Source organism: Neisseria subflava (assembly GCF_024205705.1).
GTDB lineage: Bacteria > Pseudomonadota > Gammaproteobacteria > Burkholderiales > Neisseriaceae > Neisseria > Neisseria subflava_D.
Genome location: NZ_CP073115.1, coordinates 2,411,901 through 2,469,571, shown reverse-complemented (window position 1 = coordinate 2,469,571; position 57,671 = coordinate 2,411,901). Strand labels below are relative to the sequence as shown.

The 57,671-nt window shown below is 51.8% G+C and carries 48 protein-coding genes and 9 pseudogenes (2 of these 57 cut by a window edge); 17 read left to right on the top strand and 40 right to left on the bottom strand.

Going from position 1 to position 57,671, the window contains the following annotated elements:
• The 22 genes and pseudogenes from KCG54_RS11890 to truC form a co-directional block, all read right to left on the bottom strand.
• Positions 1–488, bottom strand: the 5' portion of a protein-coding gene (locus tag KCG54_RS11890; protein WP_254324275.1) for a proton-conducting transporter membrane subunit. Its footprint begins 256 nt before the window's first position; the window shows 488 of its 744 coding nt (coding positions 1–488); its start codon is at positions 486–488; its stop codon lies beyond the left edge, outside the window.
• Positions 489–501: 13 nt separating this feature from the next.
• Positions 502–1,239 carry an NADH-quinone oxidoreductase subunit N gene (locus KCG54_RS11885; protein ID WP_254324274.1) on the bottom strand — a complete coding sequence of 246 codons (738 nt, stop codon included), beginning with the start codon at positions 1,237–1,239 and terminating at the stop codon, positions 502–504.
• 130 nt (positions 1,240–1,369) lie between these two features.
• Positions 1,370–2,859: pseudogene (locus KCG54_RS11880) on the bottom strand (NADH-quinone oxidoreductase subunit M).
• A 174-nt stretch (positions 2,860–3,033) separates the two neighbouring features.
• Positions 3,034–3,391 (bottom strand): annotated as a pseudogene (locus KCG54_RS11875) (cupin).
• Positions 3,392–3,424: 33 nt separating this feature from the next.
• Positions 3,425–3,728: pseudogene (locus KCG54_RS11870) on the bottom strand (chorismate mutase).
• Positions 3,729–3,800: 72 nt separating this feature from the next.
• Positions 3,801–5,814: pseudogene (nuoL, locus tag KCG54_RS11865) on the bottom strand (NADH-quinone oxidoreductase subunit L).
• A 2-nt stretch (positions 5,815–5,816) separates the two neighbouring features.
• Complete coding sequence (nuoK, locus tag KCG54_RS11860) at positions 5,817–6,122, bottom strand: NADH-quinone oxidoreductase subunit NuoK (RefSeq protein ID WP_004519135.1); 306 nt, start codon at positions 6,120–6,122, stop codon at positions 5,817–5,819.
• Positions 6,119–6,790 carry an NADH-quinone oxidoreductase subunit J gene (locus tag KCG54_RS11855; protein ID WP_254324273.1) on the bottom strand — a complete coding sequence of 224 codons (672 nt, stop codon included), beginning with the start codon at positions 6,788–6,790 and terminating at the stop codon, positions 6,119–6,121. The genes nuoK and KCG54_RS11855 overlap by 4 nt, the downstream gene beginning before the upstream one ends.
• Before the next feature lie 11 nt (positions 6,791–6,801).
• A pseudogene (gene nuoI, locus KCG54_RS11850) lies at positions 6,802–7,280 on the bottom strand (NADH-quinone oxidoreductase subunit NuoI).
• Positions 7,281–7,335: 55 nt separating this feature from the next.
• A pseudogene (locus KCG54_RS11845) lies at positions 7,336–7,730 on the bottom strand (GFA family protein).
• Between the two features lie 75 nt (positions 7,731–7,805).
• The gene (nuoH, locus tag KCG54_RS11840; RefSeq protein ID WP_039404290.1) at positions 7,806–8,882 is read right to left on the bottom strand and encodes an NADH-quinone oxidoreductase subunit NuoH; all 1,077 of its coding nucleotides are present in this window, start codon (positions 8,880–8,882) and stop codon (positions 7,806–7,808) included.
• Between the two features lie 2 nt (positions 8,883–8,884).
• Positions 8,885–11,144, bottom strand: a pseudogene (gene nuoG, locus KCG54_RS11835) (NADH-quinone oxidoreductase subunit NuoG).
• 288 nt (positions 11,145–11,432) lie between these two features.
• Positions 11,433–11,870: a hypothetical protein gene (locus KCG54_RS11830; RefSeq protein ID WP_254324272.1), complete on the bottom strand. Its 438-nt coding sequence runs from the start codon at positions 11,868–11,870 to the stop codon at positions 11,433–11,435.
• Positions 11,870–13,170 (bottom strand): annotated as a pseudogene (gene nuoF, locus KCG54_RS11825) (NADH-quinone oxidoreductase subunit NuoF). The gene KCG54_RS11830 and the pseudogene nuoF overlap by 1 nt, the downstream one beginning before the upstream one ends.
• Before the next feature lie 57 nt (positions 13,171–13,227).
• Positions 13,228–13,701, bottom strand: coding sequence for an NADH-quinone oxidoreductase subunit NuoE (nuoE, locus tag KCG54_RS11820; RefSeq protein ID WP_049332996.1), 474 nt, complete (start codon positions 13,699–13,701; stop codon positions 13,228–13,230).
• On the bottom strand, positions 13,701–14,957 hold the full coding sequence (gene nuoD, locus KCG54_RS11815; protein ID WP_002221612.1) for an NADH dehydrogenase (quinone) subunit D: 1,257 nt from the start codon (positions 14,955–14,957) through the stop codon (positions 13,701–13,703). The genes nuoE and nuoD overlap by 1 nt, the downstream gene beginning before the upstream one ends.
• The gene (locus KCG54_RS11810; RefSeq protein ID WP_254324271.1) at positions 14,947–15,540 is read right to left on the bottom strand and encodes an NADH-quinone oxidoreductase subunit C; all 594 of its coding nucleotides are present in this window, start codon (positions 15,538–15,540) and stop codon (positions 14,947–14,949) included. The genes nuoD and KCG54_RS11810 overlap by 11 nt, the downstream gene beginning before the upstream one ends.
• 12 nt (positions 15,541–15,552) lie before the next feature.
• Complete coding sequence (locus KCG54_RS11805) at positions 15,553–16,035, bottom strand: NuoB/complex I 20 kDa subunit family protein (RefSeq protein WP_002215610.1); 483 nt, start codon at positions 16,033–16,035, stop codon at positions 15,553–15,555.
• On the bottom strand, positions 16,026–16,382 hold the full coding sequence (locus KCG54_RS11800; RefSeq protein WP_003686600.1) for an NADH-quinone oxidoreductase subunit A: 357 nt from the start codon (positions 16,380–16,382) through the stop codon (positions 16,026–16,028). Before KCG54_RS11800 ends, KCG54_RS11805 begins: the two co-directional genes overlap by 10 nt.
• A 336-nt stretch (positions 16,383–16,718) precedes the next feature.
• On the bottom strand, positions 16,719–18,176 hold the full coding sequence (locus tag KCG54_RS11795) for an oligopeptide:H+ symporter (RefSeq protein ID WP_254324270.1): 1,458 nt from the start codon (positions 18,174–18,176) through the stop codon (positions 16,719–16,721).
• 197 nt (positions 18,177–18,373) lie between these two features.
• Positions 18,374–19,477 (bottom strand): peptide chain release factor 2, encoded by a 1,104-nt coding sequence (gene prfB, locus KCG54_RS11790; RefSeq protein WP_070649359.1) that lies wholly within the window; start codon positions 19,475–19,477, stop codon positions 18,374–18,376.
• Between the two features lie 97 nt (positions 19,478–19,574).
• A complete protein-coding gene (truC, locus tag KCG54_RS11785) occupies positions 19,575–20,291 on the bottom strand; it encodes a tRNA pseudouridine(65) synthase TruC (protein ID WP_254324269.1) in 717 nt (238 codons plus the stop codon).
• Positions 20,292–20,432: 141 nt separating this feature from the next.
• On the opposite strand from truC, the gene KCG54_RS11780 reads away from it, so the two are divergent.
• Entirely contained in the window at positions 20,433–21,161 is a 729-nt protein-coding gene (locus KCG54_RS11780) for a TIGR00730 family Rossman fold protein (protein ID WP_254324268.1), read from the top strand.
• A 112-nt stretch (positions 21,162–21,273) separates the two neighbouring features.
• Here the strand turns inward: KCG54_RS11780 and KCG54_RS11775 are convergent, their stop codons facing one another.
• Together KCG54_RS11775 and sstT are read right to left on the bottom strand one after the other, a co-directional pair.
• Positions 21,274–23,130, bottom strand: coding sequence for an ABC transporter ATP-binding protein (locus KCG54_RS11775; RefSeq protein WP_254324267.1), 1,857 nt, complete (start codon positions 23,128–23,130; stop codon positions 21,274–21,276).
• Between the two features lie 227 nt (positions 23,131–23,357).
• Complete coding sequence (sstT, locus tag KCG54_RS11770; RefSeq protein ID WP_254324266.1) at positions 23,358–24,581, bottom strand: serine/threonine transporter SstT; 1,224 nt, start codon at positions 24,579–24,581, stop codon at positions 23,358–23,360.
• 449 nt (positions 24,582–25,030) lie between these two features.
• Between sstT and KCG54_RS11765 the strand changes: the two genes are divergently transcribed.
• A complete protein-coding gene (locus KCG54_RS11765) occupies positions 25,031–26,872 on the top strand; it encodes an autotransporter assembly complex protein TamA (protein ID WP_254324265.1) in 1,842 nt (613 codons plus the stop codon).
• 80 nt (positions 26,873–26,952) lie between these two features.
• Positions 26,953–31,101 (top strand): translocation/assembly module TamB domain-containing protein, encoded by a 4,149-nt coding sequence (locus KCG54_RS11760; RefSeq protein WP_254324264.1) that lies wholly within the window; start codon positions 26,953–26,955, stop codon positions 31,099–31,101.
• Positions 31,102–31,340: 239 nt separating this feature from the next.
• On the opposite strand, the gene KCG54_RS11755 is transcribed toward KCG54_RS11760, so the two are convergent.
• The 11 genes from KCG54_RS11755 to KCG54_RS11710 form a co-directional block, all read right to left on the bottom strand.
• A complete protein-coding gene (locus KCG54_RS11755; RefSeq protein WP_049323681.1) occupies positions 31,341–31,514 on the bottom strand; it encodes a hypothetical protein in 174 nt (57 codons plus the stop codon).
• Between the two features lie 12 nt (positions 31,515–31,526).
• On the bottom strand, positions 31,527–32,105 hold the full coding sequence (locus tag KCG54_RS11750; RefSeq protein WP_254324263.1) for a sigma-70 family RNA polymerase sigma factor: 579 nt from the start codon (positions 32,103–32,105) through the stop codon (positions 31,527–31,529).
• A gap of 142 nt (positions 32,106–32,247) precedes the next feature.
• Positions 32,248–32,934 carry an HvfC family RiPP maturation protein gene (locus KCG54_RS11745; protein WP_070822606.1) on the bottom strand — a complete coding sequence of 229 codons (687 nt, stop codon included), beginning with the start codon at positions 32,932–32,934 and terminating at the stop codon, positions 32,248–32,250.
• Positions 32,924–33,766, bottom strand: a complete 843-nt coding sequence (locus tag KCG54_RS11740) for an HvfB family MNIO-type RiPP peptide maturase (RefSeq protein WP_049323685.1) — start codon at positions 33,764–33,766, stop codon at positions 32,924–32,926. The genes KCG54_RS11745 and KCG54_RS11740 overlap by 11 nt, the downstream gene beginning before the upstream one ends.
• 86 nt (positions 33,767–33,852) lie before the next feature.
• Positions 33,853–34,125, bottom strand: a complete 273-nt coding sequence (locus tag KCG54_RS11735) for a hypothetical protein (RefSeq protein ID WP_188212983.1) — start codon at positions 34,123–34,125, stop codon at positions 33,853–33,855.
• Positions 34,126–34,221: 96 nt separating this feature from the next.
• The gene (locus KCG54_RS11730; protein WP_254324262.1) at positions 34,222–34,671 is read right to left on the bottom strand and encodes an HvfX family Cu-binding RiPP maturation protein; all 450 of its coding nucleotides are present in this window, start codon (positions 34,669–34,671) and stop codon (positions 34,222–34,224) included.
• A gap of 223 nt (positions 34,672–34,894) precedes the next feature.
• Positions 34,895–37,204, bottom strand: a complete 2,310-nt coding sequence (gene recQ, locus KCG54_RS11725; protein ID WP_254324261.1) for a DNA helicase RecQ — start codon at positions 37,202–37,204, stop codon at positions 34,895–34,897.
• A 180-nt stretch (positions 37,205–37,384) separates the two neighbouring features.
• A complete protein-coding gene (locus KCG54_RS11720; RefSeq protein ID WP_049333028.1) occupies positions 37,385–37,621 on the bottom strand; it encodes a zinc-ribbon domain-containing protein in 237 nt (78 codons plus the stop codon).
• A gap of 34 nt (positions 37,622–37,655) precedes the next feature.
• On the bottom strand, positions 37,656–37,844 hold the full coding sequence (locus KCG54_RS12075) for a peptidylprolyl isomerase (protein WP_366766742.1): 189 nt from the start codon (positions 37,842–37,844) through the stop codon (positions 37,656–37,658).
• A 41-nt stretch (positions 37,845–37,885) separates the two neighbouring features.
• Positions 37,886–38,221: a zinc ribbon domain-containing protein YjdM gene (locus tag KCG54_RS11715; RefSeq protein ID WP_003747824.1), complete on the bottom strand. Its 336-nt coding sequence runs from the start codon at positions 38,219–38,221 to the stop codon at positions 37,886–37,888.
• 59 nt (positions 38,222–38,280) lie between these two features.
• Positions 38,281–38,619: a hypothetical protein gene (locus tag KCG54_RS11710; RefSeq protein WP_004519158.1), complete on the bottom strand. Its 339-nt coding sequence runs from the start codon at positions 38,617–38,619 to the stop codon at positions 38,281–38,283.
• Between the two features lie 429 nt (positions 38,620–39,048).
• Between KCG54_RS11710 and KCG54_RS11705 the strand changes: the two genes are divergently transcribed.
• Positions 39,049–40,005 carry a DUF2167 domain-containing protein gene (locus tag KCG54_RS11705; protein WP_254324260.1) on the top strand — a complete coding sequence of 319 codons (957 nt, stop codon included), beginning with the start codon at positions 39,049–39,051 and terminating at the stop codon, positions 40,003–40,005.
• Between the two features lie 65 nt (positions 40,006–40,070).
• Here the strand turns inward: KCG54_RS11705 and gltX are convergent, their stop codons facing one another.
• Positions 40,071–41,465, bottom strand: coding sequence for a glutamate--tRNA ligase (gene gltX / locus KCG54_RS11700; protein ID WP_254324259.1), 1,395 nt, complete (start codon positions 41,463–41,465; stop codon positions 40,071–40,073).
• 159 nt (positions 41,466–41,624) lie between these two features.
• On the opposite strand from gltX, the gene KCG54_RS11695 reads away from it, so the two are divergent.
• Together KCG54_RS11695 and KCG54_RS11690 are read left to right on the top strand one after the other, a co-directional pair.
• Positions 41,625–42,719: an ABC transporter substrate-binding protein gene (locus KCG54_RS11695; protein ID WP_254324258.1), complete on the top strand. Its 1,095-nt coding sequence runs from the start codon at positions 41,625–41,627 to the stop codon at positions 42,717–42,719.
• Positions 42,720–42,836: 117 nt separating this feature from the next.
• Positions 42,837–43,094, top strand: coding sequence for a hypothetical protein (locus KCG54_RS11690; protein WP_254324257.1), 258 nt, complete (start codon positions 42,837–42,839; stop codon positions 43,092–43,094).
• Positions 43,095–43,164: 70 nt separating this feature from the next.
• Here the strand turns inward: KCG54_RS11690 and KCG54_RS11685 are convergent, their stop codons facing one another.
• Positions 43,165–43,821 (bottom strand): YdcF family protein, encoded by a 657-nt coding sequence (locus KCG54_RS11685; protein WP_188208956.1) that lies wholly within the window; start codon positions 43,819–43,821, stop codon positions 43,165–43,167.
• Between the two features lie 25 nt (positions 43,822–43,846).
• A complete protein-coding gene (gene arsC / locus KCG54_RS11680) occupies positions 43,847–44,206 on the bottom strand; it encodes an arsenate reductase (glutaredoxin) (protein WP_004519164.1) in 360 nt (119 codons plus the stop codon).
• Positions 44,207–44,375: 169 nt separating this feature from the next.
• Between arsC and KCG54_RS11675 the strand changes: the two genes are divergently transcribed.
• From KCG54_RS11675 to KCG54_RS11650, 6 genes are all read left to right on the top strand, one after another.
• Positions 44,376–44,858 (top strand): TlpA disulfide reductase family protein, encoded by a 483-nt coding sequence (locus tag KCG54_RS11675; RefSeq protein ID WP_049349226.1) that lies wholly within the window; start codon positions 44,376–44,378, stop codon positions 44,856–44,858.
• A 249-nt stretch (positions 44,859–45,107) separates the two neighbouring features.
• Positions 45,108–45,758 carry a cell division ATP-binding protein FtsE gene (ftsE, locus tag KCG54_RS11670; protein WP_003681151.1) on the top strand — a complete coding sequence of 217 codons (651 nt, stop codon included), beginning with the start codon at positions 45,108–45,110 and terminating at the stop codon, positions 45,756–45,758.
• A complete protein-coding gene (gene ftsX, locus KCG54_RS11665) occupies positions 45,755–46,672 on the top strand; it encodes a permease-like cell division protein FtsX (protein ID WP_049323027.1) in 918 nt (305 codons plus the stop codon). Before ftsE ends, ftsX begins: the two co-directional genes overlap by 4 nt.
• A gap of 196 nt (positions 46,673–46,868) precedes the next feature.
• On the top strand, positions 46,869–48,122 hold the full coding sequence (gene murA, locus KCG54_RS11660; protein ID WP_049333045.1) for a UDP-N-acetylglucosamine 1-carboxyvinyltransferase: 1,254 nt from the start codon (positions 46,869–46,871) through the stop codon (positions 48,120–48,122).
• A 127-nt stretch (positions 48,123–48,249) separates the two neighbouring features.
• The gene (gene metG, locus KCG54_RS11655; protein ID WP_254324256.1) at positions 48,250–50,313 is read left to right on the top strand and encodes a methionine--tRNA ligase; all 2,064 of its coding nucleotides are present in this window, start codon (positions 48,250–48,252) and stop codon (positions 50,311–50,313) included.
• 20 nt (positions 50,314–50,333) lie between these two features.
• Complete coding sequence (locus KCG54_RS11650) at positions 50,334–50,528, top strand: virulence regulator (protein WP_070606506.1); 195 nt, start codon at positions 50,334–50,336, stop codon at positions 50,526–50,528.
• 113 nt (positions 50,529–50,641) lie between these two features.
• Here the strand turns inward: KCG54_RS11650 and rsgA are convergent.
• Positions 50,642–51,345, bottom strand: a pseudogene (gene rsgA, locus KCG54_RS11645) (ribosome small subunit-dependent GTPase A).
• A 305-nt stretch (positions 51,346–51,650) separates the two neighbouring features.
• Here rsgA and KCG54_RS11640 point away from each other — a divergent pair.
• The 5 genes from KCG54_RS11640 to KCG54_RS11620 all read left to right on the top strand — a co-directional run bounded on the left by KCG54_RS11640 (position 51,651) and on the right by KCG54_RS11620 (position 56,497).
• Positions 51,651–52,268, top strand: a complete 618-nt coding sequence (locus tag KCG54_RS11640; protein WP_107868135.1) for a tellurite resistance TerB family protein — start codon at positions 51,651–51,653, stop codon at positions 52,266–52,268.
• Between the two features lie 99 nt (positions 52,269–52,367).
• Positions 52,368–53,288: a patatin-like phospholipase family protein gene (locus KCG54_RS11635; RefSeq protein WP_254324255.1), complete on the top strand. Its 921-nt coding sequence runs from the start codon at positions 52,368–52,370 to the stop codon at positions 53,286–53,288.
• Positions 53,289–53,396: 108 nt separating this feature from the next.
• Positions 53,397–55,253 (top strand): ribonuclease catalytic domain-containing protein, encoded by a 1,857-nt coding sequence (locus tag KCG54_RS11630; RefSeq protein WP_254324254.1) that lies wholly within the window; start codon positions 53,397–53,399, stop codon positions 55,251–55,253.
• 136 nt (positions 55,254–55,389) lie between these two features.
• Complete coding sequence (locus KCG54_RS11625) at positions 55,390–55,617, top strand: exodeoxyribonuclease VII small subunit (protein ID WP_049352491.1); 228 nt, start codon at positions 55,390–55,392, stop codon at positions 55,615–55,617.
• Positions 55,601–56,497, top strand: a complete 897-nt coding sequence (locus KCG54_RS11620; protein WP_254324253.1) for a polyprenyl synthetase family protein — start codon at positions 55,601–55,603, stop codon at positions 56,495–56,497. The genes KCG54_RS11625 and KCG54_RS11620 overlap by 17 nt, the downstream gene beginning before the upstream one ends.
• Before the next feature lie 156 nt (positions 56,498–56,653).
• On the opposite strand, the gene ftsY is transcribed toward KCG54_RS11620, so the two are convergent.
• Positions 56,654–57,671, bottom strand: partial view of a signal recognition particle-docking protein FtsY gene (ftsY, locus tag KCG54_RS11615; RefSeq protein ID WP_254324252.1) — the 3' portion only. Its footprint extends 515 nt past the window's final position; the window shows 1,018 of its 1,533 coding nt (coding positions 516–1,533); its start codon lies beyond the right edge, outside the window; the stop codon is at positions 56,654–56,656.

Below are 57,671 nucleotides of genomic sequence, written 5' to 3'. Positions count from 1 at the left end.
AGGAAGGCATTGACGTCAGGACAATTTGGCGGCATAGTTGCTGCCGACCGGCCGGTCATGGTCAGGGCATCGAAGTAGATGACTTTGACCACACGCAGGTAGTAGAACGCGCCAATCAGAGACATGATGACGGCAAACACTGACAACCAAACATAGCCTTGTTTCAAGAGCGCCATAATCATGCCGAACTTGGCGTAGAAGCCCATCAGCGGCGGAATACCTGCCATGGAGAACATGGACAGCAACATCAGGAAGGCAAACCATGCATGGCGTTGGTTAAGACCCGCGAGGTCTTTAATGTTTTCACACTCAATATCTTGGTGGACAATACCATCAAAACACCGAAGCTGACTGTCGCCATCAAAGCATAGGTAATGGCGTAATACAAACCTGCGGTAAAACCGACCGCGCCTGCATAAACGCAACAGGATAAAGCCCATGTGCGATACGGTGGAATAGGCAAGCATACGTTTGATATTGGTTTGCATGATGGCAGCAAGGTTACCGACACAAAGAAGCAACGGCAAGGATGGCCAACATCGGCGCCCAGTCTGAACGTATGGTATCCATACCGGTAACAAGGATACGGAACGCAAAGACAACAGCGGCAATTTTCGGAGCCGTACCCACAAAGGCGGCAACAGAGGTCGGCGCGCCATCGTACACATCGGGTATCCACATATGGAATGGAACCGCACCCAATTTAAATGCAATGGCGACTACAATAAATACCATACCCAATTTCAACAACCATTCATTGGCCTGCTCGTTGAAAGCAGAAGCCAAGACAGAAGCAAAATCAAGGGAACCGGTGGCGCCGTAAACCATGGAAATACCATAAAGCAGCAAACCGGAGGCCAACGCGCCCAATACGAAGTATTTCAGCGCGGCCTCGGCAGAGCGGCCGGAATCGCGGCGTAGGGCAATCATGGCGTACAGCGATAAAGACAACAATTCCAAACCGATATACGCGGTCAAGAAATGTGCCGAGCTGACCATGACGCTCATACCCAACAGGGCGAACAGTGACAGGGTATAAAACTCGCCTTTAAAAATTTGGCGGTCTTGGTTGTACGGTTTACTGTAAATAAACAGACCAAACGTCAGTGCATACAGTACCAGTTTTGCCAAACGGGACATGCCGTCTGCAATATACATACCGTGAAAGGCATCGACACTGCCCTGTTCCCATACCGCCAATTGGGTAACAGCCACAATAATGACTGTTCCCAAACTCATCAGATGGGTCAAATAGCGGTTTTATCGCAAATCCACAAGTCTGCCAGCAATACGACACCCAATAGCGCAAGCAGCACGATTTCGGGCATGCGGGCATTAAATTCAAATCAGACCAGTTCATTTACACACCTCAAATCTTGCTTTGTGCCACATGGGCAATCAAATCGTTTGCCGCCTGATGCACCACTTCGATAAACGCTTGCGGATACAGACCCATGCCCAATACAGCAACCGCCAAAATCGCCAAAATCGCAAATTCGCGGCAATTGATGTCTTTCATTTCGGCAACGTGCGATTGTGGATCGCACCAAAAATAACGCGTTTGTACATCCACAAGGTATAAGACGCACCGTAAATCAAGGTCATGGCAGCCAACGCGCCTACCCAGAAATTCACTTTAACCGCTCCCATAATCACCATAAACTCGCCCACGAAGCCGGAAGTCGCAGGCAGACCGGCATTGGCCATACCGAACAACATCATAAACGCCGCAAACTTAGGCATCACATTGACCACGCCGCCATAATCGGCAATATTGCGGGTATGCAGGCGGTCGTACATCACACCGATACACATAAACATCGCGGCAGACACAAAACCGTGGAAATCATTTGAATGATTGCGCCTTTCAATGCCCAGTCATTCAATTGGCCGTTCACAAACAGGAACATGCCCAAAGTGACAAAACCCATATGGCTGATGGAAGAATACGCCACCAGTTTTTCATATCGGTTTGCACCAAAGCCACCATACCGATGTAAATCACGGCAATTAGGCTCAATACGATGATCACAGGGGCAAAATAGCGTGCCGCATCCGGCATAATCGGCAGGATAAAGCGCAAGAAGCCATACGCACCCAGTTTCAGCGTAATTGCCGCCAACACCATCGAACCGCCGGTCGGCGCTTCAACGTGAGCATCCGGCAACCAAGTGTGCACAGGAACATCGCACTTTTACAGCAAATGACAGGAAGAACGCCACAAACAAAAGCTGTTGTACGCCCAATGGAATCTGCTTGATGTTTTGGAAATCGACAATAGAGAAGCTGCCTGTTTGATAGTACAGGTAAACCATGGCAACCAGCATCAAGAGCGAACCCATCAGCGTATAGAGGAACAGCTTGACCGACGCATAGACGCGGCGCGGGCCGCCCCATACACCGATAATCAGGTACAGCGGAATCAGCATACCCTCGAAGAACACATAAAACAGAATCGCATCCTGCGCGGCAAACGCGCCGTTAATCAAACCCGACATCATCAGGAATGCCGCCATATACTGCGCCGGACGTTTCTGAATGACTTCCCAACCGGCCAATACCACCAACAGCGTAATAAACGCATTCAGATGATAAAGAGCACTGAAATACCGTCCACGCCCAATGCGTAGTTGATTTTCAGAAGCGGAATCCACTCGTGGAACTCGGTAAATTGATAGCCGCTGCTCAAACGGTCGAAACCGGTAAACAGGGGCAGCGTTACCAAGAAACCGGCAAGCGCACCCATGAAGCAAGCATACGCGCCAGCGGAGCACGGCTGTCTTTACCGGTCGCCAAAACCAGCACACCTGCGGCGATGGGTATCCATATTGCCAAGCTGAGTAGGTAGTTGGAAAACATAGTGGTTAACCTGTGGTTAAAATAAAAAATATAGTTGTATGGGTTGGTTTTCAGACGACATTTCAGGAGCCGTCTGAAAAAGATTGTGTATTTTGTGTACAGCAAAATCAAGAAAAATGTATATCTGCCGTCATTCTCTATTCTGTTGCTGTCTCAAACCTTCTTTCAGGCGCCTCAAACACTGTCCTCTTTCTCAATCACCAAAATCCGCGCCTCGCCGCACGGATGGGCGACGTGTTCCGTGCCGATTCCTGCGTAGAAGATATCTCCGCTTTTCAAACGAACGATGTGTTCTTCGCCGTTTTCTCGGTAGTGCATCTCAACTTCGCCATCCATCACGGCAAACACTTCCTCGCCGTCGTTGATGTGCCATGTGTAGGTTGGTTCGTCCAGTGCAGGCGTACGGTGGTGCCGTTCATATTGGCGATGTCGAGCGCCCCCATGCGCGGGAAGCGGTAAATTCGGCGGAGCGGATGGTTGTGTGTCCGACATGGTTTTTCTCGCCTCTATATTCAGACGGCCTCTTCCATATTTTCTTGTCAAAACCATTATCCGAAGATTTTGACTACGCTCCATCGGTACGTTGGTGTCCATCTCAAGTTTAATGAACACATCAATCATGCTGCGCCAAACTGCTTCTGCTACTTCGGGCGACAAACCGGCCTTTTCGGCATAAGCGCGGCGCGAGGTAATCACTTGAGCCACCCGTTCAGGCGCGGAAACCGCCCACACATCGTTTTTAGGTTTCAGACGACCAGCCTGCCGTACCAATTTCTGCCGGCGGCGAGTAATTCGATTAATCCCTTGTCCAAACCATCAATGGCTTCGCGGACTTCGTCCAGGGTTTGCGGTAATTTGTCTTCAATCATTGTTGCTCAAATTTTCTTTTTAGACGGCCCCTATACACACAAACTATAGATAGGCCGTCTGAAATCCCGCTTTTATCGGAACAATCCCCAGAAGGTCATGCCGAGCAGTACCAATACGCCGAATACCATAGCGGCGGCGTAGGTGTAGATAAAGCCAGTTTGGACTTTGCGTACCTGCGCGGCAATCGCGCCGACCAGTTTGCAGAGCCGTTGACGATACCGTTGTCGATAATGGCGGTATCGCCGACTTTCCAGAAGAAAGTACCCAATGCGCGCGTGCCTTTAGCGAAGACGTTGAAATACAGGCGTCGAGGTAGTATTTGTTTTCAAACAAAACGTAAATCGGACGGAATGTCTGTGCAATTTCGCAGGCAGGTGCGGCAGTTTGACGTACAGGAGCCATGCGCTCAATACACCTGCAATAGCGAGGTAGAGTACAGGCGAATGCAGGCTGTGAGACACCATTGCCAATGCGCCGTGGAACTCTTCCTTCATGATGTGCATGGTCGGATGCGCGTCGGCATTAACAAAAATCACGTCTTTGAAGAAATCGCCGTAGAGCATGGGTTCGATGGCGATGTAGCCGATGATGACGGACGGAATGGCAAGCAAAATCAAAGGCAGGGTAACGACCAGCGGCTTTCGTGCGGATTGTCGTTTTTGCCCAAGCCGTGATGTTCTTCGCCATGGTCGTCTGAATGGTGTTCGGCAGGCTGCGCCATTTTCTTCGCCGTGGAACACCATAAAGTATTGGCGGAACGCGTAAAACGCGGTAACGAACACACTGGCGAGGACGGCGAAATAAGCAAATCCGCTACCCGCAGGGTGCTGTATTTCGCTGCTTCGATAATCGAATCTTTGGAATAGAAGCCGGAGAAGAACGGCGTACCGATCAGCGACAAGTTACCGATCAGCATGGTCAGCCAAGTAATCGGCATGTATTTTTTCAGGTTACCCATATGGCGCATGTCTTGGTCATGGTGCATACCGATAATCGCGCTACCTGCGGCCAAGAACAACAAGGCTTTAAAGAAAGCGTGGGTCATCACATGGAACATTGCTACGGAATAGGCAGACGCGCCCAGAGCCACGTCATGTAGCCCAGTTGCGACAGGTGGAATACGCAACCACACGTTTGATGTCGTTTTGAATCACGCCCAAAAAACCCATAAACAGAGCAGTAATCGCACCGATTACCATGATGACAGATAGCGCAGTGCTGCTCATCTCATAAATCGGCGACATACGCGATACCATGAACAGACCGGCGGTAACCATGGTTGCGGCGTGAATCAATGCAGAAATCGGTGTCGGGCCTTCCATCGAATCAGGCAGCCAGACATGCAGCGGGAATTGTGCAGATTTACCCATCGCACCGACAAACAGGAGTAAACAGTTACAGTAATCAAAGACCATTCCACACCGGGGAACAGTTGGATAGTGGCCGTCTGAACATTAGGCAGATAAGCGAATACATCTTGATAGCGCAGGCTGCCGCCGAAATAGGCAAGCACCAAGCCGATACCGAGCAAAAAGCCGAAGTCGCCGACACGGTTGATCAAAAAGGCTTTCAGGTTGGCAAATGTTGCGCTTGGACGTTTGAAATAGAAACCGATCAAGAGATACGATACCAAGCCCACAGCTTCCCAGCCGAAGAAGAGTTGGATGAAGTTGTTGCTCATAATCAGCATCAACATGCTGAATGTAAACAAAGAGATATAACTGAAGAAGCGTTGGTAGCCGACTTTTCGTCGTGCATATAGCCGATGGTATAGATATGCACCATCAACGACACGCCGGTAACCACGACCATCATCATCGCCGTCATCGTATCGACCAAAAAGCCGACGGAGAAATCTAAGCCGCCCATTGTCAGCCAGGTATAAACGTTCTCGTCAAACTTGGTACGGCTGCCATTGAGGAATCCCCACAGCACATAAGCCGACAGCACGGCAGACACCGCCACGCCGAGTATCGTAACCGTATGCGCGCCGGCACGTCCGATTTTGTTGCCGAACAAACCCGCAATCAGCGAGCCTGCCAAAGGTACAAGGGCAATTATCAAATATAAAGTCATATCGTTCATGATTACCCTTTCAACTCATCCAAATCGGCAACGTTGATTGTTTGTCGGTTGCGGTACACCAGCACCATAATCGCTAAACCGATGGCAGATTCGGCAGCGGCAACGGTCAGTACGAAGAATACGAAAATCTGTCCGGCGGTATCGCCCAAATATTGCGAGAAGGCGATAAAGTTGAAGTTCACCGCCAAAAGCATCAGTTCAATGGACATCAACAATACCAGCACGTTTTTACGGTTCATAAAGATGCCCATTGCGCTGATACCGAACAGGAGCGCACCCAATACCAGATAATGCGTCAAGGTAATCATGCTTTGCCCTCCCCTTCCGGCTTGAGGCCGTCTGAAACTTCGCTTTCTTCGGCAGATTCGACTTGCAGTTTGACCGCTTCCATTTTCACCAGACGCATACGGCCTTGGTCGGCGCGTACTTTAACTTGGTCGGCAGGATCCATACGTTTCGGATTAACCGTTTTACGGTGAACCAGCGCAATCGCGGCTACCATACCCAACAGCAGCAATACCGCCGCCAATTCAAACGGCAACAGATAGTCGGTATAAATACGGCTGCCCAAATCGCGGATATTGTTGTAATCGGCCGGAATGTCTTTCATCAGACCAAATGCGGCAAGGTCGGTTTTCGGGTTAACCAAAATCAGGATCAGGGCAACCGCCAACAATGTGCCGACCACGCCGGCAACCGGCGCATGACGCCAGAAACCGGCGCGCATTTCTTCAATGTCGATGTTCAACATCATCACGACGAACAGGAACAACACCATCACGGCGCCAACGTAAACCACCACCAGAGTCACGCCCAAAAACTCGGCCTGCATCAGCATCCAAAGCATCGCGCTCACGCAGAAGGTCAGCACCAGATGCAAAGCGGCGTGAACAGGGTTTTTAGCGGTAACGGTACGAACCGCACCGTACAAAACGATGGCGGCAAGGATATAGAACAGAATCGCGGAAAAAGTCATTCGTCTACTCCTTAACGATACGGCGCGTCAGCGGCTTTGCGTTTGGCGATTTCAGCTTCGTATTTGTCGCCAATGGCCAAAAGAATCGGCTTGGTCATGTGCAAGTCGCCTTTTTTCTCGCCGTGGTATTCAAAAATATGGGTTTCCACAATCGCATCGGTCGGGCAGGCCTCTTCGCAGAAACCGCAGAAGATGCACTTGGTCAGGTCGATGTCGTAACGCTTGGTGCGGCGGGTGCCGTCTTCGCGTTCTTCCGATTCGATGTTAATCGCCATTGCCGGACAAACTGCCTCGCACAATTTACACGCAATACAGCGCTCTTCGCCGTTCGGATAACGGCGTTGCGCGTGCAGGCCACGGAAACGCACGGATTGCGGCGTTTTTTCTTCGGGAAGTAAATCGTGTCTTTGCGGGCGAAGAAGTTTTTGAGCGTTACGCCCATGCCTTTCACCAATTCGCCCAGCAGGAAGGTTTTTACTAAATTAGCCATTTTCGGATGCTCTTTTCGGATTGTTCTGTTTACAGGCCGTCTGAAAGCGGTTTTTTTAACCTGCCGCGCCCACCATTTCTAAAAACTCGGCTTCGGTCAGCTTCGGGTATCGTTGGCCAAGTCATAATACGGAGCTTTGCAATCAATAAAGATTTGTGAGGTAGTTTCAAAGCCCGCGTTGTCGGCAAACAGCCCGGCGTTGATGTAATAATCGTTGCCAACCTGCACAAACAGGTGTGTGCCGCAGTGTTTGCAAAAACAGCGTTGCGCCCATTCGGACGACTGATAATGCGCGATGTGCTCGCTGCCTGTGATTTCGGGCGACCGGGCGGCCAAAGTAAAAGACGCGCCGCTGCCCCATGTGCGGCATTTCCCGCAATGGCAGGCGTGGAGTTCGCGGTTTTCGGCGGTTTCCAGTGATACTGCGCCGCACAGGCATTGAGCTTTCATCAGTTTCTCTCGGTTTGAAACGGTTAAAAATTTGGGGTTCAGGCTACCTGAAAACTTTCAGACGGCCTCCCTGCCCTATTTCCACAAATTCAGCGGCGAAATCATCCACACACCTAAAATCACGATGTAGGCGAAGCCGATCGGAATCAGCACTTTCCAGCCCAAACGCATGATTTGGTCGTAACGGTAGCGTGGGAAGGTTGCACGGATCCACAGATACCAGTACAGTACCGCCGCCATTTTCACGAACATCCAGAATGCGGAAGGCGTACCGATAATGCCCCAGCTTTGCGGGAACGGAGACAACCAGCCACCGAGGAACATCAGCGATGTCAGCGCGGCAATCAGAATCATGAAAATGTATTCGGCGAGGAAGAACAGTGCGAATGCGAAGCCGGAATATTCAACGTGGTGACCGGCAACGATTTCAGACTCACCCTCTGCCACGTCAAACGGCGCGCGGTTGGTTTCGGCAACGGCGGAAATCAGATAGACGATGAAGATTGGGAAGAGCGGCAGCCAGTTCCAAGAGAATACCGAACCGCCGGCAATACCTTTGGCTTGCGCGGCAACGATGTCGGAGAAGTTCATGCTGCCCGACACCATCACGACGCACACCAGCGCGGCACTCATGGCAATCTCGTAGGAAATGCTTTGTGCGGAAGCACGCATTGCGCCCAAGAACGAATATTTGGAGTTGGAAGCCCAGCCCGCGATGATCACGCCGTAAACCGACAGCGAGGTAATCATCAGGATGTACAAAAGGCCGATATTGATGTTGGTCAGCACCCATTCTTCGTTGAACGGAATCACTGCCCATGCTGCAAAAGACGGGGCGAGCGACATAATCGGGCCGATATAGAACAGGGCTTTGTTTGACAGCTTCGGACGGGTTACCTCTTTAAACAAGAGTTTGAACACGTCGGCAAACGGCTGAATCAGACCCCACGGGCCGGTCACGTTCGGGCCGACGCGAAGCTGCATAAAGCCGATGACTTTACGTTCGAAATATGTCAGGTAGGCAACGGTCAGAATCAGCGGAATCAGGATAATCACGATTTTGACGATGACGGATACCACCAAGCCTACGGTGATACCCAAATCGCCCAGACCGAGCGTTGCGGCAAAGAGGTTTTGGAACCATTCTTGCATGATCAAGCTCCCGCCAGTTCAATAGTGTCCATCAACGCACCCAGCGCGGCATTTTCGGTATGCAGCGGCAGATGCACCACGTTTTCAGGCAAACCGGCATCAGCTTTGACGGCAACCGATACACTTGCGCCGTTTTGTTTGGCGACAGCGGTTTGTCCGTCTTGCAGGCCCAAGCGTGCCAAAGTGTTTGGATTTACACGCGCGGCAGGCACGGCGGCATGGCTGGTTTCTTGCAACGGTGCGGAACGGCGCACGATAGAATCAGTGTGATAAATACCGACGCCGCCGACACGGACGAGACGGTCTGAGGCCGTCTGAACGCCCTCCCCTGTCCATGTACTGCGGTTGTCCAGTTTAGACGGCAGGCTTTCCGCATCCAGCGCATCTTTCAGAATCGCAGCGGTATCGTGGTATTCAAAACCTTTCAGGTCAAACAGGTTGCCCAATACGCGCAACACTTTCCACAACGGACGCGAATCGCCGAAACCTTGAACGACACCGTGGAAAGATTGCAGACGGCCTTCCATATTGATGAAGCTGCCTGATGTTTCGGTAAACGGCGCAATCGGCAACAATACGTCGCACACATCCAGCAGCGTTTCGCTAACAAACGGCGTAAACGCCATCACGCTTTTCGCCTGTTTCAACGCGGCCACGGCTTTTGCACCGTCAACCGTATCGATTTCAGGCTCGACGTTGAGCAACAAAACTGCCTGTTTCGGCGCGTTTGCCATTTCGGCAACGCTCTCGCCGGAGTTCACGCCCAAGACATCTGCACCAACGCTGTTGGCGGCTTGCGGCAAAATGCCCAGCACTGCGCCGGTCGCGTCTGCCAGCTCTTGTGCGGCGGCATAAATGGCGGCGTAATCAGGATGATTTTGCATTTCCGCACCCAAAATCACCGCTGCTTTTTCAGCGTTTTTCAGGCTGGCGGTAACGGCGTGTTCCGCATTGGCAGACAGGTTTTTCAGACGGCCTGCCCACTCGTCGGGATGTGCGGCTTCCTGAGAGAGAAGCGGCATAAACAATTCTTCTTTACTACTGGCCAATACGCTCAAGGCCATACGGTCTTTGGCGGCGCGGCGCAGGCGGGCGGTCAGGAGCGGCTGTTCTTTGCGCAAGTTCGCGCCGACTACCAATACGGCATCGTTGTCAGCCAAAGATTCGATACTTTGTCCCAACCATTGCGCACTTTTAAGGCCGTCTGAAAGACGTTTGTCTTGTTGGCGCAAACGGGTTGCAAAGTTTTTAACACCCAAGCCGTCGGCAAGTTTTTTGGCCAGATACAGCTCTTCAACCGTATTCATCGGATTGGCCCAAACGCCGACTTGGTTTTGGTTGCCGTCTTTGGCGATACATTCAATCGCGCTGCGGACATATTCCAACGCGGTTTTCCAATCCACGTCCATCCACTCGCCGCCCTGTTTGATTTTCGGGTTTTTCAGACGGCTTTCGTGATACAGACCTTCATAGGCAAAACGGTCGCGGTCGGACAGCCAACATTCGTTAATCGCTTCGTTTTCCAACGGCAGCACGCGGCGGACGGTATGGTCTTTGGTTTGTACAATCAGGTTGCTGCCCAAAGCGTCATGGGCGGAAACGGATTTGCGGCGGTTCAATTCCCAAGTACGCGCATTGAAGCGGAACGGTTTGCTGGTCAATGCACCGACGGGGCACAAATCGATGACGTTGCCTGACAATTCGGTTTCCACTGCTTTGCCGATAAAAGGCATGATCTCGGAATGTTCGCCGCGGTTGGCCATAGCGATTTCTTGCACGCCGGCGATTTCTTCAGTGAATCGCACGCAACGGTACAGTGGATACAACGGCTCATTTCCTCGGCGGAAACCAAAGGCCCCATGTCCTTGCCGACGACGGAACGTTTTTCTTCGGTATAACGGCTGGTGGTTTTACCGTAGCCCATCGCCAAATCCTGCAACTGGCATTCGCCGCCTTGGTCGCAGGTCGGACAATCAAGCGGATGGTTGATGAGCAGGAACTCCATCACGCCTTCTTGCGCCTCTCGGGCTTTTGCCGAATGCGTACGCACAATCATGCCGTCTGTAACCGGCGTGGCACAGGCGGGCAGGGTTTGGGGGCTTTTTCCACATCCACCAAACACATACGGCAGTTGGCGGCGATGGAAAGTTTTTTGTGGTAACAGAAATGCGGGATATAAGTACCGAGCTTGTGCGCGGCTTCAATCACCGTCGCGCCCTGCTCCACAGATACCTGTTTGCCGTCGATTTCGATTTGTAACATGGTTCGTTCCTAGTTACGGGTATTTAATAAATAATTCTTTATGGAGATCGTCTGAAAAATGGGCTTCAGACGGCCTTTTGAGTTTCATTGACAATCAATACTGTTTAAAACGTTTACTGCCACCTTGCCGTCATTCCCGCACAGGCGAGAATCCATTTTTGAATTTCGGCAACTGCTTTTCAAATATCGGGTTCTGTAAATTCCACTATGGATTCCCGCCTACGCGGGAATGACGGCAAAGTTAAATTTTTAGCATTTTGCTTTTAACCAATATAAAACCAACTAAAACTATAACTCATTTATTATATTTTTAAATGACTTAAATAACTCTTTAACAGCACGCTCATTGTCTTCATCTGTAGGCTCAAACTTTTCACACCAATTAATTATATTTACATCGCCATGCAATAACTCTGCATAACATCCTACTGCATCGCAACTACCACCCCGTGTCCTTGACGTGCCAAAAATAAAATCACAATTATGCGAATAAAGTTTGTATAAATTTCTCCTAACCTCGTATTCATTATCACCAGATGAATAAAAACCAATCCTCTGACCTTCATGATCAAATACTGCAACAAAATCTAAGCCGTTTCCATGTCTTTCAAAAAAGACTAGAAATTTAGAAAATTTCCAACAAATCTGATTAAAAAACGTATTGAGTGTCGTGCTCTTACCTTTGTTGGCTGCACCGTATAGAATAAAAATTTTAGCTTCCACCATTACCACCCTCCCCACTTATGCTCTTTCATCGGCCCGCCGTGTTCGATGTAATGCACAAACTCATCACGGAAATGCTTGGTAAAGCTGCGGACAGGGAAGACGGCGGCATCGGCGAGGGCGCAGATGGTGCGGCCTGCCATTTGGTTGCCGACAGAATCCAGCAAATCCAAATCTTCCATTTTACCTTTGCCTTCCACGATGCGGTGGACGATGCGGTAAAGCCAGCCCGTACCTTCGCGGCAGGGGTACATTGGCCGCAAGACTCGTCGTAGTAGAAGTAGCTCAGGCGTTCAAGGGCTTTCACCATGCACACGTCTTCGTCCATGACGATAATCGCGCCGGAACCCAACATCGAGCCCGCTTTGGAAATCGAGTCATAGTCCATATTGGTCTGCATCATAATATCGGCAGGCAAAACTGGCGCAGACGAACCGCCGGGAATGACGGCTTTGAGTTTTTTACCGCCGCGCATACCGCCCGCCATTTTCAAGACTTCGGCAAACGGCGTACCCAACGGCACTTCATAGTTGCCCGGACGCTCGACATGACCGGAAATACAGAACAATTTAGTACCGCCTGCATTCGGAATGCCTTTATCGGCAAATGCCTGTCCGCCGTCACGGATAATGAAGGGGACGGAGGAGAACGTTTCGGTATTGTTGATGGTAGTCGGTTTGCCGTACAGACCGAACGAAGCAGGGAATGGCGGCTTAAAGCGCGGCTGGCCTTTTTTGCCTTCCAACGATTCGAGCAATGCGGTTTCTTCGCCGCAAATATATGCGCCGTAGCCGTGGTGGGCGAAGAGTTCAAATTCAAAATCCGAACCCAAAATATTTTTACCCAAAAAGCCTGCGGCACGCGTCTGCTCCAAAGCAGCTTCAAAACGTTGGTAGCCTTCGAAAATTTCACCGTGGATATAGTTGTAGCCGGCTTTCGCACCCATGGCGTAACCGGCAATAATCATGCCTTCAATCAGGGCATGAGGATTGAACATGATAATGTCGCGGTCTTTAAATGTACCGGGCTCGCCTTCGTCGGTATTGCAAACTACATATTTTTCGCCCGGGAAGGAACGGGGCATAAAGCTCCATTTCAAACCGGTCGGAAAGCCCGCACCGCCACGACCGCGCAAGCCGGAGGTTTTGACTTCGTCAATCACATCGGTTTGCGAGATGTTTTCGGACAGGATTTTACGCAGGGCGGTATAACCGCCACGTTTGACGTATTCGTCCAATGTCCAGCAATCGGGATTGGCGGTATCCACTTGGTCAAAAATCACGCCTGATTGGTAAATAGCCATTTTTGGTGTGCCTGTTCGTTTTCGTATCGGTTGCAGCCGTTGTTTTCAGACGGCCTTTTATTTCAGTTCGGCAAGTTTCTTGTCAATCGCTTCTTCGGTCATAAAGCTGCACATGCTGTGGTTGTTGACCAGCATGACCGGAGCATCGCCACATGCGCCCATGCATTCGCCTTCGACAAGGGTAAATTTGCCGTCGGGCGTGGTTTCGCCGTAGCCGATACCGAGTTTTTGTTTGAGGTATTCGCCGGTTGCCATACCGCCGCGCAGGGCGCAGGGCAGGTTGGTACAAACGGTCAGTTTGTATTTGCCGACAGGCTCAAGGTCGTACATATTGTAGAAAGTAGCGACTTCGTAGGCTTGTGCAGGCGAGATGCCGATATAGTCTGCGACAAAGGCAATGGTCTCAGGAGCAAGCCAGCCTTTTTCGGTTTGTGCAATACGCAATGCGCCCATAATGGCGGATCGGCGTTGGTCGGCTGGATATTTTGCCAACTCAATATCAATTTGTTTTAAGGATTCTGCGGATAACATTATCGGTCAACCTCCCCGAATACGATGTCCTGCGTACCAATGATGGCAACGACGTCGGCCAGCATGTGGCCTTTTGCCATTTCGTCCATGCCTTGCAGGTGGGCGAAGCCGGGTGCGCGGATTTTCAGGCGGTAGGGTTTGTTTGCGCCGTCTGAAATGATGTAAACGCCGAACTCGCCTTTCGGATGTTCGACAGCGGTGTAGGTCTCACCCTCGGGAACGTGCATACCCTCGGTAAAGAGTTTGAAATGGTGAATCAGGTCTTCCATACCTGTTTTCATTTCGGTACGTTTGGGCGGAGCGAATTTGTGGTTTGTGGTAATGACCGGACCCGGATTGACACGCAACCACTCGGAACATTGTTTGATGATGCGTACGGATTGACGCATTTCTTCCATACGGCAGAGGTAACGGTCGTAGCAGTCGCCGTTGACGCCGACGGGGATGTCGAAATCCATTTTGTCGTACACTTCGTAAGGCTGTGTCTTACGCACGTCCCATTCCACGCCGGAACCACGCAACATAACGCCGGTAAAGCCTTTTTGCATGGCGCGCTCGGGAGAGACAACACCGATGCCGACGGTACGCTGTTTCCAAATACGGTTGTCGGTCAGGAGGGTTTCGAGTGTGTCGATATTTTTAGGGAAACGTTCGCAGAAGGCGTCGATAAAGTCGAGCATGGTGCCTTCGCGGGATTCGTTGAGCTGCTTCAATACTTTGGCGTTGCGGAATTTGCTGCTCTCGTATTTAGGCATGAAGTCGGGTAGGTCACGGTAAACACCGCCGGGACGGAAGTAGGCCGCGTGCATACGCGCACCGGAAACGGCTTCGTACAAATCCATCAGCTCTTCGCGATCGCGGAAGGCGTAAAGGATGGCAGTCATCGCGCCGATATCAAAGGCGTGCGAACCGATGCCCATCAAGTGATTGAGGATGCGTGTTACTTCGGCAAACATCACGCGGATGTATTGGGCGCGGATAGGCACATCGATACCGGCAAGTTTTTCTACTGCCAAACAATACGCCTGCTCGTTGACCATCATGGAAACATAGTCCAAGCGATCCATATAGGGCAGGGCTTGCAGATAGGTTTTGGTTTCAGCCAGTTTTTCAGTACCGCGGTGCAGGAGGCCGATGTGCGGATCGGCACGGACGATGGTTTCGCCCTCCAACTCCAAAATCATACGCAATACGCCGTGCGCCGCAGGGTGTTGCGGGCCGAAGTTGATGGTGTAGTTTCTTAATTTATTGGCCACCGTAGTTCTCCTCACGGACGATACGCGGCGTGATCTCGCGCGGCTCAATGGTAACAGGTTGGTAAATCACGCGTTTTTGCTCTTCGTCGTAACGCATTTCCACATAGCCGGAAATCGGGAAGTCTTTGCGGAACGGATGTCCGACGAAACCGTAATCGGTCAGGATGCGGCGCAAGTCCGGATGGTTGTTGAACATGATGCCGTACATATCGAAGGCTTCGCGTTCGTACCAATCCGCGCTGTTGTAAATATCGACTATGGATTCGACTATGGGGAAGTCGTCGTCTGAAACCCAGACGCGTACGCGGATGCGTTGATTGTTTTTAACGGAAAGCAGCTGACTGACGACGGCAAAGCGTTTGCCCTGCCATACTTCGTTTTTGTAAGTGCTGTAATCGACACCGCACAAGTCAACCAGAAGCTCAAAATGCAGCTCTTCATGGTCGCGCAGTGCGGTCATGACTGAAATATAGTGCTCGGGCAGACACTCGACGGTAATCTCGCCCAAGGCGGAAATGACTTTGCTTGCCTGATCGCCAAGCACGCCGACGACGGTCTCGTATAAGTTTTGAATGCTTGCCATATCGTCCTCTCCTTACTCGTCACGCGCGATGGTGGAAGTGCGCTTGATTTTTTGTTGGAGCTGAATCAGGCCGTAAATCAGGGCTTCCGCAGTCGGCGGACAACCCGGCACATAAACGTCTACCGGCACGACGCGGTCGGCACCGCGCACAACGGAATAAGAATAGTGATAATAGCCGCCGCCGTTGGCACACGAGCCCATAGACAATACCCAGCGCGGCTCGGCGAGCTGGTCGTATACACGGCGCAGGGCAGGCGCCATTTTGTTGGTCAGCGTACCTGCCACAATCATCAGGTCGGCCTGACGTGGGGACGGACGGAAAATGATGCCGAAACGGTCAAGGTCATAACGCGCCATACCTGCATGCATCATTTCCACGGCGCAGCAGGCCAAGCCGAAAGTAACCGGCCACAATGAACCGGTACGCATATAGTTCAACACCGTATCCGCGCTGGTGGTGATGAAACCTTTTTTCAAAACGCCTTCTATTCCCATTCCAGCGCACCTTTTTTCCATTCGTAAATAAAGCCTACCGTCAGAACGACGATAAACACCAGCATAGACCAGAAGCCGTATGCGCCCAAATCTTTGAACACGACTGCCCACGGCAACATGAACGCGACCTCCAAATCAAACAGGATGAAGAGGATGGCGACGAGGTAATAGCGCACGTCGAATTTCATCCTTGCGTTTTCAAAGGCTTCAAAACCGCATTCGTAAGCCGCGTCTTTTTCGGCATAGTGACGTTTCGGGCCTAAAATTGTGCCGAGCAGAATAAACAGCACGCCGGCCGCAAGGCCGACGAGGATGAATACGAGGACGGGAAAGTAACTGGCCAACATGGTCGTACCTAACTGGTTGACAGACAAATCTTAAAAATAGATTACCATTTTATCGAATTTCAAAAGCCATTTAAAGGTAAATATCAGCAAATCAGCAAAAAAACCTCAATAAATTCAATAAAGTTATGAGAACAATTCTTATTCTTATTTAATATTTCACAATTTTAATTTCAGTTTAATCATGTATCATTTAATTCGGATTTTCTGCCTGTCCGATTTACTTCAAAAATATGGAAAACTACCCTTTTCCAAACCTCAATAAAAACATTAGGCCGTCTGAAAACTGATTCTTTTCAGACGGCCTGTATTTACATCACATTATTTGAAATAGAAAAATCAATCGACACCTTTGAGCATACGGTTCAATACCGGGGTAAGTACCAACAGGATACCGCAGGTTACTGCGCCGATGGTGGCCAGCATCCAGTAGAAATCCAATGGCGACTGAGCATTGTAGTAGTCTTTAAACAACACTCCGCCCAAGGTAAAGCCGATGGACAATGCTAAGAAATTCAACGCAACCATTTGTGTTTTAAACATGCTCGGTGCGATTTTAGTGGAAAACGACAGCGAAATCGGCGACAGCATCAACTCGCCTATCGTAATCGCCAGCAACACCAGCATAAACACGATAATCGGCATCGGGGTTCCGGATGAAATATACGGAATGAAACACAAATAAGAGACGCCGGTTACCAACATGGCCAGTGCAAACTTCAACGGTGTTTTAGGTTGGCGTTTGCCCATTTTCGTCCACACCGCCGCCATCACGCCGGAAAAGAGAACCACCCACATGGCCTGTATCGAATCTTTCCATGAAACAGGTACGGTAAAGCCGGAGAAAGTACGGTCAACCGTTTCGTCGAAATAAACCGTTGCAACGGTGTACACCTGAAACCAAACCGCCCAGAACATACAAATAGTCAAAAACAGCGGAATATAGGCCATGATGTAACGTTTATTGGCTGCCTCAACCTGGCTGCTGCCCAGCAGGCGTGCAAAATAAGCGATAACGGTGATAATGACCACGCCCAAAAGCCAGCGTGAAAAGTTCTCAAGATTGAGCGCGCCGGAAGCAATCACGCTGCCCAACACCAAAACCAGCAACACACCGACAGCTATTGCAGTCTGTACCTTTTCAGGGCGCAACGGATTGGGAGCAGGCGTATGCGGCAGGTTTTTACGGCCGCGCGAATACCACAGCAGGCCAAACGCCATACCGACAGCCGCTGCGCCGAAACCGTAATGGAATCCCATTCTGTCTTGCAAAATACCGGTCAACAAAGGGCCTAAGAAACCGCCGATATTGATGGAAATATAGAAAATAGAGAAACCGGCATCACGCAATTCGCGCAGGTCTTCCCGTTCATACAAAGAACCGACCATCGAACCGGCAGACGATTTCACGCCGCCGCTGCCCAGCGCGATAAACACCAAGCCCAGCAGCAATCCCATCAAACCCGGCACAATCGCCAATAAAATATGGCCGGTCATCACGACGATACCGGCGATAAACAGGGTACGCTCCGCGCCCCAAATGCGGTCGGCCAACCATGCGCCGAGAATAGTGGACAGGTAAACGCTGCCGCCGTATGCGCCAACGATACCGCCGGCCAAAGCCTTATCCATACCCAAACCGCCTTGATTCGCGGCGTAATACAGATAAATCAGCAGGATGCCCTGCATACCGTAGAAGGAAAAACGTTCCCACAGCTCAATGTGGAATAGGGTGGATAATTGCAAAGGATGGCCGAAGAAAGTTTTCTCGGCAGAAGACGGCTTTTGACCGGACATTATGAGTTCTCCTATATATTAGACAGGCTCAGGCTTCAGACGGCCTATTGCACCTACCAATCATTTTTATAGAAACTATATATTACCGCCAATCTTTGCATTTGCAAAACATGTTTTAATATTTGCAAAATAATGTTTCTTTCAAACTGAAAAATGCCGTCTGAAATCTTTCAGACGGCCTGTTTATCTCTTACGGTTTATACGCCTTGTTTCAGGCTGGCTTCGATGAAGCCGTCCAAATCGCCGTCCAATACAGCTTTGGTGTTACCGACTTCGTAGCCTGTACGCAAGTCTTTGATGCGTGAGGAATCCAAGACGTACGAACGGATTTGGCTGCCCCAACCCACATCGGATTTGCCTTCTTCCAATGCCTGTTTCTCTTCGTTGCGTTTGCGCATTTCCAATTCGTACAGTTTGGATTTCAACATTTCCATCGCGGCGGCTTTGTTGGCGTGTTGCGAACGGTCGTTTTGACATTGAACCACGATACCGGTCGGCTCGTGGGTAATACGCACGGCGGAGTCGGTTTTGTTAATGTGCTGACCGCCGGCACCGGAAGCGCGGTAAGTGTCGATACGCAAATCGGCCGGGTTGATTTCGATTTCGATGGAATCGTCGATTTCGGGGTAAACGAACACGGACGAGAACGACGTATGGCGTTTGTTGTTGGAGTCAAACGGCGAATAGCGTACCAGGCGGTGAACGCCGGTTTCGGTACGCAGCAGGCCGTAGGCGTATTCGCCTTCCACGCGGATGGTGGCGCGGTTGATGCCCGCGATTTCGCCGTCGTCTTCCTCAAGGATTTCGATTTTGAAGCCTTTGCGCTCGGCGTAGCGGCTGTACATACGGAACAACATACCCGCCCAGTCTTCCGCTTCGGTACCGCCCGCGCCTGCGGTGATGTCGATAAAGCAGTTGTTCGGGTCGGCAGGCTGGTTGAACATTCGTTTAAACTCGAGGTCGGCCATTTGTTTTTCCAAACCGGCCACGTCTTCCTGCACGGCGGCGAAACCTTCTTCGTCGTTTTCTTCGACGGCCATTTCAATCAGCATTCGGTTGTCTTCGATACCTGTGGCAATGTTGTCGAGGGTCAACACGATGCCTTCGAGGATTTTGCGCTCTTTGCCGATTTCTTGGGCGCGTTTGGGGTCGTTCCAGAGTTCCGGGTCTTCGGAGAGGCCGACGACTTCTTCAAGGCGGTCTTTTTTGCCTTGATAGTCCATATAGACGCGGATGTCTTCGCTGCGCTTCTCCAAGTCGTTTAGGGTGTTGTTAAGCTGGTTGATTACTTCGGCTTCCATGATTCTTGTGTTCTTTCAAAATTTTAGGGGCGTATTGTAAGGGATTTGCCTGTTTTTTTCCATGACCGGGCCGTCTGAAAATGTGCGGTTTGGATTTTCAGACGGCCTCGGTTTTAAATTTTTCCATCCAAAGCCGCCAGTCGTTGTCTGTTGGCGCTTGTACAGTCATCCGGCTGCCGTCTTCTATGCTTTGAAAACTGAGGCTTCGCGCGTGCAACATCAGGCGTTGCGTGCCGATATGTTCGGCAACGGCATGGTTTTGGCGCAAATCACCGTAGTTGGTATCGCCGACGATGGGGTGGAAAATGTGTTTCATATGGCGGCGGAGTTGGTGTTTGCGGCCGGTGTACGGCGTGAGTTCGGCCCACGAATAACGCGAGGTCGGGTAACGCAGGGCGGACTGGAACGGCAACTCGGTTTGTGCCAGACAACGGTAGGTGGTTTGCGCTTCCTGCAATGTGGCTTCGGTCTGCGCTTCGGCGATTTTGTCGGGCATATATTTGAGGGCGTAATCAATCAGGCCGTCTGAAGGCAGATGACCGCGAACAATCGCCCAATAAGTTTTTTCGATGGTTTTGTTTTCAAACTGCTGCGTCAATAACCGTGTGGCTTCCGTATCGAGGGCAAACAGCAAAACGCCGGAAGTCGGGCGGTCGAGGCGGTGGACGGGATAGACGTGCTGCCCGATTTGGTCGCGCAGGGTCTGCACGGCAAAACGGGTTTCGTGTTTGTCTAACCAGCTTCGGTGCACCAGCATTCCGGCAGGTTTGTTGACGGCGATGGTGCGGCTGTCGCGGTGGATAATATCAAGCATGGCAAAGCTGTAAAAATAAAAGCAGATATTGTAACGGGCTTTTGAAAATGTGGCAGGCACACTTGCCGCCGAAACCCAACTTTCAGACGGCCCGCCTCTTTCGGGTTACAATACTGCACATAAAAACACGAAGGAAAAGCCGTGAGCCTGCTCAAAAAACTGCCCAAACCCATGCTGCCCGACGAAACACGCCGCGATATTCAGGCGCGCGAGTCGTATCATGTATTGAAGATTATTTCCGAATTTGTCGATGCCGGCGAAGAATTGCGCGCCATTCAGCCGGCCGTCAGCATTTACGGCAGCGCGCGCACGCCCGAAAACCATCCCGATTACGCGTTCACATTGCGCTTGGCACGCAAACTGTCAGATGCCGGATTTTCGGTAATTTCCGGCGGCGGTCCGGGCATTATGGAAGCGGCCAACAAAGGCGCGTTTGCAGGAGCAAGTCCGGCGGTGGGGCTGAATATCGTGTTGCCGCACGAGCAAAAAGCCAATCCGTATCAGGATTTGTCGATTAAATTCCAACACTTCTTCCCGCGCAAAGTCATGTTCGTCAAACACGCCGTGGCGTATGTCGTCATGCCCGGCGGTTTCGGCACATTGGACGAATTGTTTGAAAGCCTGACTTTGGTGCAAACCGGCAAAACGCCCGACCGCCCGATTATCTTAGTGGGCAAAGCATTTTGGGCAGGGCTGTTGGACTGGATACGTGAGCAGTTGCTGGGCAGAAACCTGATTTTGGAAGAGGATTTGAACTTGATCCGCACCATCGACGACGAAGACGAAATAATCGAAGAAATCTTCGCCCATTACGAAAACCGCTTGGAAGATTTGTCCGAACACCAAAATGCTTGGTCGCTAGGTCTGTAAAAAACTAAGGTTTCAACTGAAAAAGGGCGGTTATCCCACCTGCCCTTTGCTTCATTAATAAAGGGCCGTCTGAAAATATTTTCAGACGGCCCTTTATCTTCTTTCAAAGCGTTTAATTATTTTCCCACTCAACATGCTCACTCAAGAAGCCGCCGCTTTGGTGCGCCCAAAGTTTGGCGTACAGGCCTTGTTTCTCGAGCAACTCGGTGTGGCTGCCTTCTTCGATGATGCGGCCTTTGTCCAAGACGATGAGGCGGTCCATCGCGGCGATGGTGGAGAGGCGGTGTGCGATGGCAATCACGGTTTTGCCTTCCATCATTTTGTCGAGGCTTTCTTGGATGGCGGCTTCGACTTCAGAGTCGAGCGCGCTGGTGGCTTCGTCAAGCAATAGAATCGGCGCGTCTTTGAGCATAACGCGGGCGATGGCGATACGTTGGCGCTGGCCGCCGGAAAGTTTCACGCCGCGTTCGCCAACGTGTGCATCATAGCCACGTCGGCCTTTGGCATCGCTTAAGTTAGGAATAAAACCGGTGGCCTCGGCGCGTTCGGCGGCAGAAATCATTTCGGCTTCGGTCGCATCGGGACGGCCGTAGATAATGTTGTCGCGGACGGAGCGATGCAGCAGGGAGGTATCTTGCGTCACCAAACCGATTTGGGCGCGCAGACTTTCTTGGGTAACGCTGTCCACGTTTTGGCCGTCAATCGAAATCGTGCCGCTTTGCGGTTCGTAAAAGCGCAGGAGCAGGTTGACGATGGTGGATTTACCCGCGCCGCTGCGACCGATCAAGCCGACTTTTTCGCCGGGTTTGATGTTCAGATTAAAGCCGTTGAGGAGCGGTTTGCCTGCTTCGTAGGAGAAATCGACGTGATCGAACTTGATTTCGCCTCGGGTGACTTTAAGCGGCAGGGCTTGCGGTTTGTCGAGGATGGTGTGGGGTTTGGACAGGGTCGCCATGCCATCGTTGACGGTACCTATGTTTTCAAACAATCGGGCAGACTCCCACATGATGTATTGCGACAAACCGTTCACACGCAATGCCATGGCCGTGGCGGTGGCTACCGCGCCTACGCCGACTTGGCCGTGATACCAAAGCCAAATGCCCAAGGCGGTCGTGCCTACGGTCAGCGAGCTGTTGACGATAAAGCTGCAGGTGTGCAGCAGCGTTGCCAAACGCATTTGGGCATGGACGGTTACCATAAACTCTTCCATCGACTGCTTGGCATAAGCGGCCTCGCGCGCGCCGTGGGAGAAAAGTTTGACGGTGGCGATATTGGAGTAGGCGTCGGTAATACGGCCGGTCATCAGCGAGCGCGCATCGGCCTGACGCGCAGCGGTTCTGCCGAGCTTGGGAATCAGGAAACGCATAATCATCGCGAATCCAATCATCCAGCAGATAAACGGCACGATAAGCCAGGCATCGAATGAGGACAGAATCACGCCGGAAGTGATGAAGTACACCAGCACATACACAACCATATCGGCGACGGTCATCACGACATCGCGCAACGCCAGCGCGGTCTGCATCACTTTGGCGGACACGCGTCCTGCAAATTCGTCCTGATAAAAGCCCAGGCTTTGACCCAGCATCAGGCGGTGGAAATTCCAGCGCAGGCGCATGGGGAACACGCCTTGCAGGGTTTGCAGGCGCACACTGGACGCGAAAAAGGTCCAAACGGCAAAAAATGCCACCATGGCCATCATGCCGATTAATGCATGGCCTTTTTCAGCAAAAAGCGTTTGCGGCGTATAAGTGCCGAGCCAGTCGACCACCTTGCCCATAAACTGGAACATCAAGGCTTCCATGATGCCGACGCCGACCGTAAACACGGCCAACACGGCGATCCATTTACGCACGCCTTCAATGTTGCTCCAAATAAACCGCCACAACCCTTTTTCTGGCGTTTTCGGCGCGGCTTCTGGATAAGGGTCGATGCGGGACTCGAACCATGAGAATATTTTTTTAATCATTGTTTTTGCAAATGTGATAAGACGGTCAGGCCGTCTGAAAAGAGGTGTTCAAATACATTCAAGACTGTATTTTACGGGAAAAATCCGACTGATGACAGCGGATACCGTCAGTCCGACCAAACCAATCTATCGGCTTGACCATCTAAAAACCCCTTTTCCTTTACCCAAAGCAAAGGCCGTCTGAAACTTTTCAGACGGCCTTTGTTGGATTTAGGTTAACCCTAAAATCACTCTTTACGTTGACGACCCAAATCGGCAGCGGCAGTAAACAAAACGTCGGTGGAAGAGTTCAACGCAGTTTCTGCAGAGTCTTGAATCACGCCGATAATGAAGCCGACGGCAACCACCTGCATGGCCACATCGTTATCGATACCGAACAGGCTGCACGCCAAAGGAATCAGCAGCAACGAACCACCGGCCACACCGGACGCGCCACACGCGCTGACGGTAGCCACCAGGCTCAGCAGCAGGGCAGTGGCGAAGTCAACCGTAATGCCTTGCGTGTGCGCCGCAGCCATCGCCAAAACGGTAATGGTGATTGCCGCACCAGCCATATTGATGGTTGCACCCAATGGAATGGAGATAGAGTAAGTATCTTCGTGCAGACCCAGTTTTTTCGCCAATGCCATGTTCACAGGGATGTTGGCGGCGGAAGAACGGGTGAAGAAGGCATACACGCCGCTTTCGCGCAGGCAGGTAAACACCAGCGGGAAAGGATTGCTGCGGATTTGCGTCCACACAATAATCGGGTTGACCACCAAAGCGATAAACAGCATACAGCCGAGCAATACGGCCAACAGCTGCATATAGCCGGCAAGCGCTTCAAAACCGGTTTCCGCAATAGTAGAAGACACCAAGCCGAAAATACCCAGCGGCGCAAAACGGATAATCCACTTCACAACCGTCGAAACGGTATCGGCCAAGTCGGCCGCCACTTGGCGGGTCGTATCCGAACCGTGATGGCGCAAAGCCGCGCCCAATACCAAAGCCCAAGCCAAAATGCCGATATAGTTGGCATTGGCCAGCGCGTTAATCGGGTTGGCCACCAAATTCATCAGTAGCGTTTTCAACACTTCGACAATGCCGGAAGGCGGCGCAACGGACACATCGCCGGCTGCACGCAGAATCAGCGTGGTCGGGAATGCCATACTGGCGACAACCGCCACCACGGCCGCGGCAAACGTACCGAAAATATACAAAATCAAAATCGGTTTGATGTGGGCCTGATTGCCTTTTTGGTGTTGCGCAATGGCGGCAGTCACCAAAACAAATACCAAAATCGGCGCGATAGCCTTAAGCGCACCGACAAACAGGCTGCCCAGCAGTCCTGCGCTGATACCGACTTGCGGTGAAACTGCACCCACAATAATACCTAAAACCAAGCCGATGGCGATTTGCGCCACCAGGCTGACGCGATTAAGCGCGTTCAAAATCGGATTGCCACTTGCCATATCCGTTCCTTCACAATTTAAAGATATGTTAAAAAAGTCTTACATTCTAAAATAAAAAATCATTTGTCGGCGAGGTTTTCATGCACACCTCACAAAAACAGCATTAAAATTTAACATTTATGGCACGGTTGGCACTTTATGCCAAAAATACGGTAAAAACTGCTCAAACCCTACTTTAAAGTATGCCCATACCGTTGCTTTACTTCTCTATATCTTGCTTTCAGACGGCCTGAAATCTGCGCCATAAGGCCGAATACAAAGGCAACTTCATCAGTCAAAACACAAAACATAACTATTACAATCAGATAGAAACAAACCAAAATCCGCCCTTTAAGCCACATTTTTTAACGTCATCGCGCTAAATTTCCGTTTATAACCATAGCCTGAAAGCTTGCAGAAATAATGTTAAAATCCCCAAACTGAAGAATTGTCGCTGTCGAACACACATCATGACCAAACTGACCTACCCTGTTTTATTTGCATCATTGGCGCTCGCCTACGGACACGCGTTGGCAGTAGATACTTCCGTTCCCAAAGCGGAAGACTACGAAGCTGTTCCCGAATCCGAAATGCCCAAGCAGCCCAAAGACGACCAAACAGGCAAACTCAAGCCCAAATTCCCCGTCAAAATCGACACCCAAGACAGCGAAATCAAAGAAATGCTTGAAGAATACCTGCCGCTGATTACCCAGCAGCAGGAAGAAGAGCTGGACAAAGAGCAGGTCGGCTTCCTCGCCGAAGAGGCTCCCGACAACGTCAAAACCATGCTCCGGACCAAAGGCTACTTCAACAGCAACGTCAATATTCAAGACCACGGCGAGAGCTACACCGTCAACGTCACCCCCGGCCCGCGCACCAAAGTCGACAACGTCAGCGTGGCCATCCTCGGCGACGTATTGAATGACGACAACTTGGCCGAATACTACCAAAATGCGATGGAAAACTGGCAACAGCCCGTTGGCGAAAACTTCGACCAAGATGGCTGGAGTGCGAGTAAAACCTCCGTCCTCAGCGCGGTAACACGCAAAAAATACCCTTTGGCAAAACTCACTACCACCCAAGCCACCATCAATCCCAATACGCAAAAAGCCGACTTGAACGTCATCGTGGAAAGCAACCGCCCCATTTACTTCGGCGATTTCCAAATAACCGGCACACGCCGCTACCCTGAGAGCGTGGTTTCCGGCATGGCGCGCTTCCAACCCGGTTCGCCTTACGACTTGGACAAAATCCTCGACCTGCAACAGGCGCTCGAGCAAAACGGCCACTATTCCGGCGCATCCGTACAAGCCGACTTCGATCAACTGCAAGGCGACCGCGTTCCCGTCAAAATCAACGTGACCGAAGTCAAACGCCACAAACTGGAAACCGGTATCCGCTACGACTCCGAATACGGAATCGGCGGCCGCATCGCCTACGACTATTACAACCTCTTTAACAAGGGCTACATCGGCTCGGTTGTTTGGGACATGGACAAATACGAGACCACGCTGGCCGCCGGTATCAGCCAACCGCGCAACAACCGCGGCAACTACTGGACCAGCAACGTTTCCTACAACCGCTCGACCACGCAAAACCTTGAAAAACGCGCCCTGACCAGCGGTATTTGGTACGTCCGCGACCGCAACAATATTGATGCCCGCTTCGGCCTCGAATTCATTACCGAAGACCGCAAAGTCCCCGACACCAGCTACGATTTGGGTCGAAGCCATGCCACCATGCTGACCGCCTCATGGAAACGGCAAAACATCGAAACCGAGCTACACCCTCAAAACGGCTACTACCTCGACGGTAAAATCGGGACAACTTTGGGCAAATTCCTTTCCTCCACCCAAATGGCACGCGCCACGGCACGGGCAGGCTATTTCTTCACGCCTGAAAACAAAAAACTCGGTACATTCATCGTACGCGGACAGGCAGGCTACGTTTATGCCCGCGAAGGCGAAGAAGTACCGTCCAGCCTGATGTTCCGTACCGGCGGCGCGACTTCCGTACGCGGTTACGAACTCGACAGCATCGGCTTGGCCGGCCCCAACGGCTCCGTCTTGCCGCAACGCGCCTTGGTGGTCGGCAGCCTCGAATATCAATTCCCAGTTACCAAGAGCTTCTCCGGCGCCATCTTCCACGATGTCGGCGATGCGGCGAGCAACTTCAAACACATGACCTTAAAACACGGTACTGGCTTGGGCGTGCGCTGGTTCAGCCCGGTTGCGCCGTTCTCCTTCGATATTGCCTACGGCCATCACGACAAAAAAATCCGCTGGCACATCAGCTTGGGCACAAGGTTTTAACAAACATACTCACCATCCGTTCTTTCAGACGGCCTCAGCCATTTCAGGCCGTCTGAACAACAGACAAACAGAAAAATATCATGACCGATACTGCAAACACTTCCACGCCGTCTGAACAACAGCCCGCCCCGCCAAAGCGCAAAAAACGCCTGTTGCGCGGCTTTGTCCTGTCCACCTTGGGCGTATTGACCGTTTCCGCCGGCGCGATCGGCTGGCTGGTCGGTACGGAATCGGGTTTGCGTTTCGGTTTGTACAAAATCCCGTCATGGTTCGGAGTCAAAATCTCTTCGGACACGCTGAAAGGCACGCTGATTGAAGGCTTTGAAGGCGACAAATGGTTGATTGAAACAGAAGGTGCGGATGTCAAAATCAGCAGCTTCCGCTTTGATTGGAAACCGTCCGAGCTGACCCGTCCTTCCTTGCACATTACCGAAGTCGTGGCCGGCGACATCGCCATCGTGACCAAACGCACGCCGCCTAAAGAAGAAGAGCCATCAAAAGGCCTGCCCGACAGCATAGACCTGCCCGTTACCGCCTATCTCGACCGTTTGGAAACCGGCAAAATCAGCGTGGGCAAGCGTTTTGACAAGCAGACCGTCTATCTCGACCATCTGCACGCGGCCTATCATTACGACAAAAAAGAACACCGCCTCCACATCAAAACCGCCGATACGCCATGGAGCAGCTCGACAGGCGCGGTAGTGCTTGGTTTGAACAAACCCTACGTCCTCAATACCGCCATCTACACCAAAGGCCAGCTTGAGGGCGAAACCCTACATGGTACGGTGCGCCTGTGGGGCAGCCTGCAAGACGTATCCACCGACTTGCTGCTCGATAGCGACAACGTTCATTTGTCGGCCAAATCCACCATTCACCCATTCGCCGACAGCCTCAATGAAACCGTTGGCGAAATCCTGATTAAAGGTTCCAACATCAATCCGCAGGCCTTCCTGCCCAGCCTGCCCAAAGCGCGCCTGAATTTCGACGCCACCACCATTCCGTCGTTTACAGACGGCGTTGCGCTGGAAGGCTCGATAGACTTGGAAAACGACCAAGCCGGTTTTGCCGATGAAAACCATATCCCCGTCAAACGCATCCTCGGCGAATTCATCGTTGACGATAAAGGCACAGTCATGATTGAAGACATCGGCGTCGGCCTGCTCAAAGACGGCAGCATCGATGTATCCGGCTCAATCGATACCGCCCAAGACCAGCTCAAACTCGCACTGGGCATCAACAATACCGGCGCAGACGACTTTGTGCGTCAAAACATTGCAGGCCGTCTGAACGGCAGTATCGACGTCAAAGGCGAAACCTCCTCCCCCGTTGTCAACTGGAATCTCGACAGCGGATTTGCGCGTACAGACGGCATGCTGTTTTTCCAAACCGACAAACAGCTCGGCCAGCGCACGCTCAAGCTCGACAAAGTCCGCCTGGTTCCGCAAAACGGCGGCGAACTCAATGCCAAAGGCTCGCTCGAACTCTTCAAAGACCGCAAACTGCAATTGGACATCGTCAGCAAAGCCTTCAACCCTGCACGCATCGATCCGCAGCTTCCGCAAGGCAGCGTCAACGGCAACATCAACTTGACCGGCATACTGGCGCAAGAGAAATTCGCCGGCAAAATGCAGTTCGCACCGAGTACGCTCAACGGCGTTCCGCTCAGCGGCAAAGCCGACATCGCCTATGAAAACAAACACCTCGCGCGCGCCCTGACCGACCTGACCCTTGGCAGCAACATCGTCAAAACCAACGGCAGCTTCGGCAAAAAAGGCGACCGCCTCAACCTCAATATTACCGCCCCCGATTTGTCGCGTTTCGGCTTCGGCTTGGGCGGCCTGCTCAACGCGCGCGGCTACATCTCCGGCAGTTTTTCAGACGGCCTCAAAACCCTTGAAGCCGATTTGAACGGCGAAGCGCGCAACTTCAAAGTCGCCGATACCGTCAACATCCGTACCCTCGACTTCAAGCTTAAAGGTTCGCCCGATACCAACCGTCCGTTGAGTGCCGATATTAAAGGTGAACACATCGCCGTCTCCGGCGGCGCGGCCATGATTGACAACGTCAACCTGCTCATCAGCGGCACAGGCTCGCACCACCACATCCGCGGCAACAGCAGCATGGCGGTGGACAACAAACGCTACAAGCTCAACCTCGACGCCACCGGCGGCCTCAACAAAGACCAAACCCAATGGAAAGGCACGGTCGACACGCTCGACATCAGCGGCGCGTTCAACCTCAAACTGCAAAACCGCCTCAACCTCGAAGCCGGCAGCGAACGTGTTTCCCTCAGCAGCGCACGCTGGGCGGCCATGGGCGGCAACCTCAACCTGCAAAATTTCGTTTGGGACAAGAAAGCCGGCATTACCAGTAAAGGCAGCGCACAAAATCTGCACATTACCGAATTGCACAACTTCTACACTCCGCCTATCGAACACAACCTCGTCTTGGGCGGCGACTGGGATTTGGCGTACAGTCAAAACGCGCGCGGCTTCCTCAACATCAACCGTCAAGGCGGCGACATCATTCTGCCGGGCAAAGACCCGAAAAACAAACAGCCTTTGGGACTTTCCGCGCTCGCCCTGCGCACCCGTTTCCAAAACGGCCGCATCGACAGCACGCTGGAAGGCAACACCCGTTTCGGCAAAGTTGACGGCACACTCGGCATCGCCCAGCAGTTCGGCAACAACATCAACAACGCCCCCGTCAGCGGCAAAGTCAATATCAGCGTTCCCGATTTGGGCTCGCTCAAATCCTTTATGCCGGCGACAGCCCAAGGCATTGCAGGCCGTCTAAACGCGACCGCCACCATCGGTGGCCGACTCGGTTCGCCTACTATCAACAGCAACCTCGACCTCCAAACCAATTACGGCCGTGCCGACGGTACCGTCAACATCGGTCAAGGCACCAGCTTCGATACCGCCCCTCTGAGCGGCAAACTCAACCTGAACGTTGCCAACCTCGAAGTCTTCCGCAACTTCCTGCCCGTCGGCCAAACCCTCAAAGGCCGTCTGAACGCCGCCGTCAACTTGGCAGGCCGTCTGAACGATCCGCAACTGAGCGGCCTGATTAATGGCGACAACCTCTATTACCGCCATCAAACCCAAGGCCTGATTCTCGACAACGGCGTATTGCGTTCGCGCCTGCAGGGTCAAAAATGGGTGATCGACAGCCTCAAATTCCACCGTGGCGGCACGATTGAGCTCAAAGGCGCGGTCAACCTTGCCAACGCCAACCCCGATGTCGACGTGGACATCGTCTTCGACAAATACCGCACCCTCTCGCGTCCAAACCGCCGACTGCAGCTCTCCGGTGCGGCCAAAGTCCTCTACAATCCGGAAAAAGGCGTATCGCTCAACGGCACGCTCAACACCGACTACGGCATGTTCGGTTCGCAAAAATCCTCCATGCCGACCCTCGACGACGACGTGGTCGTATTGGGTGAAACTAAAAAAGAAGCAACGGCCACCACGCCGATTAATCTGAACCTTGTCTTGAACATCAACGACAATGTCCGTTTTGTCGGCTACGGCGCAGACGTTACCATCGGCGGCAAACTGGCCATCACATCACGTCCGGGCGAAGCCGTCCAAGGTGTCGGTACCGTGCGCGTTGTCAAAGGCCGCTACAAAGCCTACGGCCAAGACCTCGACATCACCAAAGGCTCGGTTTCCTTTGTCGGCCCGCTGACCAATCCAAACCTCAACATCCGTGCCGAACGCCGTCTCTCCCCGGTCGGGGCAGGTGTCGAAGTCCTCGGCAGCCTCAACAATCCGCGCGTGACCTTGGTTGCCAAAGAAGCCATGAGCGAAAAAGACAAACTCTCCTGGCTCATCCTCAACCGTGCCAGCAGCGGCAGCGACGGCGACAACGCCACACTCTCCGCCGCCGCCAGCGCATTGCTTGCCGGCCAAGTCAACGACCGCATCGGCCTTGTCGATGATTTGGGCTTTACCAGCAAACGCAGCCGCAACGCCCAAACCGGCGAGCTCAACCCTGCCGAACAAGTCCTGACCGTCGGCAAACAGCTCACCAACAACCTCTACGTAGGTTACGAATATGGCATCTCCAGCGCCGAACAATCCGTCAAACTCGTGTACCAACTGACCCGCGCCATCCAAGCCATTGCCCGCATCGGCACACGCTCATCCGGCGGCGAATTGAAATACACCATCCGCTTTGACAACTGGTTCGGCAAAGACGAACCCGAGCCGGAAGAACAACACTAAAAGCCGTGAAAAAGGCCGTCTGAAATTCATCTTTCAGACGGCCTTTATCTTGTTCTACCGTATTAGAATCTTTCTCCCATGCCTCAAAAGACAAAGGCCAACGGCGCAAGTTTGAAAATAAAGGCAACTAAAAAAATGAGCGGCCAGCCACGGCTTATTCAAGATTAGCGATAAATCAAGCGGACACAAAAAGGCCGTCTGAAACTGACAGGGGTAGGTTTCAGACGGCCTTTTTTGAATCATCGAAACATCTTGTGCATGGCGTTGCTGATTAATTCGAGCTGTTTCTTATATTCGCGGCAACGGGGACAGAGCGACAGGTGCACGGCAAGGGCAATGCGGTTAAAAAGACTGAGACGCACTTGGTCTTGCTGTTTGGAAATCAGATCGGTTATTTTGCGGCATTTTTTCATGGCATTTTCCTGTCAGACATGGGAGAACCATTTGATTTGCAGGCACTGGCGCAAGGTTTCGCGCGCGCGGTGCATGATGGTGTGGTAGTTGGCATGGCTGATGCCGCATTGTTCGCGGATTTCATCGCTTGAAAAACCAAGAATCTCTTTCATGGTAAACACGCGGGCGGTGTTTTCCGGCAGGTGGTAGAGGCAGGTCTGCAAAACTTGATAGAACTCTTTATTGTTCAAACTGGCTTCGGGCGAGTCCCAACCCTGAGGTTGTCCTTCATCCGTCCAATGCCCGTCGGCGGCAAAATGTCCTTCAAAAGCTTCATCCAAGGCTTCCTCGTCGCGCGTGACGAAAACTTGGCGTTGCCGCCCGATTTGGCGCAGGCAGTCGGTAATTTTGTTTTTTAAGATTGCAAACAGCCAGCTACTCACTTGTGCATCTCCTTTGAAACCTTCGGCCGCGCGGTAGGCGGAAAGCATGGTTTCCTGCACAAGGTCTTCCGCCAAATCGGGGCGGTCGGGCAGCTGGATATGGGCAAAGCGCAGCAGCAGTTTACGGGATTCGGTAAGCTCGGCATCGGTCAGTTCGGGTAGGGCCATAATGTATCAGTATGAAAGGAATGATCAATATGCTTCTGATTTTACGCTGATACGGCAAGAGCATGCGATTGAATCTATAAACGATTTCAGTAGTATTTTTGTTTTACCGAAACCGACTGCGCCCGTTTCAGACGGCCTTGATTTATGCCGCAACCAAAATGCCTTGTTCCAGCCATTCTGTCCATTTTTGCCTTAATGTGTCCTGCCAAACGTTTTCAGACGGCATGAACTCTGCCAGCATGGTTTGCAGGCCGTTTAGGGAAGTGGGCGTCTCTGCCAGCGTTTCCAGCAATAATGCGTCGAAACCGTCGAGGGTTTGGTACATCACGTCGTCTTCCTTATCGCGCCACACCAAAACAGCGGTTTCCGCCTCATGCAATTCATCCGTCACGTCATACTGATAACGGCGCACAAAGGCGGCGGAAGAAAGGGTGTGCGCCAAATCATCTGAATCGGCGGACGAGGCTTGGCTGTCGATTTGAGCGGTTTCGGCGAGCAGCTGGGTGTGTTCAAAGTCCATCAGTGCCAAGAGGTCGTCTGAAAGCGGCAGGCTTTGGCAGTATTGGAGAAACTCGCCGGGGATTTCTTGAAAATAGGGCGTTTGGGCGCGCGCGTCGCGGACGAAACCCTCTTTCAGACGGCCCCATTCTTCGCTATCAAAGTATTGCAGCGTTTCGGTATAGCAGCGGTCGATAAAGCTGTGAATATTGTTGCGTATCAGGCGGATATAGACATTCAACCGCTCTTGCGGCAATCCGTCTGCGGCTTTGCCTTCGCGTATGGCTTGGGCAAAGCGGTGTTGATATTGGGCGGAAGTTTCAGGCTGCACGGCGGTATTCCTTTCCGGCACGCGTTTGATAGTCGGCAATTTTGGCGACTTCGGCTTCGAGTTCGGCAAAAGGCGGAAAATTGAAATCGCGTTCCAACAGGGTGGGCGGAATCGTCGGCAGCTTGGCATAGGCCAGTTCGAGCAAATCCCAAACGGTCGGCAATACCGCCGCGCCGTGGGTATCAATTAAAAGCTCAGGGGTTTCGACATCGTGTCCGGCGATGTGGATGTAACACACGCGCCCTGCATCCACATTTTCTAAAAAGGCTTCAGGCGACAACAGTCCGTGATTGACGGCGTTGACGTAAATATTGTTCACGTCCAAATGAATGCCGCAGTCGGCTTCGCGTGCAACCGCGTTAAGGAACTCGACTTCGTTCATTTCGGCAAGCGGAGAATGCAGGTAGTAGGAGGTGTTTTCTACGGCAATACGGCAGCCCAACCGGTCTTGCACTTCGCGGATACGCCGCGCGGTATGTTGCACCATTTCTTCAGTGAAAGGCAGCGGCAACAAATCGTAAAGATGACCGCCGTCGTGGCAGTAGCTCAAATGGTCGGAAAAAAACGTGCAGTCATACCGGCGCATCATTTCTTTGATTCCGTCTATCAAGGCAGTATCCAGCGGGGCTTGTCCGCCCAGCGACATGGATAATCCGTGCAATGCCAGCGGCAGCCGTTCCGCCACGCGGTCAAACTGTTTGCGCGCCCTGCCGCCCATTTTCAGCCAATTTTCGGGGGCGGCTTCGATAAAGCGTATCGGGCTGTCGTCTGAAAGCGAGAGGAAGTCTTCCGCCAAGTCGCGGCGGTAGCCCAAGCCTGCATGTTGAATCATGGTGATGTCCTGTTATGGTGCCGTATGAACGACAAAGTCGCATTTTCGTTTGTAAAATGCGACTTTGTTAAAGGTATGTTGCAGGATTATTTAGAACCGCATTTACCTTCGCCGCATTTGCCTTCTACTACTTTGGCAGCTTTGGCTTTAGATGCTTTGCCTTTTTTGGCGTGTGCTTTTTTCATGGCTGCGCCGCAAGCACCTTCACCGGCTTTGGCAGCCGCGCCGCAAGTACCTTCGGCAGCTTTAACAGTTTTCTCAACGGCCACGTCGCTGGCGGCTTTATCAGCGGCAACAACACCGGCAGCCAAAGACAGGGACAGTGCACCGGCTAGAGCAGCAGCTACATTTTTTTTCATTTCAACTTCCTTTTTAAAATATGGGTTTAAATAAATCAAGGGATAATATCGGGCATTTAAAGTCGGCCCGCGACCATTAATCCTTAAAGATAATCCTTAAAGAAAATGCTTGATGCGGCAACAGCGTTTCTTCAGCAGTGCATCCAAAGACAGACGGCCAGCGCCCTGCAATAGGACAGGAAATAAAACCACCAAATAAATCAGTGCCATTTTATAACCGTTGTCGCACACATTGTAACCCAAGCCGGCATGTACCGCAGACCATGCGACAGCCGTTACAACCATCAATCCCAGCGCAGACAGCCGCGTTGCCAAGCCGACGATGAGCAGCGCAGGCAAAACCAGTTCCGCCCACATGGCCAAATTCCAGTTGACCGTATCCGGAAACAAATTGAACGGAAAGGGAAATTGACTGTTTATTTCTGCAAACCAGTTTTCCCCGTTCCATTTTTCCAGGCCGGACTCAAGAAATTCATACGCGGCAAAAAGCCTGAGTGCCAACAAACCGAAAGCAGCCTGCCAAGAGGGGTTGGATGAGGTGTTCATTTATTTTCCTAATCGATGTGTGTCGAATGGGCTGAGACGAAAAATCCATCGGCACCATCCCATTTTTCATGCCTGTTTAGACGCGGCAGCTTTAAAAAACTGACAAAATAAATGAAGATATTTTCTTATTCATTGTTTTATAAAGATTAAAAATTTAAAAAGGCCGTCTGAAACACCATGTTTGATTGGGTTTCAGACGGCCTTTGATGATAATCGCAATCCATTAATCCGCTTGTTTGCACAATTCGACAATTTCCGCGCCATATTTGTCGGTTTTTTCCTCATTCATGCCGTGGATTTCCGCCAGCTCTGCCAAATCCTGCGGCCGTCGGGCGGCAATGGCGCGCAGGGTGACTTTGCTGCATATCTGATAGGCTTCGAGGCCTTCATGACGGGCAGTATCGATGTTCCACTGAAGCAGGCGGCGCATCAATCGGCGTTTGCGTTTGTCCTCTTCGCTCAGGCCGTCTGAAAACGGGCGGCAGATGTTTAAAATGCCCTCGCCGTATTGTTCGATGCGTTTTTCGCCGAGTTTATACACGCCTAAAAGATCGATGGGTTCGGCAGGCGTATTGGTCAGCAAGTCGTCCATGCTTTCGTTGGAGAACACCGTTCCCAGTGTGACTTTATCGGCACTTGCCTGCTGCTCGCGCCAAGTTTCCAAAGCCTGTTTTAAGGCCTGTTCGCGCCCGCCCAAGCTGTGGATAACTTGTGTACTGTCTGTGGAAACCGTACCGGCTTCGGCCGTTTCGCAAACGTCGAGTATCTCCAAACCGAATTTATTGATTTTCGCCTCGCCCAAGCCGTAGATTTGATGCAAGTCTTCCAAACTTCGGGGCATTTTTTCGACAATATCGCGCAGGGTTTTGTCGCCGCAAACCACATAGGCTGGTACTTCCTCTGCTCGGGCACGTTGTTGCCGCCATTGGCGCAATGCCTGCCACAAACGCTCTTCGCGCTCGGTGCGCAACCAATCGTCTTTCGGCTTTTGGGTGGCCGTTTTTTCGCGACGCAGGGGGCGCAGCATGACTTCGGTTTCGCCCTTGAGGACTTTTTTTGCCACTTCGGTCAGCTGCAGGGCTTGATGCTGCTCGACGTTAACAGTGAGATAGCCCAGGCTGATGCACTGGCGGATGACGCTGCGCCATTCTTTGTCGGTCTGTTCGCTGCCGATGCCGAATGTGGATAACTTGTCATGGCCGTTGCGCTGTATCCAATCGTCGCTTTTGCCGCGTAAAAGGTTGGTGATGTAACCGGCGGCAAAACGTTGTCCGGCGCGGTACACGCAGCTGAGTAATTTTTGCACCAACACCGTGCCGTCAAACCGCACGGGCGGATGCAGGCAGTTGTCGCAATGGCCGCAGGGTTCGGATTCTTCGCCGAAATGTTTGAGCAGCAGTACGCGGCGGCAGGCGGCAGTTTCGCAGACGGAAAGCATGGCATCGAGTTTTTGCATTTCGATTTGCTTTTGCACTTCGTCGCTGTTGCCTTCTGCAATCCGTTCGCGCAGCAACACCCAATCGTTCAAGCCGTAACACAGCCAGCTCACGGCAGGCAGCCCGTCCCGGCCGGCGCGCCCCGATTCCTGATAGAAATGTTCGACACTTTGGGGCATATCGAGATGGGCGACAAAGCGCACGTCGGGTTTGTCTATGCCCATGCCGAACGCCACGGTCGCCACCACAATAATATTGTCTTCATGCGTAAAGCGGCGTTGGTTTTCCTCGCGTACGTCCATGCTCAAACCGGCATGATACGGAATCGCCTCCAAGCCGTTTTCACACAAAAACTGCGCCACATCCTCGACTTTTTTGCGGCTTAGGCAATACACAATACCGCTTTGCCCATGCATCTGCTTGCGGATGAAATCCAGCAATTGTTTTTTGCCATTATTTTTTTCGATAACCTGATAATAAATATTCGGGCGGTCAAAGCTGGAAATAAATTCGGGCGCATTGTCCAAGTGCAGATAATGCTTGATGTCGGCGCGCGTGGCCGCATCGGCGGTAGCGGTCAGGGCGATGCGCGGGACGTTCGGATAGCGTTCGGCAAGCATGCCGAGCTGTTGATATTCGGGGCGGAAATCGTGTCCCCATTGGCTGACGCAATGCGCCTCATCAATAGCAAACAGGCTGATGGTTTGTTGGTCGAGAAAACGCAAAAAGCGATCGGTAACCAAGCGTTCCGGCGCGACATAAAGCAGTTTCAGACGGCCGTGGGCAAGCTTGTCGGCAATCTCGCGCGCCTCATCTGCCGATGTGCTGCTGTTGACTGCCGCCGCTTCAATCCCGGCCACATGCAGGCTGGCCACTTGGTCGTTCATCAGCGCAATCAGCGGCGATACGACAACCGCCACGCCTTCGCGCATCAGCGCCGGAATCTGGTAACACAAAGACTTACCCCCGCCCGTCGGCATCAGCACCATCAAACTCTCGCCGCCGGCCAAAGCATTGACAATAGCCTCCTGCTTGCCACGAAATTCGGGATAACCGAATACTTCGTGCAAAATCTGTTTGGCGGTCGGCTGAGGCATAATGGTTCCGTAGAATAGGGGAAAGCGTTATTTTAACGGTTTTGCACCCGCGTATGTGCGGAACATTTTGCCGACATTTTTTCAGACGGCCTTTCAGGTTAACCTTCCGAAAGAATGTTTTGTTTTTTTAAATAACAAGAGTAAGAGGCCTGTAATTTCATGACCAGCCTCTTTTTAATTTTAATAATTTAAATATTCATTAATTTCTTGTTTTTCAATTTCTTTACCGCGTTGGCAAACTGGGCATAGGACGTAATATTTTTTTCCATAAGGAATAAGAGGAATCCAGTAGAGGGAAAATTTTCGACCCGTCTCAATAATGTCCCAAGGAGCGGTTTGTTGACAGTTTCCGCATTGGATAACAGACTGAGTATGTCCTAGTTCTTTTTGATAGCCTTTATAGCCCCAGATAATCATATGTATTACATTCCTTTCTTATTTAAACTGAAAATTATTTATTAAAGTCATAATCTTTGATAACTTCAATCTTTTCAATTTTAATCTCGTTTTTGGGTTTGGTGTTTTCACCAGTTTTGCTCTCGATAATCTTACCCATAATATCCATGCCATTTATGGCTTGGCAAAAGACGGTATAATCATCATCTACAGCAGAATTTCCGCCTTTCTTGTAGGCTTCAATAATCTGATCGGGATATTTATTTTTAGATAAAAATAAAATCTTTAGGCTTTTTTGACAAACTCAGATTTCAAGTTCATCGCGCTGCCATCGATTTTACAACCGATATTGTGGTCGCCCTCTTGCAGGCGGATGCCTTTGACTTTGGTGCCTTGCTTGATGACCATAGAGCTGCCTTTGACTTTCAAATCTTTAATTAAGACAACCGTATCGCCATCTTGCAATACTGCGCCGTTGGCATCTTTGACTTCCAATACATCATCGCTTGCAGCCGCAGCATCGGCCTCGTTCCACTCATGGGCGCACTCAGGGCAAACGTATTGGGCGCCGTCTTCGTAAGTGTATTCGGAGTGGCATTTCGGGCAGGGAGGTAGGGACATGAGGTTTCCTTATAAATATGATAAAAGAAGCGTAAAACGCAAATAATACAATGTCTAAATTATTGATTCGCCTTGCTGCCGCCTACGCCGTAAACGGCATTCCACGCCGCATCCAACATCTGGCCGGCTTGTTGCAGCTTGGCATTTTGCTGCTCTTTCTGAGCCAAGGCCGTCTGAATTTCGCCTTTCAAACGGTCAATATCGGATTGCGCAGCCTGCAAACGGCGCTGCGCGCTTTCCAAATCGCTTTGCAGGGAAATAATTTTGCTGTCATTGCTGTTTTGCTCATGCAAAGCGGCACGGTAAACCGATTGGACAGACAGCAAACGGTCTTCCGCCTCACCGGCATACGCCGCGGCGGCAGATAACATCATCAGGGCAAGTAAGGTTTTTTTCATGGGTTTTCCTTTAAAGTTGTTTGATTTGTAAAGTAAATTTTTCAGCCGCCAAGTTTACATAATAAGCTTATTGGTCTTTGTTCTTGATGGCTTATTTTATCCAATCCGGACATTTAGGCTGCCGATAAAAGTTAATCCAATCATCCATTTCGACAGGCGGGCATTATTTTCTCATATTCTCCGCCTGATTCCATTATTTTCTGGTTTTATTAGAAAAGGCCGTCTGAAAAATTTTCAGACGGCCTTTTTGAATTTCTCAACGATTGCTCTACCTCTCGTCAAAAAGCTTTCCTGTATTTTTTAAATTACAGTCATATTTAAATATGTAAATATGATTTATTTATTGTAAAATTTACCCTTTAGTCATGCCGGAGCATATGGTGTTGCGGCTGTCTGCATCTTTTTTAATTCTTCTTCCATGAGAACCCTATGATGAAAAGCAACCATCTCGCCTATGCCGTTTTGGCAGCCCTACTATCTATCCAAACCCTGCCGGCTTCTGCAGCCAACGCTGATACCGCTTCTGCCGTCGAGGCATCCGGGCAAGAAGCGCAACAAGCCTCAGACTCTATCGCGAACTACGTTGATGACGAGATCGTCCAAGGCCCGGCAACCGTTGATTTGGGCAATCAGGCCAAACTGAAACTGCCTGCAAAAATGGTCTTTGTGAAAAAAAATCGCGCCAACGCTATGATGAGGGAAGCAGGTAACGCCACAGATCCCAACCGCTACGGCCTGATTCTCCCCGAGTCGGAAAACGAGGACGGTGATACTAATTGGATGGTAGACCTAACCTTTACCGATTCCGGCTATATCAAAGACGATGATGCCAAAGAATGGGATGTTGAAGCCATGCTCGAGCAGCTGAAAGAAGGCACCGAGGAACAAAATAAAGAGCGTGCCTCCCGCAACCTGCCGGAATTGGAAACACGCGGCTGGGTAGAAAAACCGCAATATGATGCAAAGACCCATCGTCTGATTTGGTCGATTGACGTTCTGAATAAAAACGAACCCGATCCCAATCCTGCCATCAACTACAATACTTTCCAGCTGGGACGCGAAGGCTATATTGAATTGACTATGATCACCGATTTGAAAAGCATAGATCAATACAAACCTATTGTGCAAGAATTGTTGGGTAATATCGAATTCAATGAAGGCAAGCGCTACAGCGATTTCAATGCCGCAACCGACAAAGTGGCTGAATACGGACTGGCTGCCTTGGTTGGCGGTATCGCTGCAAAAAAACTGGGATTATTAGCTTTGGCCGGCGCATTACTGGCTAAATTCGGCAAACTGATTATTTTCGGTGCTGTTGCAGCAGGTGCATTGTTTAAAGGCCTATGGCGCAAAAAAGATAAAAACAAACCGAACGAAGAAGAATAAATAAATCCTGTTCAAAATAAAAAGGCCGTCTGAAACATTTCAGACGGCCTTTTATCATTCATGCCTTACGAACGGATCCGTTTCAACACTTCTTCTTTGCCGATTAATGCCAATACGGCATCGACGCTTGGGGTTTTTGCCGTACCGCAGACAGCGAGGCGCAGGGGCATACCGAGTTTGCCCATTTTGATGCCTTCTTCGTCGCAGAAAGGTTTGAAGAGGTCGTGGATGGCTTCGGCATTCCAGTCTTCCAGCCCTTCGAGGCGTTCGGCAAAGCGCAGCATACGGGCGGCGGCTTCGTCGTCCCAGTGTTTTTGCACGTCTGCTTCGGCAGGGGTTTGTTTGACGTAGAAGTAGAGGCACTCGTCGGCAAGCGTGTTCAGGTCTTGGGCGCGGTCTTTGACCAATGCCAACACGTCTTCCAAAGCAGGCTTGCTTGTTTCATGGATATCGCGCAGAGCGAGACGCGGTTTCACCATTTCGGCCAGTTTTTCGTTAGCGGTGATTTTGATGTGTTCGCCGTTAGTCCAGTAGAGTTTTTTCAAGTCCATACGGCTTGGAGACGGGGAAACGTCTTTCAAATCAAACCATTCGATGAATTGTTCCATCGTGAAGAATTCATCGTCGCCGTGCGCCCAGCCCAAGCGTGCCAGATAGTTGAGCATGGCTTCGGGCAGGATACCCATTGCGCCAAAGTCGGTAATGGCAACGGTATCGCCGCTGCGTTTGGAGATTTTTTTTCCTTGTTCGTTAAGAATCATGGGCAGGTGGCCGTATTCGGGCAGATTTGCGCCGATGGCTTTTAAGATGTTGATTTGTTTCGGGGTGTTGTTCACATGGTCATCACCGCGGATAACGTGGGTAACGCCCATATCGTAATCGTCCACCACGACGCAGAAGTTGTAAGTCGGCGTGCCATCGGCGCGGGCGATAATCAGGTCGTCAAGCGCTTCGTTGGGAATGGAGATTTCGCCTTTGACCAAGTCTGTCCATTGGGTAACACCGTCCAAAGGTGTTTTGAAACGGACAACAGGTTGCACGTCGGCAGGGATTTCGGGCAGGGTTTTGCCTTCTTCCGGACGCCAGCGGCGGTCGTAAGTCGCCGTGCCTTCTTTTTCGGCTTTCTCGCGCATGGCTTCCAGCTCTTCTTTGCTGCAATAGCAGTAGTAGGCATGGCCTTTTTCTAAAAGTTCGGCAATGACTTCTTTGTAGCGGTCGAAACGGCGGGTTTGGTAAACGACGTTGTCGGCGTTGTCGTAGTTCAGGCCGACCCATTTCATGCCGTCGAGGATGATATTGACGGATTCGGCAGTAGAGCGCGCCAAGTCGGTGTCTTCGATACGCAATAGGAACTCGCCTTTATGATGGCGGGCAAACGCCCATGAAAACAAGGCGGTGCGTACGCCGCCGATGTGCAGGTAGCCGGTGGGGCTGGGGGCGAAACGGGTTTTGACGGTCATGATGGCTCCAAAGTCTTTGAAAACAGGTATTTTACTTTTTTGGCAAGGTTTAAACAATGTACGGCCGTCTGAAAATAATGTCAGCGCAGAAAGACCGTCTGGGAACTTTTCTCCTGAAAACAAGACAAATGATAATCATTTCTTTGAAAGTATCCGCTCATGAACAAACGCGCTTTATTTGCCGCCCTCGCCCTCCTGCCCCTTTTTGCCCAAGCCGAAATCAAAACTATCAAAGACGTATTGGGACGCGAAGTCAAAGTCGATGTCCCTGTCAAACGCGCGGTTTTGGCGTTTTACTATCCCGACTATATCGCGGTAACGGGCGCGGACAAATTTAAAAACGTCATCGGCATTTCGCGTGAGTTTTGGGAGAAATTCAATCCCGGCAGCTGGGCGATGTTCAAACAGAAGCTGCCTACGCTGCAAAACATTGCGGACATCGGCAACATCAGCACCGGCACGTTTTCACTGGAGAAAACGCTCGCGCTCAAGCCGGACGTATTGATTCTGGCCGACTGGCAGTATAAGGCCGTCGCCACCCACCTGCCGCGCATTGAAGCGGCAGGCATACCCGTCGTCGTGGTCGATTTCAACGCCGAAACCGTCGCGCGGCACACGCGCAGTGCGGAAATTTTCGGCGAACTCAACGGTACGCAGGCGCGCGCCCAAAAAATTGCCGCCGAATACGCCCGAGGCATTGCCGACATCCAAAAACGCGTCGCGCGCGCCAAGCAGTCCAAACCGAAAATCTATATCGAGTTCGGCGACAAAGGCCCGTCCGAATACAGCTACACCTTCGGCAAAGATATGTGGGGCGCGATTGCCGACACAGCAGGCGGCAACAATATCGCCGCGCCTTACGTTAAAAACTGGGGACCGATAAACCCTGAAAAATTCCTGACGGCCAAACCCGACGTCATCGTCATTTCGGGGACGGAAAACGGCCATAAAGACAAGCCTGGCATTATGGCGATGGGTATAGGCATCAGCCAGGCCGATGCGCAACGCCGCCTGGCCGGATTTGTCAAACGCAAAGGCTGGACAGACATTCCTGCCGTCAAAAACAAACGCGTTTACGGCATCTACCACACCGCCTCCCGCTCGATCGCCGATTTGGCCAGCGCGCAATTTATCGCCAAAACCCTGTATCCGCAGCAGTTTGCCGACATAGACCCAAACAAGACCTATCTGGACTTCTACCGCAAATACCTGCCCGTCGTGCCGGACGGTACATTTTACATCCGATTGAAATAGCGGCTGCAAAAATCATAGGCTCAGGCCGTCTGAAGATTCAGACGGCCTGAACATGCTATGCCGATAAAGATTTAATGAGTATAATTACTGTTCTTTCAACAAAATTACTGGGTACGTATGAACGGACAAAACCAAATCGGCCATCAACAGGCTCCGATTGTAAGCGTCAAAGAATGGTTGCTAACAAACTTGATTTTGATGATTCCGCTGGTCAATATAGTTATGATGCTTGTATGGGCATTCGGCTCAAACACCAATCCGAATAAAGCCAATTATTTCAAGGCTGCCTTGATTCTGTTTGTCATCGTAATGGTAATTTATCTGGTACTGGCTGTAGTCTTTTTTGGCAGTGTAGCTGCAAATCAATATCAATAAGTAAGCATACATTTAGGCCGTCTGAAACCTAAAAGGATTCAGACGGCCTTTTACATGGATTACCGAAGGCTCAACTGCTTATCCAATTCCAAACCGCATCGCTCCATTTGCCGATACGGTAGAGAAACAAAGAATAGCTCTCCTGCATCAGGAACTTGGCTTTCTTGCTGCGCTCATCAAAGCGCGTGGTCGGTGTGGCGGAGAACTGCGCGTCTGACAAGCCTAAATCGGCGGCCATTTCTTCGGCGCGCGCCAAATGATACGGGTCGCTGACAACGATAATGCTGCCGACTCCGTTGGCGTGCATGATGGGGACGATATTGCGCAGGTTTTCGTAAGTGTTGCGCGACGTGTTTTCAAACAGGATATTGTGCGCCGGTATACCCTGCTTGAGCGCGTATCGGCGCCCCACTTCGGCTTCGGTCATAAATCCTTTTTTGGGCGTACCGCCGGTGAAAATGATTTTGCCAACCCGATGGCTTTGGTAGAGCGTGATGGCGTGGTTGATGCGTTCACGGAATACCGGCGACGGGCGTTTGTCCCACGCCGCCGCACCCAATACCACCGCCGCATCGGCATGAGCGTCCTTCGGCAAGGTTTGCAAACCTGTCCGGTAAATCTGCCATGTGCCGGCCAAAAAAATACCGCACACCAGCAAAACGCTCAAAGCAAGGCCGCGAAACAGGTAGTATCGCAGGCCATTGCGGCTTTTAAGCAGGGAAATCATCTTCAGACGGCCTTATCCAACCCCGTCAGCCGAGTAGGGCGGCAATGTTTTCCAACGGACGGCCGATGGCTGCGCGCGTAGGCGTTACCAAAACGGGACGCTCGAGCAGGGCGGGGTGTTCGGCGATTGCCTGAAGCAGGGCGGCATTGTCCAAATCGGGGTTGTCCAAACCCAATTCTTTGTACAAATCATCTTTCGTGCGCATCATGCCGCGCACCGATTCGATGCCGAGTTTGGCAAACATATCCTGCAAAGTCGCCAAATCGGGCGCGGTATCCAGATATTTGACCACGTCGGCGGCAACGCCTTTTTCTTCGAGTAAAGCCAGCGCGGCACGCGATTTGCTGCAACGCGGGTTGTGATAAAGTGTGAATTCAGACGGCATGAAAGTCTCCGTATTATTGCAAAATCATTCAATGATGGCAGTTATTATCGTCTGCAACTGATTTTTACTCAAACTTTTTACCTGATATCTTGATACGAATCGGTAGGCATGCCCACCAAACCGTTTTACAATAAACACAATTTCGATTGGCAACCTCAAGGATACAACCATGAAAGCCTTAACCGCCCTTCTACTGTCCGCCACCGTTTTTACCGCTGCGCCGGCCTTTGCTGCCGATGAAACGGCAGGTTGGCAGGACAACAAACCGCAAAGCCTGGAATCGCTCAAAGCCCCCGTGCGCGTGGTCAACCTTTGGGCAACCTGGTGCGGCCCCTGCCGTAAAGAAATGCCCGCCATGTCCGCATGGTACAAAGCGCAGAAAAAAGGCAGCGTCGATATGGTCGGCATCGCGCTGGATACGACCGACAACATCGGCAAGTTCCTAAAACAAACGCCGGTCAGCTACCCGATTTGGCGTTACACCGGCGCCAACAGCCGCAACTTCATGAAAGCCCACGGCAACAACGTCGGCGTATTGCCCTTCACAGTCGTCGAAGCGCCGAAATGCGGCTACAAACAAACCATCACCGGCGAAGTCAACGAAAAAAGCCTGACCGCCGCCGTGAATTTGGCCAAAACCAAATGTAAATAAAACAGCGGATAGGGTACTTAACCTACGCTGATATCGAGGCCGTCTGAAACCCAATCGTTCAGACGGCCTTTTTTTCAAACCATATTGCTTTGTGTTGCAAACCGACAGTGTATCCACAGGCAGAACCGGGGTTTCACTATCAAAAAGCAGCCGAAATATTTATAATCTGTGAATATCCCCATTTTTTCAGACGGCATGTTGCCCTATCGATGACGCCGGCCGTCTGAATCCCTATTTTCAGGAAAACCCATGATCCGTTTCGAACAAGTTTCCAAAACCTATCCCGGCGGTTTCGAAGCCCTGAAAAATGTCAGTTTCCAGATTAACAAAGGTGAGATGATTTTTATCGCCGGCCATTCGGGTTCGGGCAAATCCACCATTTTGAAGCTGATTTCAGGCATTACCAAGCCTACCAAAGGCAAGGTTTGGTTCAACAATCAAGACCTCGGCACCTTGAGCGACAATCAGATCGGCTTTATGCGCCAACATATCGGCATTGTCTTCCAAGACCACAAAATTCTCTACGACCGCAATGTCTTGCAAAACGTTATCCTGCCTTTGCGGATTAGTGGCTACCAGCCGCGCAAAGCGGAAGAGCGCGCGCGTATTGCGATTGAGAAAGTCGGCTTGAAAGGCCGCGAAAACGATATGCCCATCACTTTGTCCGGCGGAGAACAACAGCGTTTGTGCATCGCGCGTGCAGTGGTTCACCAACCCAGCCTGCTGATTGCCGACGAGCCGTCCGCCAGCCTCGACCGCGCCTATGCGCTGGATATTATGGAATTGTTCAAAACCTTCCACGAAGCAGGCACGACCGTGATTGTTGCGGCGCACGATGAAACGCTGATGGCAGATTACGGCCACCGCGTCTTGCGCCTGCAGAAAGGACGCCTCGCATGAGTATGATTCACTATATCTCGTTACACGTCGAATCGGCACGCGCCGCGCTCAAAGAGCTTTTGCGCCAACCCATCGGCACGCTGCTGACCCTGCTCATGCTTGCCGTTGCCATGACCTTGCCGCTGTTTATGTATTTGGGCATCCAAAGCGGGCAAAGCGTATTGGGCAAACTCAACGAGTCGCCGCAGATTACGGTTTATATGGACACCGATGCGGCAAGTTCTGATGCCGATACGGTGAAAAACCTGCTCCAACGCGACAGCCGTATCGATAAAGTCCGCTTTATCAGCAAGCAGGAAGGTTTGGAAGAATTGCAGACCAATCTCGACCAAAACCTCGTTTCCATGCTCGATGGCAACCCGTTGCCCGATGTCTTTATCGTTACGCCCGACCCTGCCACTTCTCCGGATCAGATGCAGGCCATCTATAAAGACATTACCAAACTGCCGCGCGTCGAATCGGCAACCATGGATACCGAATGGGTACAAACCCTTTATCGTATTAATGAATTTATCCGCAAGATTTTATGGTTCCTCTCGCTGACTTTGGGCATGGCCTTTGTCTTGGTGGCACACAACACCATCCGCCTGCAAATCCTCAGCCGCAAAGAAGAGTTGGAAATCACCAAGCTGTTGGGGGCGCCCGCTTCCTTCATCCGCCGTCCTTTCCTTTATCAGGCAATGTGGCAGAGTATTTTCTCCGCCGCCGTCAGCTTGGGCTTGTCGGCTTGGCTTTTGGCCGAAGTACAGCCGCTGGTGGACGCAATTTTCAAACCCTACGGCCTGAACATCGGCTGGCGTTTCTTCACATTTAGCGAAGTGTCGCTGGTATTCGGCTTCGTCATCGCGCTGGGCGTATTCGGCGCATGGCTGGCCACCACGCAACACCTCTTAGGCTTCAAAGCCAAAAAATAAGCCTTGGCAAACAGGCCGTCTGAACCATTCAGACGGCCTGAAATCTTATCCTTTCGCAACTTAAACAAACCTTGTGAAAATTTAATACTGCCAAATCTAACAGCAAGGGCATAATCCCTTATAATTGATGGTTTATTATTCATCTCATTTCATTTGTGCGGCATAAGCCGTGCAGACAAATAACGAAAGACATCCTGTGGACAAACTCAAAATCTCTGCCAATGGCCCCCTCAACGGCGAAATCATCGTATCCGGCGCAAAAAACGCCGCCCTGCCGCTGATGTGTGCCGGTCTACTGACTTCCGGCACTTTACGCTTGAAAAACGTACCCATGCTCGCCGACGTCAAAACCACCCAAAAACTGCTGCAAGGCATGGGCGCACGCGTTTTGACCGACAACATCTCCGAATTTGAAATCAACGGCGGCACCGTCAACAACACCTGCGCACCTTACGAGCTGGTAAAAACCATGCGCGCATCCATTTTGGTTTTGGGCCCGACCCTCGCCCGCTTCGGCGAAGCCCAAGTCAGCCTGCCCGGCGGTTGTGCCATCGGTTCGCGCCCGGTTGACCAACACCTCAAAGGCCTCGAAACCATGGGTGCGGAAATCACCATCGAACACGGTTACGTCAAAGCCAAAGGCCGTCTGAAAGGCACGCGCGTCACCATGGATGTCGTAACCGTCGGCGGTACCGAAAACCTGCTGATGGCGGCCACGCTTGCCGAAGGCACCACCATCCTCGAAAACTGCGCCATAGAGCCCGAAGTCGTCGATTTGGCCGAATGCCTCGTTAAAATGGGCGCAAAAATCAGCGGCATCGGTACAGCAACCATGACCATCGAAGGCGTAAAAGAGCTGCACGGCTGCGAACACAGCGTCGTTCCCGACCGTATCGAAGCCGGTACCTTCCTCTGCGCCGTCGCCATGACTGGCGGCAAAGTCGTCCTGCGCAATGCCGCCCCTAAAACCATGGAAGTCGTATTGGACAAACTGACCGAAGCCGGCGCCATCATCGAAGCAGGCGACAACTGGATTTCCATCGACATGCAACAACGCCCCAAAGCCGTGGACATCCGTACCGTCGTCCACCCTGGCTTCCCAACCGACATGCAGGCGCAGTTTATGGCCATGAACGCCATTGCCGAAGGCAGCAGCCGCGTGGTGGAAACCATTTTTGAAAACCGCTTCATGCACGTTCCCGAACTCAACCGCATGGGCGCAGACATCACCACCGAAGGCAACACCGCCTACATCAAAGGCGTAGAGAAACTCTCCGGCGCCGTCGTGATGGCAACCGACCTGCGCGCCTCCGCCAGCCTCGTCATGGCCGGTTTGGTCGCAGATGGCGAAACCATCGTCGAACGCATCTACCACCTTGACCGCGGCTATGAATACATCGAGAAAAAACTCGGCGGCGTAGGCGCAAAAATCGAACGCGTACGCGGTTAATTCCATACGCAGCCGATAAATAAAAGGCCGTCTGAAACACCGGCAATCGGGTTTCAGACGGCCTTTGCGTATTGTTTTGCGGTATAATTCCCAACATCTTTATCCATTGTTTTTAAAAGCACAAACCATGACACGCAAAATCCTTGTCACTTCCGCGCTGCCGTATGCCAACGGCAGCATTCACCTCGGCCACATGGTCGAACACATCCAAACCGACGTTTGGGTACGCTTCCAAAAACTGCGCGGCCACAAATGCTACTACTGCTGCGCCGACGATACCCATGGCACGCCCGTGATGCTTGCCGCTCAAAAACAAGGCATCGCGCCTGAAGACATGATTGCCAAAGTGCGCGAAGAGCACCTCGCCGACTTTACCGGTTTCGGCATCGGCTACGACAATTATTACAGCACCCATTCCCCTGAAAACAAACAGTTTTCCCAAGACATTTACCGCGCATTGAAAGCTAACGGCAAAATCGAAAGTCGCGTCATCGAGCAGCTTTTCGACCCCGAAAAACAAATGTTCCTGCCCGACCGCTTCGTCAAAGGCGAATGCCCCAAATGCCACGCCCAAGACCAATACGGCGACAACTGCGAAGTCTGCGGCACGACCTATTCCCCGACCGAACTGATTAATCCGTATTCCGCCGTTTCCGGTGCCAAACCCGAATTGCGCGAATCCGAACACTTCTTCTTCAAACTCGGCGAATGCGCCGACTTCCTCAAAGCATGGACTTCCGGCAACAACCCGCACGACGGCAAGCCCCATCTGCAACCCGAAGCCCTCAACAAAATGAAAGAATGGCTGGGCGAAGGCGAAGAAACCACCCTGTCCGACTGGGACATTTCCCGCGACGCGCCGTATTTCGGTTTCGAAATCCCCGACGCGCCGGGCAAATACTTCTACGTTTGGCTGGACGCGCCCGTCGGCTACATGGCCTCGTTTAAAAACCTGTGCGACCGCATCGGCGTCGATTTCGACGAATACTTCAAAGCCGACAGCCAAACCGAGATGTACCACTTCATCGGCAAAGACATCCTCTATTTCCACGCCCTGTTCTGGCCCGCCATGCTGCATTTCTCCGGCCACCGCGCCCCGACCGGCGTGTACGCACACGGCTTCCTGACCGTGGACGGGCAAAAAATGTCCAAATCGCGCGGCACCTTCATCACCGCCAAATCCTATCTGGAACAAGGCCTGAACCCCGAGTGGATGCGCTACTACATTGCCGCTAAACTCAACAGCAAAATCGAAGACATCGATTTGAACCTGCAAGACTTTATCAGCCGCGTCAACAGCGACCTCGTCGGCAAATACGTCAACATCGCCGCCCGCGCATCAGGTTTCATCGCCAAACGCTTTGAAGGCCGTCTGAAAGACGTTTCAGGCAGCGCATTGCTGGCAAAACTCGCTGCCGAAAGCGAGACCATCGCCGAGCAATACGAGAACCGCGAATACGCCCGCGCCCTGCGCGACATCATGGCATTGGCGGACATTGTCAACGAATACGTTGATGCCAACAAACCTTGGGAACTGGCGAAACAAGAAGGCCAAGACGCACGCCTGCATGAAGTGTGCAGCGAGCTCATCAACGCCTTTACCATGTTGACCGCCTACCTCGCCCCCGTATTGCCGAAAGTGGCCGAAAATGCCGCCAAATTCCTGAATTTGGAAACCATCACTTGGGCAAATACACGCGAAACCTTGGGCGAACACGCCATCAACAAGTACGAACATTTAATGCAACGAGTGGAGCAAAAACAAGTGGACGATTTAATCGAAGCCAACAAACAAAGCATCGCCGCCGCAGCCGCGCCTGCCGCCGAAGAGAGCAAATACGAAAAAGTCGCCGAACAAGCGAGCTTTGACGACTTTATGAAAATCGACATGCGCGTCGCCAAAGTATTGAACTGCGAAGCCGTTGAAGGCAGCACCAAACTTTTGAAATTCGACCTCGATTTCGGTTTTGAAAAACGCATCATCTTCTCCGGCATCGCCGCATCTTATCCCAACCCTGCCGAATTGAACGGCCGCATGGTCATTGCCGTCGCCAACTTCGCCCCGCGCAAAATGGCAAAATTCGGCGTATCCGAAGGCATGATCCTCTCCGCCGCCACGGCAGAGGGCAAACTGAAGCTCCTCGACGTTGACGCAGGCGCGCAACCCGGGATAAAGTGGGCTAAGGCTTAGCCAAACCATAAGGAGAAACCATGTTAAACCTTTCCGCTCCAGTACTTAAAGAAATTGAGTTGCTTCATGCCGCAGGCTTATCGGTTGGCGCTATTGTGACAGTATTGCGTCTGAAGTTTCCGGTAGAGCTCCATGATCGGGAGGACAAACAAATTGAAGAAGCCGTTCTTCTCATGATCAATCCGCCACGAAAAGCACCGTCACTTTCCCGCTAAGGTAGCAGTGCCGGTTGAAAGGTAAATTTGGTTATTCTTTAAAAAAAGGCCGTCTGAAACTTTCAGATGGCCTTTTTATTTATCCAAACGCTTATTTCCACTCAAACTTTATCTCAACAATTCATCGGTAACACGTTGCAGAAATTCGATGCGCTCGGGTTTGGCTTCGCCTGATTCGACAGCGGCTTTGACGGCGCAGCCGGGTTCGGCGCGGTGGGTGCAGTTGTGGAAACGGCATTGGCCGATAAGGTGGCGCAGGTCGGGAAGTATTGCAATAAATCGGCGGCTTGGAGATGGTGCAGGCCGAATTCTTGCAGGCCGGGGGAATCGATGAGTCGGGTTTCTGCGTTTAAATCGTACAGTTGGGCGTGGGTGGTGGTGTGTTTGCCGGAGTCGAGCGCGGTGGAAATGTCACCGGTTCGGGCGGCTTGGTTGCCGAGTAGGGCGTTGGTCAGGGTGGACTTGCCCATGCCGCTTTGTCCGAGCAGGATGTTGGTTTGCCCTTCTAAAATGGGACGCAGGATGTCGGCGTTTTCCAATGCGTTGGTTTCGACCACGGGTAGCCAAGGGTTTCGTAGAATTTGAGTTTCTCGCGCCATTGGGCGGTTTCGGGGAGGTCGGCTTTGTTGAGGACGATGACGGCGTTAATGCCGGCCGCTTCGGCTGCGAGGAGGGCGCGTTGCAACAGGGCTTCACTGGGTGAGGGGCTGGCGGCGGTTACGATAAGCAGTTGGGTAACATTGGCGGCAATCAGTTTGGTTTTCCACGCGTCTTGGCGGTAGAGCAGGCTTTCGCGCGGGAGGTAGTCTTCGATCACGACTTGTTCACCGTTGATGGGGCTGATGCGGACTTGGTCGCCGCAGGCGAAATCGACGCGTTTTTTGCGGGTGGTGGCGTCATATGTTTGGCCGTCGGGGTGCGGACGATATAACGGCGGCCATAGCTGGTAATGATTTGGGCGGTATCGGTCATGATGGGATTTATTGTTTGGAATGGTGTGATTGTACCGAAAGTCGGCTATGGCCGTCTGAAAACTTGTTTGCACCTTTTAACTTTCTTTGGCTTGGTTTTTTGGTGTTTCTGCCCTATATTTGCAATGTATTTGTTTTCAGGAGATTTTTTATGGATTTCAGTCAGTTACTCAATCAGGTTTTGGGTGCGGCTCAAAAAGGCGGCAAAGCGGTGGCGGACAGCCCGCTTAATTCTTTCGGCGGCGGCGCGTTGACGGGTGCTTTGGCATCGATGCTGTTGAAAAAGAAAAACGCGAAGAAGCTGGTCAAGGCCGGCTCAGTCGCCGCTTTGGGTTTTCTGGCTTATAAAGGCTATCAAAACTGGAAACAAAACCGCCAACAGGACGAATTGCCGCAAAGTGCGTTCCAACCTGCCGGCCTGATTGGTGAAAACCACAGCCGTGTAATTTTGCAAACAATGATTGCGGCGGCGGCTTCAGACGGCCTGATTGACGATGCGGAACGCGCGGCCATTGAGCGTGAAAGCGGCAGCGATGCGGAAACGGCGGCATGGTTGCAGGCGGAATATGCGCAACCGGCCTCCATCGAGCAAATTGCCGCTTCTGTCGGCAGCGACGAGGCTTTAGCAGCCGAAACTTATCTGGCGGCCCGATTGGTCTGCGCGGACTTGTCGCGCAAGGAAATCGTGTTCCTGAGCCGTTTGTCCCAAGCTTTGAATTTGGACGACCAACTGGTCGAAAGTTTGGAAAAACAGCTCGAATTGGCTTAAGCTAGATTTAAAAGGCCGTCTGAATCCTAATTTCAGACGGCCTTTCGACTTAATTTCAGAGTAAAATAACCCCTTCGACATATTAAAGGCTGTCTGAACATGAATAAACTTTTTTCCACATTCAAAACGTTTTTAGCCGCTTCGTCCGTCTTGGTATTGGCTGCCTGTCCGAGCGGCAACGCGCCGCAATCCAAACCTTCTACGCAGGGTCAAAATACGGTTTCTCATACTGCACCCAAACCGAAAGCCACGGTTGCGCTGGCTTTGGGCGGCGGCGCATCCAAAGGTTTTGCCCATATCGGCATTATTAAGGTTTTGAAAGAAAACAATATCCCGATCAAAATCGTTACCGGTACATCCGCCGGCTCGATTGTCGGCAGTATGTACGCTTCGGGAATGTCGCCCGACCGCCTCGAATTGGAAGCGGAAATTTTGGGTAAAACCGATTTAGTGGATTTGACCTTGTCCACCAGCGGCTTCATCAAAGGCGAAAAACTGCAAAACTACATCAACCGCAAAGTTGGCAACCGCCCGATGCAGCAGTTCCCCATCAAATTTGCCGCTGTTGCGACCGATTTTGAAAGTGGCAAACCGGTGGTGTTCAACGTAGGCAATGCCGGACAAGCAGTCCGCGCTTCTGCTTCGATTCCGAACGTGTTTCAACCTGTCGTTATCGGCAGCCGCAAATATGTAGACGGCGGCCTGTCGCAACCCGTACCGGTCAGCGCGGCGAAAAAATTGGGCGCAAACTTCATCATTGCCGTCGATATTTCCGCCCGTCCGGCCAAAAACGTCAGCCAAGGCATGTTCTCCTATCTTGACCAAACCTTCAACGTAATGAGCCAAACTGCGTTGCGCCAAGAATTGGGACAAGCCAATGTGGTCATCAAACCGCAGGTTTTGGAGCTGGGTTCGGTTGGCGGTTTCGACCAAAAACAACGCGCCATCCAATTGGGCGAACAGGCCGCACGCGCCGCCCTGCCTGAAATCAAACGCAAACTGGCGGCATATCAGTATTAATCATCCGCCGTTTGAACAGGCCGTCTGAAAGTATGTTTTTCAGACGGCCTTTCTTGTGCAAATCTGCTAAAATCACGCGTTTCCTACAAATTATAAAATCCTAAAAAAATGAATATCTTTTACGAAGAGTCCGGCCAATTCAAAGTTGCCTCCATCGTCCAAAAAAACGACGCCACCTACCAAGTCGATACCCAACACGGCAAGCGCACCAAAGTGAAGGCAAACAATGTCTTTGCCGAGTTTGACGGCGATATGGCGGCATTTTTGGAGAACGCGCAGGCGCAGGCGGCGGACATCGACACCGATTTATTGTGGGAAGTATGCGGCGAAGAGGAATTTACCGCCGAAGCCATCGCCGAAGAATATTACGGCCATGCGCCGACCAAAACCGAGCTGGCGGCGACTTTGATTGCGCTGTACGCCGCGCCGATGTATTTCTACAAAAAAGCCAAAGGCGTGTTCAAAGCCGCGCCCGAAGAAACTTTAAAACAAGCGCTTGCCGCCATCGAACGCAAAAAACAGCAAGACGCGCAAATCGACGCTTGGGCAGAAGCCTTGAAACGCGGCGAGATGCCGTCTGAAATCGCGGCGGATTTGAAAACCATCTTACACGCACCCGACAAGCAGTCGCTGACCTACAAAGCCTTTACCAAAGCTGCCGACGAGCTGAAAATCTCCGCCTACGAACTGGCGAAAAAAACGGGCGGCATTACGTCGATTCCCCAATACCTGCAAGACGGGTTTGAAATCAAATACTTCCCAAAAGGAACAGGCTTCCCCGACCTTCCGCTTCCTGAAATGCCCGACTTGCCCAAGGCTGATGTTACCGCCTTTTCCATTGACGACGAATCAACCACCGAAGTGGACGACGCTTTAAGCCTGACCGACTTGGGCAATGGCATGAAACGCGTCGGCATCCACATCGCCGCGCCGTCGCTTGCCATTAAACAAGGCGACAAAATGGAAAAAAACATCATGGAACGCTTGAGCACGGTTTATTTCCCCGGCGGCAAAATCACCATGTTGCCCGAAAACTGGATTGCCGCGTTCAGCCTTGATGTAGGCGCGTACCGTCCTGCCGTCAGCATTTATTTCGATGTGGACGGCGAATTCAACGTCGGCGAGCCGACCTGCAAAATCGAAGCGGTCAACATTGCCGAAAACCTGCGCATTCAAACCATCGAGCCGCATTTCAATACCGAAACCGGCTTGGACGAAGCAGGCGAAATGATGTTTGCCCACCATCAAGACCTGATTTGGTTCTATCAATTTGCTATCGCCTTACAAAAAGCACGCGGCAAATACGAACCCGACCGTGCGCCGCAATACGATTACAGCATCGAATTGGATGAGGAAGGCAACGTATCCGTCGTCCGTCGCGAACGCGGTTCGCCCATCGATACGCTGGTCAGCGAGATGATGATTCTTGCTAACAGCACTTGGGCGCAAATGCTGGATGAAAACGAGCTGCCCGGCCTTTTCCGCGTCCAACCGGCAGGCAAAGTGCGCATAAGCACCAAATCCGAGCCGCACATCGGCATGGGCGTGCAGCATTACGGCTGGTTTACCTCGCCGCTGCGCCGCGCCGCCGACTACATCAACCAAAAGCAGCTGATCAGCCTGATCGACAATTCTGCCGAGCCGCTGTATCAAAACAGCGATGCCGAGCTTTTCGCCGCGCTGCGCGACTTTGATGCCGCCTATACAGCCTACGCCGACTTCCAACGTCAGATGGAAGCCTACTGGAGCCTCGTCTATCTGCAACAGCAAGGCACCAGCGAGCTGACGGCCACCATCCTCAAAGAAGACCTCGTCCGCATTGAAGGCCTGCCGCTGGTAACGCGCGCGACCGGTATTCCGTTTGACGCGCTGCCCAAATCGCAGGCATTGTTCAAAATCACTGAATTGGATGCCGAGAAGCAGTTTATCGCGCTCAACTATCAAAAAGCCGTTTTACCGGGCTGATAACGTTATTTCGTTTGAAAAAAAGGCCGTCTGAACGAAGAAACAGAAATCTTTGATTTCGTTTTCATCCCTGTTCAGACGGCCTTCATCATCTAAAAATGCTACAATTCCCCTTTTCTGCCCATCATTTCAAACCATGAAAAAAAACGCCCCAAAATCCTTTGAAGAAGCCTTATCCCGCCTCGAAACCCTGACCCAGGCCATGCAAAGCAGCGAAATGCCGCTGGAAGACGCTTTGGCCGCCTATCAGGAAGGCAACGAATTGGTCAGATACTGCCAAACCAAATTGGCGGAAGTCGAGCAGAAACTGCAAGTCTTAGATGCCGGCGAACTGAAGGAGTTGAACCTTGAACCCGGCGAATGAACTCAAAACATGGCAGCAAAAAGCCCAAGCGCAAACCGAATTGCTGCTGGCGAATTTCTTGCCGTCTGAAAGCCAAGTGCCGCACACGCTGCACGAAGCCATGCGTTACGTTACCCTCGGCGGCGGCAAACGGCTGCGCCCGCTCTTGGTGCTTGCCGCATCCGAATTGGGCGAAGCAAACCAAAATGCTGTCGAGCAGGCGATGGCGGCCATCGAAATGGTACACGTCTATTCGCTGGTTCACGACGATATGCCGGCGATGGACAACGACAGCCTGCGCCGCGGCAAACCGACCTGCCATGTGCAATACGATGAAGCAACCGCCCTTTTGGTCGGCGATGCGCTGCAAACCCAAGCCTTTGATGTACTGAGCCGTCCGACAGGCCTGCCTGCCGAACGCCAGCTTGCCATGTTGTCCACGCTGGCCCAGGCATCCGGCAGCCTCGGCATGGCGGGCGGACAAGCCATCGACCTTGCCAATGTCGGCAAAGCCATGAATCAGGCCGAATTGGAACAGATGCACAGCCTCAAAACCGGCGCACTCATCCGCGCGGCCGTGGCCTTAGGCGCACTTTCCTGCCCAGACTTAACACCGGCGCAAATCCAAACCTTAGATCACTACGCCGCCAAATTAGGCTTGGCTTTCCAAGTGATCGACGATGTATTGGACTGCGAAGCCGATACCGCTACCTTGGGCAAAACCGCCGGCAAAGACTCGGACAACGACAAACCGACCTACGTCAAACTGATGGGCCTACACGCCGCGCGCACTTACGCAGAAACGCTGATTGCAGAAGCCGTTGCCCTGATCGAGCCATTCGGCGACAAAGCCCTGCGCCTGCGCCAACTGGCTGAGTTTGTTACCGCACGGAAAAACTAAACCTGCAAATCAATAAAGGCCATCTGAAACCTGATTTTGGGTTTCAGACGGCCTTTTTAACAGCTTGTTTGGCTGGTATCAACCGAATGCAGAGTCATTCAAAATACAACTCAAAAATCCCCCGCAAATTGCGTTGACAAACCTCAACCTGTCTGTTTAATCCAATAGGGCATCTACAAACGCTTTGGCATTAAACGGACGCAAATCGTCGATACCTTCACCTACGCCGATGTAGCGGACAGGAACAGGGCGGTCGGAGGCAAGGGCGGCAAGGATACCACCTTTGGCCGTACCGTCTAGCTTGGTCACGATAAGGCCGGTCAGACCCAGCGCTTCGTCAAAGGCTTTCACTTGGTTGACGGCGTTTTGACCGATGTTGGCATCAAGCACGACGATGATTTCATGTGGCGCATCAGGCATGGCTTTTTGCAGCACGCGTTTCACTTTTTTGATTTCTTCCATCAAATGAAGCTGCGTCGGCAGGCGGCCGGCAGTATCGGCCAGCACGATGTCGATCCCGCGCGCCTTCGCAGCTTGGACGGCATCGAAGCAAACGGCAGCGGAATCACCCGTAGTTTGCGAAATCACGGTTACATTGTTGCGCTCGCCCCAAGCTTGAAGCTGCTCACGCGCGGCGGCACGGAAAGTATCGCCTGCCGCCAGCAGCACAGATTTGCCCTGCGCTTGGAAGTATTTGGCCAATTTGCCGATAGATGTGGTTTTGCCTGCGCCGTTGATACCGGCAAGCATAATCACGAAAGGCTCCTTGGTTTCCGGTAAGACCAAAGGCTTCTCCAGAGGCTTAATCAAATCGTACAGCGCATCTTTCAGCGCACCGCGCAATTCGTTGCCGTCTTTGAGGCCTTTAAGGCTGACACGGTCGCGCACGTCTTTCATCAAGTATTCGGTAGCTTCCATGCCCATATCGCTGGTAATCAGCACGGTTTCCAGCTCTTCGTACAAATCCTCGTCGATTTGTCCGCCACCGAACACGCCGGCCAACGATTTTGCCATTTTGTCGCGTGATTTGGTCAAGCCTTGTTTCAAACGCGCGGCCCAACTGAGCTTGTGTTCTTCTACCGGAGCAGGGGCTTCAGCCGGTGTTTCCGCAACGGCTTCTTGAACTTGCTCGACAGCTTCGCTAACTGCCTCAACAGCTTCTTCTTTGACTGCT

Excerpts from the sequence above, each read along its gene's own strand:
- KCG54_RS11885 (WP_254324274.1), bottom strand. The coding sequence starts at position 1,239 with ATGAGTTTGGGAACAGTCATTATTGTGGCTGTTACCCAATTGGCGGTA.
- nuoK (WP_004519135.1), bottom strand. The coding sequence starts at position 6,122 with ATGATTACCTTGACGCATTATCTGGTATTGGGTGCGCTCCTGTTCGGT.
- KCG54_RS11855 (WP_254324273.1), bottom strand. The coding sequence starts at position 6,790 with ATGACTTTTTCCGCGATTCTGTTCTATATCCTTGCCGCCATCGTTTTG.
- nuoH (WP_039404290.1), bottom strand. The coding sequence starts at position 8,882 with ATGCAAGAATGGTTCCAAAACCTCTTTGCCGCAACGCTCGGTCTGGGC.
- KCG54_RS11830 (WP_254324272.1), bottom strand. The coding sequence starts at position 11,870 with ATGGTGGAAGCTAAAATTTTTATTCTATACGGTGCAGCCAACAAAGGT.
- nuoE (WP_049332996.1), bottom strand. The coding sequence starts at position 13,701 with ATGTTATCCGCAGAATCCTTAAAACAAATTGATATTGAGTTGGCAAAA.
- KCG54_RS11810 (WP_254324271.1), bottom strand. The coding sequence starts at position 15,540 with ATGGCAAGCATTCAAAACTTATACGAGACCGTCGTCGGCGTGCTTGGC.
- KCG54_RS11805 (WP_002215610.1), bottom strand. The coding sequence starts at position 16,035 with ATGGGAATAGAAGGCGTTTTGAAAAAAGGTTTCATCACCACCAGCGCG.
- KCG54_RS11800 (WP_003686600.1), bottom strand. The coding sequence starts at position 16,382 with ATGTTGGCCAGTTACTTTCCCGTCCTCGTATTCATCCTCGTCGGCCTT.
- KCG54_RS11795 (WP_254324270.1), bottom strand. The coding sequence starts at position 18,176 with ATGTCCGGTCAAAAGCCGTCTTCTGCCGAGAAAACTTTCTTCGGCCAT.
- prfB (WP_070649359.1), bottom strand. The coding sequence starts at position 19,477 with ATGGAAGCCGAAGTAATCAACCAGCTTAACAACACCCTAAACGACTTG.
- truC (WP_254324269.1), bottom strand. The coding sequence starts at position 20,291 with ATGCTTGATATTATCCACCGCGACAGCCGCACCATCGCCGTCAACAAA.
- KCG54_RS11775 (WP_254324267.1), bottom strand. The coding sequence starts at position 23,130 with ATGATTAAAAAAATATTCTCATGGTTCGAGTCCCGCATCGACCCTTAT.
- sstT (WP_254324266.1), bottom strand. The coding sequence starts at position 24,581 with ATGGCAAGTGGCAATCCGATTTTGAACGCGCTTAATCGCGTCAGCCTG.
- KCG54_RS11765 (WP_254324265.1), top strand. The coding sequence starts at position 25,031 with ATGACCAAACTGACCTACCCTGTTTTATTTGCATCATTGGCGCTCGCC.
- KCG54_RS11760 (WP_254324264.1), top strand. The coding sequence starts at position 26,953 with ATGACCGATACTGCAAACACTTCCACGCCGTCTGAACAACAGCCCGCC.
- KCG54_RS11755 (WP_049323681.1), bottom strand. The coding sequence starts at position 31,514 with ATGAAAAAATGCCGCAAAATAACCGATCTGATTTCCAAACAGCAAGAC.
- KCG54_RS11750 (WP_254324263.1), bottom strand. The coding sequence starts at position 32,105 with ATGGCCCTACCCGAACTGACCGATGCCGAGCTTACCGAATCCCGTAAA.
- KCG54_RS11740 (WP_049323685.1), bottom strand. The coding sequence starts at position 33,766 with ATGATTCAACATGCAGGCTTGGGCTACCGCCGCGACTTGGCGGAAGAC.
- KCG54_RS11735 (WP_188212983.1), bottom strand. The coding sequence starts at position 34,125 with ATGAAAAAAAATGTAGCTGCTGCTCTAGCCGGTGCACTGTCCCTGTCT.
- KCG54_RS11730 (WP_254324262.1), bottom strand. The coding sequence starts at position 34,671 with ATGAACACCTCATCCAACCCCTCTTGGCAGGCTGCTTTCGGTTTGTTG.
- recQ (WP_254324261.1), bottom strand. The coding sequence starts at position 37,204 with ATGCCTCAGCCGACCGCCAAACAGATTTTGCACGAAGTATTCGGTTAT.
- KCG54_RS11720 (WP_049333028.1), bottom strand. The coding sequence starts at position 37,621 with ATGATTATCTGGGGCTATAAAGGCTATCAAAAAGAACTAGGACATACT.
- KCG54_RS11715 (WP_003747824.1), bottom strand. The coding sequence starts at position 38,221 with ATGTCCCTACCTCCCTGCCCGAAATGCCACTCCGAATACACTTACGAA.
- KCG54_RS11710 (WP_004519158.1), bottom strand. The coding sequence starts at position 38,619 with ATGAAAAAAACCTTACTTGCCCTGATGATGTTATCTGCCGCCGCGGCG.
- KCG54_RS11705 (WP_254324260.1), top strand. The coding sequence starts at position 39,049 with ATGATGAAAAGCAACCATCTCGCCTATGCCGTTTTGGCAGCCCTACTA.
- gltX (WP_254324259.1), bottom strand. The coding sequence starts at position 41,465 with ATGACCGTCAAAACCCGTTTCGCCCCCAGCCCCACCGGCTACCTGCAC.
- KCG54_RS11695 (WP_254324258.1), top strand. The coding sequence starts at position 41,625 with ATGAACAAACGCGCTTTATTTGCCGCCCTCGCCCTCCTGCCCCTTTTT.
- KCG54_RS11690 (WP_254324257.1), top strand. The coding sequence starts at position 42,837 with ATGAACGGACAAAACCAAATCGGCCATCAACAGGCTCCGATTGTAAGC.
- KCG54_RS11685 (WP_188208956.1), bottom strand. The coding sequence starts at position 43,821 with ATGATTTCCCTGCTTAAAAGCCGCAATGGCCTGCGATACTACCTGTTT.
- arsC (WP_004519164.1), bottom strand. The coding sequence starts at position 44,206 with ATGCCGTCTGAATTCACACTTTATCACAACCCGCGTTGCAGCAAATCG.
- KCG54_RS11675 (WP_049349226.1), top strand. The coding sequence starts at position 44,376 with ATGAAAGCCTTAACCGCCCTTCTACTGTCCGCCACCGTTTTTACCGCT.
- ftsE (WP_003681151.1), top strand. The coding sequence starts at position 45,108 with ATGATCCGTTTCGAACAAGTTTCCAAAACCTATCCCGGCGGTTTCGAA.
- ftsX (WP_049323027.1), top strand. The coding sequence starts at position 45,755 with ATGAGTATGATTCACTATATCTCGTTACACGTCGAATCGGCACGCGCC.
- metG (WP_254324256.1), top strand. The coding sequence starts at position 48,250 with ATGACACGCAAAATCCTTGTCACTTCCGCGCTGCCGTATGCCAACGGC.
- KCG54_RS11650 (WP_070606506.1), top strand. The coding sequence starts at position 50,334 with ATGTTAAACCTTTCCGCTCCAGTACTTAAAGAAATTGAGTTGCTTCAT.
- KCG54_RS11640 (WP_107868135.1), top strand. The coding sequence starts at position 51,651 with ATGGATTTCAGTCAGTTACTCAATCAGGTTTTGGGTGCGGCTCAAAAA.
- KCG54_RS11635 (WP_254324255.1), top strand. The coding sequence starts at position 52,368 with ATGAATAAACTTTTTTCCACATTCAAAACGTTTTTAGCCGCTTCGTCC.
- KCG54_RS11630 (WP_254324254.1), top strand. The coding sequence starts at position 53,397 with ATGAATATCTTTTACGAAGAGTCCGGCCAATTCAAAGTTGCCTCCATC.
- KCG54_RS11625 (WP_049352491.1), top strand. The coding sequence starts at position 55,390 with ATGAAAAAAAACGCCCCAAAATCCTTTGAAGAAGCCTTATCCCGCCTC.